Annotated in this window: 47 protein-coding genes (1 of these 47 only partly in view); 29 read left to right on the forward strand and 18 right to left on the reverse strand. The window is 66.4% G+C overall.

What is annotated here, in order from left to right; genetic code table 11:
* Positions 1–941 (forward strand): electron transfer flavoprotein-ubiquinone oxidoreductase (locus tag AB4Y43_RS31120; protein ID WP_368729541.1); only part of this gene is annotated, 941 nt, incomplete at its 5' end.
* A gap of 96 nt (positions 942–1037) precedes the next feature.
* Here the strand turns inward: AB4Y43_RS31120 and aroC are convergent.
* The 3 genes from aroC to AB4Y43_RS31135 all read right to left on the reverse strand — a co-directional run bounded on the left by aroC (position 1038) and on the right by AB4Y43_RS31135 (position 4826).
* Positions 1038–2138, reverse strand: coding sequence for a chorismate synthase (gene aroC / locus AB4Y43_RS31125; protein ID WP_069268651.1), 1101 nt, complete (start codon positions 2136–2138; stop codon positions 1038–1040).
* Positions 2139–2281: 143 nt separating this feature from the next.
* Positions 2282–4267, reverse strand: a complete 1986-nt coding sequence (locus AB4Y43_RS31130; RefSeq protein WP_368729542.1) for an MFS transporter — start codon at positions 4265–4267, stop codon at positions 2282–2284.
* A 103-nt stretch (positions 4268–4370) separates the two neighbouring features.
* Positions 4371–4826, reverse strand: coding sequence for a CBS domain-containing protein (locus tag AB4Y43_RS31135; RefSeq protein ID WP_324156738.1), 456 nt, complete (start codon positions 4824–4826; stop codon positions 4371–4373).
* Positions 4827–5120: 294 nt separating this feature from the next.
* On the opposite strand from AB4Y43_RS31135, the gene AB4Y43_RS31140 reads away from it, so the two are divergent.
* From AB4Y43_RS31140 to AB4Y43_RS31150, 3 genes are all read left to right on the forward strand, one after another.
* The gene (locus AB4Y43_RS31140) at positions 5121–6467 is read left to right on the forward strand and encodes an O-acetylhomoserine aminocarboxypropyltransferase (protein ID WP_342945950.1); all 1347 of its coding nucleotides are present in this window, start codon (positions 5121–5123) and stop codon (positions 6465–6467) included.
* On the forward strand, positions 6464–7303 hold the full coding sequence (locus AB4Y43_RS31145) for an alpha/beta hydrolase (RefSeq protein ID WP_368729543.1): 840 nt from the start codon (positions 6464–6466) through the stop codon (positions 7301–7303). The genes AB4Y43_RS31140 and AB4Y43_RS31145 overlap by 4 nt, the downstream gene beginning before the upstream one ends.
* Before the next feature lie 95 nt (positions 7304–7398).
* Positions 7399–7719: an Mpo1-like protein gene (locus tag AB4Y43_RS31150; protein WP_069268656.1), complete on the forward strand. Its 321-nt coding sequence runs from the start codon at positions 7399–7401 to the stop codon at positions 7717–7719.
* A 46-nt stretch (positions 7720–7765) separates the two neighbouring features.
* Here AB4Y43_RS31150 and AB4Y43_RS31155 read toward each other — a convergent pair whose 3' ends face one another.
* On the reverse strand, positions 7766–9067 hold the full coding sequence (locus tag AB4Y43_RS31155; RefSeq protein ID WP_368729544.1) for a YihY family inner membrane protein: 1302 nt from the start codon (positions 9065–9067) through the stop codon (positions 7766–7768).
* Positions 9068–9261: 194 nt separating this feature from the next.
* On the opposite strand from AB4Y43_RS31155, the gene wrbA reads away from it, so the two are divergent.
* From wrbA to AB4Y43_RS31175, 4 genes are all read left to right on the forward strand, one after another.
* Complete coding sequence (gene wrbA / locus AB4Y43_RS31160; protein WP_069268657.1) at positions 9262–9879, forward strand: NAD(P)H:quinone oxidoreductase; 618 nt, start codon at positions 9262–9264, stop codon at positions 9877–9879.
* Positions 9880–9947: 68 nt separating this feature from the next.
* The gene (locus AB4Y43_RS31165; protein WP_069268699.1) at positions 9948–10304 is read left to right on the forward strand and encodes a DUF2069 domain-containing protein; all 357 of its coding nucleotides are present in this window, start codon (positions 9948–9950) and stop codon (positions 10302–10304) included.
* Between the two features lie 140 nt (positions 10305–10444).
* Positions 10445–11881 (forward strand): FAD-binding oxidoreductase, encoded by a 1437-nt coding sequence (locus AB4Y43_RS31170; RefSeq protein ID WP_368729545.1) that lies wholly within the window; start codon positions 10445–10447, stop codon positions 11879–11881.
* Between the two features lie 30 nt (positions 11882–11911).
* On the forward strand, positions 11912–12718 hold the full coding sequence (locus tag AB4Y43_RS31175; RefSeq protein ID WP_342946011.1) for a metallophosphoesterase: 807 nt from the start codon (positions 11912–11914) through the stop codon (positions 12716–12718).
* Between the two features lie 18 nt (positions 12719–12736).
* On the opposite strand, the gene AB4Y43_RS31180 is transcribed toward AB4Y43_RS31175, so the two are convergent.
* Entirely contained in the window at positions 12737–12880 is a 144-nt protein-coding gene (locus AB4Y43_RS31180) for a hypothetical protein (RefSeq protein WP_169739136.1), read from the reverse strand.
* A gap of 152 nt (positions 12881–13032) precedes the next feature.
* Positions 13033–13971 carry a LysR family transcriptional regulator gene (locus AB4Y43_RS31185; protein ID WP_069268660.1) on the reverse strand — a complete coding sequence of 313 codons (939 nt, stop codon included), beginning with the start codon at positions 13969–13971 and terminating at the stop codon, positions 13033–13035.
* 156 nt (positions 13972–14127) lie between these two features.
* Between AB4Y43_RS31185 and AB4Y43_RS31190 the strand changes: the two genes are divergently transcribed.
* The 6 genes from AB4Y43_RS31190 to AB4Y43_RS31215 all read left to right on the forward strand — a co-directional run bounded on the left by AB4Y43_RS31190 (position 14128) and on the right by AB4Y43_RS31215 (position 22080).
* Positions 14128–15756, forward strand: a complete 1629-nt coding sequence (locus AB4Y43_RS31190) for an efflux transporter outer membrane subunit (RefSeq protein ID WP_368729546.1) — start codon at positions 14128–14130, stop codon at positions 15754–15756.
* An 11-nt stretch (positions 15757–15767) separates the two neighbouring features.
* Positions 15768–18011, forward strand: a complete 2244-nt coding sequence (locus AB4Y43_RS31195) for an FUSC family protein (protein WP_368729547.1) — start codon at positions 15768–15770, stop codon at positions 18009–18011.
* On the forward strand, positions 18001–18201 hold the full coding sequence (locus tag AB4Y43_RS31200; protein ID WP_042271036.1) for a DUF1656 domain-containing protein: 201 nt from the start codon (positions 18001–18003) through the stop codon (positions 18199–18201). Before AB4Y43_RS31195 ends, AB4Y43_RS31200 begins: the two co-directional genes overlap by 11 nt.
* Before the next feature lie 40 nt (positions 18202–18241).
* Positions 18242–19105 (forward strand): HlyD family secretion protein, encoded by an 864-nt coding sequence (locus tag AB4Y43_RS31205; protein WP_069268663.1) that lies wholly within the window; start codon positions 18242–18244, stop codon positions 19103–19105.
* Between the two features lie 303 nt (positions 19106–19408).
* Positions 19409–20005, forward strand: a complete 597-nt coding sequence (locus AB4Y43_RS31210; RefSeq protein ID WP_368729548.1) for a hydrogenase maturation protease — start codon at positions 19409–19411, stop codon at positions 20003–20005.
* Positions 20006–20181: 176 nt separating this feature from the next.
* Positions 20182–22080, forward strand: coding sequence for a propionate--CoA ligase (locus tag AB4Y43_RS31215; protein WP_368729549.1), 1899 nt, complete (start codon positions 20182–20184; stop codon positions 22078–22080).
* Positions 22081–22099: 19 nt separating this feature from the next.
* Here the strand turns inward: AB4Y43_RS31215 and AB4Y43_RS31220 are convergent, their stop codons facing one another.
* Entirely contained in the window at positions 22100–22918 is an 819-nt protein-coding gene (locus AB4Y43_RS31220; protein WP_368729550.1) for a 5'-methylthioadenosine/adenosylhomocysteine nucleosidase, read from the reverse strand.
* Positions 22919–22961: 43 nt separating this feature from the next.
* Positions 22962–25343, reverse strand: a complete 2382-nt coding sequence (locus AB4Y43_RS31225; RefSeq protein ID WP_069268667.1) for a UvrD-helicase domain-containing protein — start codon at positions 25341–25343, stop codon at positions 22962–22964.
* 271 nt (positions 25344–25614) lie between these two features.
* On the opposite strand from AB4Y43_RS31225, the gene AB4Y43_RS31230 reads away from it, so the two are divergent.
* The gene (locus tag AB4Y43_RS31230) at positions 25615–28482 is read left to right on the forward strand and encodes a valine--tRNA ligase (protein ID WP_342945960.1); all 2868 of its coding nucleotides are present in this window, start codon (positions 25615–25617) and stop codon (positions 28480–28482) included.
* A 78-nt stretch (positions 28483–28560) separates the two neighbouring features.
* Positions 28561–29442 (forward strand): UTP--glucose-1-phosphate uridylyltransferase GalU, encoded by an 882-nt coding sequence (gene galU, locus AB4Y43_RS31235; RefSeq protein WP_368617752.1) that lies wholly within the window; start codon positions 28561–28563, stop codon positions 29440–29442.
* Between the two features lie 86 nt (positions 29443–29528).
* On the opposite strand, the gene AB4Y43_RS31240 is transcribed toward galU, so the two are convergent.
* From AB4Y43_RS31240 to AB4Y43_RS31255, 4 genes are all read right to left on the reverse strand, one after another.
* On the reverse strand, positions 29529–29756 hold the full coding sequence (locus AB4Y43_RS31240) for a sulfurtransferase TusA family protein (protein WP_028208042.1): 228 nt from the start codon (positions 29754–29756) through the stop codon (positions 29529–29531).
* A gap of 118 nt (positions 29757–29874) precedes the next feature.
* Positions 29875–30930, reverse strand: a complete 1056-nt coding sequence (locus AB4Y43_RS31245) for a Gfo/Idh/MocA family oxidoreductase (RefSeq protein WP_368686301.1) — start codon at positions 30928–30930, stop codon at positions 29875–29877.
* Positions 30931–30961: 31 nt separating this feature from the next.
* Positions 30962–31984, reverse strand: coding sequence for an inositol 2-dehydrogenase (gene iolG / locus AB4Y43_RS31250; protein WP_368729551.1), 1023 nt, complete (start codon positions 31982–31984; stop codon positions 30962–30964).
* A complete protein-coding gene (locus tag AB4Y43_RS31255; RefSeq protein WP_069268671.1) occupies positions 31977–32867 on the reverse strand; it encodes a MurR/RpiR family transcriptional regulator in 891 nt (296 codons plus the stop codon). The genes iolG and AB4Y43_RS31255 overlap by 8 nt, the downstream gene beginning before the upstream one ends.
* Positions 32868–33142: 275 nt before the next feature.
* On the opposite strand from AB4Y43_RS31255, the gene AB4Y43_RS31260 reads away from it, so the two are divergent.
* The 7 genes from AB4Y43_RS31260 (at position 33143) to iolB (ending at position 42199) form a co-directional block, all read left to right on the forward strand.
* The gene (locus AB4Y43_RS31260) at positions 33143–34204 is read left to right on the forward strand and encodes a sugar ABC transporter substrate-binding protein (protein WP_069268672.1); all 1062 of its coding nucleotides are present in this window, start codon (positions 33143–33145) and stop codon (positions 34202–34204) included.
* A gap of 237 nt (positions 34205–34441) precedes the next feature.
* The gene (locus AB4Y43_RS31265) at positions 34442–35605 is read left to right on the forward strand and encodes an ABC transporter permease (RefSeq protein ID WP_342945963.1); all 1164 of its coding nucleotides are present in this window, start codon (positions 34442–34444) and stop codon (positions 35603–35605) included.
* Between the two features lie 13 nt (positions 35606–35618).
* Positions 35619–36428, forward strand: a complete 810-nt coding sequence (locus tag AB4Y43_RS31270; protein ID WP_069268674.1) for an ATP-binding cassette domain-containing protein — start codon at positions 35619–35621, stop codon at positions 36426–36428.
* A 37-nt stretch (positions 36429–36465) separates the two neighbouring features.
* A complete protein-coding gene (iolC, locus tag AB4Y43_RS31275) occupies positions 36466–38481 on the forward strand; it encodes a 5-dehydro-2-deoxygluconokinase (RefSeq protein ID WP_368729552.1) in 2016 nt (671 codons plus the stop codon).
* The gene (gene iolD / locus AB4Y43_RS31280; RefSeq protein WP_368729553.1) at positions 38478–40451 is read left to right on the forward strand and encodes a 3D-(3,5/4)-trihydroxycyclohexane-1,2-dione acylhydrolase (decyclizing); all 1974 of its coding nucleotides are present in this window, start codon (positions 38478–38480) and stop codon (positions 40449–40451) included. Before iolC ends, iolD begins: the two co-directional genes overlap by 4 nt.
* 33 nt (positions 40452–40484) lie before the next feature.
* Positions 40485–41399 carry a myo-inosose-2 dehydratase gene (gene iolE, locus AB4Y43_RS31285; RefSeq protein WP_368729554.1) on the forward strand — a complete coding sequence of 305 codons (915 nt, stop codon included), beginning with the start codon at positions 40485–40487 and terminating at the stop codon, positions 41397–41399.
* On the forward strand, positions 41396–42199 hold the full coding sequence (iolB, locus tag AB4Y43_RS31290; protein WP_368729555.1) for a 5-deoxy-glucuronate isomerase: 804 nt from the start codon (positions 41396–41398) through the stop codon (positions 42197–42199). The genes iolE and iolB overlap by 4 nt, the downstream gene beginning before the upstream one ends.
* An 81-nt stretch (positions 42200–42280) precedes the next feature.
* Here the strand turns inward: iolB and AB4Y43_RS31295 are convergent, their stop codons facing one another.
* A complete protein-coding gene (locus tag AB4Y43_RS31295; RefSeq protein ID WP_368682846.1) occupies positions 42281–43963 on the reverse strand; it encodes a methyl-accepting chemotaxis protein in 1683 nt (560 codons plus the stop codon).
* A gap of 418 nt (positions 43964–44381) precedes the next feature.
* On the opposite strand from AB4Y43_RS31295, the gene AB4Y43_RS31300 reads away from it, so the two are divergent.
* The 3 genes from AB4Y43_RS31300 to AB4Y43_RS31310 all read left to right on the forward strand — a co-directional run bounded on the left by AB4Y43_RS31300 (position 44382) and on the right by AB4Y43_RS31310 (position 47248).
* The gene (locus AB4Y43_RS31300) at positions 44382–45641 is read left to right on the forward strand and encodes an MFS transporter (RefSeq protein ID WP_368729556.1); all 1260 of its coding nucleotides are present in this window, start codon (positions 44382–44384) and stop codon (positions 45639–45641) included.
* Between the two features lie 203 nt (positions 45642–45844).
* A complete protein-coding gene (locus AB4Y43_RS31305) occupies positions 45845–46330 on the forward strand; it encodes an adenosine-specific kinase (protein WP_069268680.1) in 486 nt (161 codons plus the stop codon).
* Positions 46331–46336: 6 nt separating this feature from the next.
* A complete protein-coding gene (locus AB4Y43_RS31310; RefSeq protein WP_342945968.1) occupies positions 46337–47248 on the forward strand; it encodes a DUF4922 domain-containing protein in 912 nt (303 codons plus the stop codon).
* A gap of 71 nt (positions 47249–47319) precedes the next feature.
* On the opposite strand, the gene AB4Y43_RS31315 is transcribed toward AB4Y43_RS31310, so the two are convergent.
* From AB4Y43_RS31315 to AB4Y43_RS31325, 3 genes are all read right to left on the reverse strand, one after another.
* Positions 47320–47760: a thioesterase family protein gene (locus AB4Y43_RS31315; protein WP_069268682.1), complete on the reverse strand. Its 441-nt coding sequence runs from the start codon at positions 47758–47760 to the stop codon at positions 47320–47322.
* 52 nt (positions 47761–47812) lie between these two features.
* Positions 47813–48343, reverse strand: a complete 531-nt coding sequence (locus tag AB4Y43_RS31320) for an NUDIX domain-containing protein (protein ID WP_342945969.1) — start codon at positions 48341–48343, stop codon at positions 47813–47815.
* Between the two features lie 94 nt (positions 48344–48437).
* Positions 48438–49664, reverse strand: a complete 1227-nt coding sequence (locus AB4Y43_RS31325; RefSeq protein WP_368729557.1) for a YbfB/YjiJ family MFS transporter — start codon at positions 49662–49664, stop codon at positions 48438–48440.
* A gap of 97 nt (positions 49665–49761) precedes the next feature.
* Here AB4Y43_RS31325 and AB4Y43_RS31330 point away from each other — a divergent pair, with 97 nt between their 5' ends.
* Positions 49762–50700, forward strand: a complete 939-nt coding sequence (locus tag AB4Y43_RS31330; protein ID WP_342945970.1) for a LysR substrate-binding domain-containing protein — start codon at positions 49762–49764, stop codon at positions 50698–50700.
* Between the two features lie 81 nt (positions 50701–50781).
* Here the strand turns inward: AB4Y43_RS31330 and alaS are convergent, their stop codons facing one another.
* Positions 50782–53406 (reverse strand): alanine--tRNA ligase, encoded by a 2625-nt coding sequence (gene alaS / locus AB4Y43_RS31335; RefSeq protein WP_342945971.1) that lies wholly within the window; start codon positions 53404–53406, stop codon positions 50782–50784.
* A gap of 326 nt (positions 53407–53732) precedes the next feature.
* Between alaS and AB4Y43_RS31340 the strand changes: the two genes are divergently transcribed.
* Entirely contained in the window at positions 53733–54953 is a 1221-nt protein-coding gene (locus AB4Y43_RS31340) for a CaiB/BaiF CoA transferase family protein (RefSeq protein WP_368617762.1), read from the forward strand.
* 24 nt (positions 54954–54977) lie between these two features.
* Here AB4Y43_RS31340 and AB4Y43_RS31345 read toward each other — a convergent pair whose 3' ends face one another.
* Complete coding sequence (locus AB4Y43_RS31345; RefSeq protein ID WP_368617763.1) at positions 54978–55535, reverse strand: RBBP9/YdeN family alpha/beta hydrolase; 558 nt, start codon at positions 55533–55535, stop codon at positions 54978–54980.
* 156 nt (positions 55536–55691) lie between these two features.
* On the opposite strand from AB4Y43_RS31345, the gene AB4Y43_RS31350 reads away from it, so the two are divergent.
* On the forward strand, positions 55692–56799 hold the 5' portion of the coding sequence (locus AB4Y43_RS31350) for a glutamine--tRNA ligase/YqeY domain fusion protein (protein WP_069268689.1). The gene runs 611 nt beyond the window's last position; only the first 1108 of its 1719 coding nucleotides appear in the window; it begins with the start codon at positions 55692–55694; the stop codon falls past the right edge of the window.

The raw sequence follows: 56799 nt of genomic DNA on the forward strand, positions 1-56799 counted from the left end.
CCGGCTGGCCGCTCGAATCCGATACGTACGGCGGCTCGTTCCTGTACCACATCGACAACAACCAGGTGATGGTGGGCTTTGTCGTCGGTCTTGCGTACCAGAACCCGTATCTCTCGCCGTTCGAGGAATTCCAGCGCTACAAGACGCATCCGGAAATCCGCAAGTACCTCGAAGGCGGCAAGCGCGTGTCGTACGGCGCGCGCGCGATCACGGCAGGCGGCCTGATGTCGCTGCCCAAGCTCGTGTTCCCGGGCGGCGCGCTCGTGGGCGACGACGCGGGCTTCCTGAACGCCTCGCGCATCAAGGGCAGCCACGCGGCGATCAAGACCGGCATGCTGGCCGCCGATGCGGCGTTCGAAGCCGTGCAGGCAGGCCGCCAGAGCGATGAACTCGCGGCTTACCCGGAAGCGTTCAAGCAGTCGTGGCTCCACACGGAGCTGTACAGGGCGCGCAACTTCAAGCAGTGGATGAGCAAGGGCCTGTACCTGGGCACGCTGATGGTGGGCATCGAGCAGAAGCTGCTGGGCGGCAACGTGCCGTGGACGCTGCATCACCAGCATCGCGACCACGAGATGCTCAAGCCCGCTTCGCAGTGCAAGCCGATCGAGTATCCGAAGCCCGACGGCAAGCTCACGTTCGATCGTCTGTCTTCAGTGTTCATCTCGAACACGAACCACGAAGAGAACCAGCCCGCGCACCTCACGCTCAAGGACGCGAGCGTGCCCGTGAACGTGAACCTGCGCACCTACGCGGGCCCCGAAGCGCGCTTCTGCCCGGCCGCGGTGTACGAGTTCATGAAGAACGACGACGGCAGCGATCGTCTGCAGATCAACGCGCAGAACTGCGTGCACTGCAAGACCTGCGACATCAAGGACCCGACGCAGAACATCGTGTGGGTCACGCCCGAAGGCGGCGGCGGGCCGAACTATCCGAACATGTAAGTCCGACAGGCGAAAAAAAGCCGCTTCAGGTGTGAGCCTGAAGCGGCTTTTTTGTTGCCTGCGCAACGCGTGCGGCTCACGTCGCAGCGATCGGCATCACTCGTCGCTGGCCGCGATCTTCGGCGTCGTCACGACGACGTCGGCATTCTGCGCGCGGTGGCGCATTGCGTGATCGATCAGCACGAGCGCGAGCATGGCCTCGGCGATCGGCGTCGCGCGAATGCCCACACACGGGTCGTGGCGCCCGAAGGTCTCGACCGTTGCGGGATCGCCCGCCTTGTCGATCGAGCGCCGCGGCGTGCGGATGCTCGAGGTCGGCTTGATGGCGATCGAGACGGTAATGTCCTGCCCCGTCGAAATACCGCCGAGCACGCCGCCGGCGTGATTACCGTGGAACCCGTTGGGCGTGAGTTCGTCACCGTGCACCGAGCCGCGCTGTGCGACGCTCGCGAAGCCCGCGCCGATCTCCACGCCCTTCACCGCGTTGATGCCCATCATGGCGTGCGCAATGTCGGCATCGAGCCGGTCGAAAAGCGGCTCGCCCCAGCCTACCGGCACCCCGCTCGCCACCACGTTCACGCGCGCGCCGATCGAGTCGCCGTCCTTGCGCAACGCATCCATGTAGTCCTCGAGCTGCGGCACGACGTCGGCGTTGGGCACGAAGAACGGGTTCTCGTGCACGTGCTCCCAGCTGACGAACGGCACGTCGATCTCGCCGAGCGCGCGCATGTAGCCGCGCACTTCCACACCGAAGCGCTCGCGCAGCCACTTCTTCGCCACCGCCCCCGCCGCGACCGTGGGCGCCGTGAGGCGCGCCGACGAGCGGCCGCCGCCGCGGTAATCGCGAATGCCGTACTTCTGCCAGTAGGTGTAGTCGGCATGACCGGGACGGAAGGTCTCGACGATGTTGCCGTAGTCCTTGCTGCGCTGGTCGGTATTACGGATCAGGAGCGCGATGGGCGTGCCCGTGGTGAGCCCTTCGAACACGCCCGAGAGAATCTCGACCTTGTCCTCTTCCTGGCGCTGCGTCACGTGACGCGACGTGCCGGGGCGGCGGCGGTCCAGGTCGATCTGGATGTCGGCTTCGGTGAGCGCCATGCCGGGCGGGCAGCCGTCGATGACGCAGCCAATGGCCGGGCCGTGGGATTCGCCGAAGGTGGTGACGGTGAAAAGCGTACCGAGCGTGTTGCCGGACATGGCGGTCGTCCAAAGTGAATCGGGGAATCCAATATTATGCCAGCCCGCGCGCGGCGACGCCCGACCGGGCGGTCGGGCTGTCGGGCGAGCGCCGGGTGAGAAGCGGCGGCGTGACGCCGGTTTGGACAGCGCGTGGTCCGGCGTCAGCGCCGCGCGCCGCGCAGTTCCGTCACCGTCTCCTGCAAGCGCTCAAGCGTAGCGTCCGCCGCCGCGATCGGCTCGCCCACCGCGAGCGTCAAACGGCTCGTCAGACCGCGTCGCAGCGGCCGCTCCTGGCCGGACCCCGCGAAGCGCGAAAACGCACTGCCCCACAGCCCGCGCAGCGCCATCGGCACGACCGGCACGGGCGAGCGCCGCAAGATTTCGCTCACGCCGTGGCGAAACGGGTTCATCTCCCCGGTGCGGGTGAGCTTGCCCTCGGGAAAAATGCAGACGAGGTCGCCCTCGGCCAGCGCGGCCGCGCACGCGTCGTAGGCAGCGGCGAGCGCATTCGGGTCCTCGTGCGCGGGCGCAATCGGAATGGCCTTGGCGTGGCGGAACACCCAGCCGACGAACGGCGAGCGGAAGATCTGCTGATCCATCACGAAGCGGATCGGGCGCGGGCTCTCGGCCATGATGACGATCGCATCGACATAGCTCACGTGATTGCAGACGAGCACGGCCGCGCCCTCGGCCGGTATGCGTTCGGTATGCACGAGCCGCACGCGGTAGACCGTATGTACGAGCACCCACGCCACGAAGCGCAGCAGGAACTCGGGCACGAGCGTGTAGATATAGGCCGCCACGACGATATTGAGCAGCGCCGTGGTCAGAAAGATGCCGGGAATGCCGACGCCTGCGGATGTGAGCGCCATCGCCATGAGCGCCGAGACGATCATGAAGAGCGAATTGAGGATGTTGTTCGCGGCGATGATGCGCGCGCGGTGGCTGGGCGCGCTGCGGCTCTGGATCAACGCGTAGAGCGGCACGCTGTAGAAGCCGCCGAACATGGCGAGCAGGAACAGGTCGGCGAGCACGCGCCAATGCGCGGCGATGCGCAGGAATTCGCCCACCGAAAGCAGATGGGACGCGGGAGGCAACGCGTGGCTCGCAAAGAAGAGATCGATGCCGAACACGCTCATGCCGATCGAGCCGAGCGGCACGAGGCCCACCTCGATGCGCCGCCGCGAGAGCCGCTCGCACAGCAGCGAACCCGAGCCGATGCCGAGTGAAAACATGGCGAGCAGCACGGTCACGACGTCGGGGTCGGCCGACATCACGTCCTTCGCGAAATTGAAGAACGAGGCGAGAAACGTTGCGCCCACGAACCAGAGCCACGAGATGCCGAGCAGGCTCAGGAACACGGTGCGGTTGCCGTGCGCGAGGCGCAGGTTGCGCCAGGTTTCGGAGACCGGATTCCAGTTGATGCGCAGGTCCGGCTGCGACGGCTCGCACGGCGGCACGAAGGCCGACGCCACGCGCCCCACTAGCGCGATGACAATGCACATGCCGCCGAGCCACCATGCGCCAAGGGGCGGCCCGAGGTCCGCATGCGCCGACGCGGGATCCATCGCGCCGATACCCGCCGCCACGCCCCCGACGATCGTGCCGAGCAAAATCGCGACGAACGTGCCCATCTCGACGAGCCCGTTGCCGCCAACCAGTTCATCGGGCGCAAGGCGCTGCGGGAGGTACGCGTACTTGACCGGCCCGAACACGGTCGAATGCACGCCCATCAGGAAAGTGCACGCGTACAGCAGCGGCGCGCTGTGCATCCAGAAGCCGGCCGCGCCGACCAGCATGACCGCGATCTCGAAGGTCTTGACCCAGCGCGTGAGCATCGCCTTGTCGTACTTGTCGGCGACTTGGCCCGAGGTCGCGGAAAACAGCACGAACGGCAGGATGAAAATGGCCGAGATGAGGAACGCGACCGTCTTCGGATCGACGCCGGAAAAGCGCGCGGCCTGATAGGTGACGAGCGAGGTGAAGCCGATCTTGAAGACGTTGTCGTTCATCGCCCCGAGGAACTGCGTCCAGAAAAACGGGGCGAAACGACGCTGGCGCAGCAGCGCGAACTGCGAAACGTGGTCACCCTCATGGTGCGCTTTACGCTTGTCGCGCTGCGCCGCGGGCATCGGTCTATCGTTCATCGAACAGGAATCGCACTGACAGAATTCATGGGGCCCAGACGCGAAAAAGCGCGCCTGACGCGCGCTTTTCCATACTGATCAATCGGGCGAAGTCGGGCTGCGCTCAGCGCGCCGGCTGACGCTCCTCTTCGGGCCAGTCGCGAATATACGCCTTGAGCAGCTTGTTTTCGAAGCCCTGCGCTTCGACCACGGCCTTCGCCACGTCGTAGAACGAGATCACGCCCATGAGCGAACGGCTTTCCATGACCGGCAGGTAGCGTACGTGGTGCTCGAGCATCATGCGGCGCACTTCGTCGACCTCGGTTTCCGGCGTGCAGGTGATGGGATGATCGTCCATGACCTTGCGGATCGTCGTGGTGCCGACGCTGCCGCCGTTTGCACGCAGCGTAAGGATGATCTCGCGGAACGTGAGCATGCCGACCAGATCGCCATACTCCATGACGACGAGCGAGCCGATATCGTGCTCGGCCATGGTGTTGACTGCCTCGTTCAGCGCAGTATCGGGCGTGACGGTGAAGAGCGTATTGCCCTTCACCTTGAGGATGTCGCTGACACGCATGATGTGTCTCCAGGAATGCCGCTAGTAATGGGGGAAATGCTGAAAAGATGCCTACCTGATTCGATCCTAGCGGAAAGATTGTTAAAAGGAAAGCCGCGCGGCGGGCGCTCCGCGGCGTACCGAAACGTCTGTCGAAAGCCGTGGCGAGGGGTTTTCCGGCGCGAAAACGGCCACGCGGGGCGCGCCCCATCAGGCCCGAAAAAACGCCCGGCCGGGCGTCCCCGCGCCCCGCCGCCGGTGTTACGATGCCCTTCACCTCGATACCAGGCCGGTTCGCGCCGGCGCGCCGCCACGATGTCATCGAATCCCGCATCCAATCCCGATAGCCGCTTCGACACGCTCGCGCTGCATGCGGGCGCGGCGCCCGACCCCGCCACCGGCGCCCGCGCGACGCCGATCTACCTCACCACCTCGTTCTCGTTTCGCGACACCGACCACGCCGCCGCGCTCTTCAACATGGAGCGCGCGGGCCACGTGTACTCGCGCATCTCGAACCCGACCGTCGCCGTGTTCGAAGAGCGCGTGGCGGCGCTCGAAGGCGGCGCGGGCGCGATCGGCACCGCGAGCGGCCAGGCGGCGCTGCATCTCGCGATCGCGACGTTGATGGGCGCGGGCTCGCACATCGTCGCCTCGGCGGCGCTTTACGGCGGCTCGCACAACCTGCTGCACTACACGCTCAAGCGCTTCGGCATCGAGACGACCTTCGTGAAGCCCGGCGACCTCGACGCCTGGCGCGCGGCGCTGCGGCCCAATACGCGCCTGCTGTTCGGCGAAACGCTCGGCAACCCGGGCCTCGACGTGCTCGACATCGAAGCCGTCGCGCAGATCGCGCACGCCCATGGCGTGCCGCTCCTCGTCGATTCGACGTTCACCACGCCTTACCTGCTGCGCCCCTTCGAGCACGGCGCCGACCTCGTCTATCACTCGGCCACCAAGTTCCTCGGCGGCCATGGCACGACGATCGGCGGCGTGCTGGTCGATGGCGGCACGTTCGACTTCGAAGCGTCGGGCCGCTTTCCCGAACTCACCGAACCCTATGCGGGCTTTCACGACATGGTGTTCAGCGAGGAAAGCACGGTCGCGCCCTTCTTGCTGCGCGCGCGGCGCGAGGGCCTGCGCGACTTCGGCGCGTGCCTGCATCCGCAGGCCGCGTGGCAATTGCTGCAAGGCATCGAAACGCTGCCGCTGCGCATGGAGCGGCATGTGGCGAACGCGCGGCGCATCGTCGAATATCTCGCCGCGCACGAGGCGGTCGAATCGGTCGCGTGGCCGGAACTGCCGAGCCATCCCGATTACGCGCTGGCGAAGCGCCTGCTGCCGCGTGGCGCGGGCGCGGTGTTCAGCTTCAATCTGCGCGGCGGCCGCGCGGCGGGCAAGCGCTTCATCGAAGCGCTCACGCTGTTCTCGCATCTGGCCAACGTCGGCGACGCGCGCTCACTCGTGATCCACCCCGCCTCGACCACGCATTTCCGCATGGACGCCGCGGCACTGGCCGCCGCCGGCATCGCGGAGGGCACGATCCGGCTCTCGATCGGGCTCGAAGACCCTGCCGACCTGGTCGATGACCTCAAGCGCGCACTGAAGGCGTCGCAAAAAGTGGACGCATCGAAAGGCAAGTCCGCCGGCAAGGAGGCATCATGATCGTCGATGTCGCCGGCAAACCGGTCTACATCTACACGGCCTCGCACGCGATCGACCACGCGCTGCCGTTCGTGGTGTTCGTCCACGGCGCGCAGCACGACCACAGCGTCTGGGCGCTGCAATCGCGCTATTTCGCCAACCACGGTTTCAATGCGCTGGCCGTCGATCTGCCCGGCCATCTGCGCAGCGCGGGTCCGGCGCTCACGAGCATCGGCGCGCTCGCCGACTGGCTCGCCGCACTGCTCGACGCGCTGAACGCCCCGCAGGCCTTCGTCGCCGGCCACAGCATGGGCTCGCTCGTCGCGCTCGAATTCGCGGCACGCCATCCCGAACGCGCGCAGCGCATCGCCCTGCTCGCCACCGCATTCCCGATGACGGTCGCGCCTACCCTGCTCGAAGCCGCGCGCGAGCGCGAGCCGGAGGCGATCGCGCTCGTCAACGCGTGGTCGCACTCGACGCTCGCCGCCAAGCCGTCGAGCCCGGGGCCCGGCTTCTGGCTGCGCGGCATGAACCAGCGGCTCATGGAGCGCGTCTCCGCGCGCGGCGAGCCGCAGCTTTTCCATACCGATTTCGCGGCGTGCAATGCCTATGCGGACGGCCTCGCCAGCGCCGCGAAAGTCCGCTGCCCGGTGCGCCTGATCGTCGGCAAACGCGACGCGATGACGCCCCCGCGCGCTGCGCGCGCCCTCGCCGACGCCCTCGCCCAAGCGGGCACGCCCGTGGACACGGTCACGCTGGACGCCGGCCACGCGCTGATGACGGAGCAGCCCGATGCGACGCTCGATGCGCTCTACGCTTTTGCAACGCAGCAAACACCGCGCGTGGGCAACGGCTGACGGCGGTGACTTGCCCGGGTTGCACGGTCGTTTGGAACGCCGCAGAATGGCTCAATCAACCATCCCCTGCGTACCCGCGCAGAAAGGAGGAGACGATGCAACCCACCACGCATACCGAGCACTTTTCGAGCTTCGCGCAGTTCTATCCGTTTTACCTGAGCGAGCACAGCAATCTCATGTCGCGGCGGCTGCATTTCATCGGGTCGCTTGGCGTGATCGGCTTCGTCTGCATGGCGATCGCCACCGGCAACTGGCTCTGGCTGCCGCTTGCCGTCGTGTGCGGCTACGGCTTCGCGTGGGTCGGCCATTTCAAGTTCGAGAAGAACCGCCCGGCCACCTTCCGTCACCCCATCTACAGCTTGATGGGCGACTGGGTCATGTTCGCGGATATCTGCCGCGGCAAGATTTCCCTTTGATTCGAATCCGATGCGACGGCGCGCCTGTCATGGGCGCGCCGCCTCGTCATGCCGCCGGATGCGGGAGCACTGGCGGATGCTCCTCCGTGAGCGCCGGGAGACGCCGCGTCGCGAGCAGCGACGCGAGTGAAATCGCGAGCTTGTCGTTGTCGAGCGCACCCAGCAGCAGGTGCGCGTCGATACTGCTCGACTTGAGCTGATACGCCAGTTCCTCGCGATCGATCGCAAAGCGGTCGAAGATGCGCGTCACCGAAATGCGCGCAGGATTGCCGATCAGCAGGAACAGCGTTTTCGCACGCTCCTCCTGCTCGAGACGCCCCACGAGTTCGTCCTCTTCGAGGCCGTCGATCAGTCGCCTGACCGTGGCCAGGTCGCGCCGCAGCAGCTGCGCGAGCTGCTCGGTCGTGCGGCCCGGCTCACCCGCTTCCCGCGCATCGGCGAGACCCGCGAGCAGTTCGAGCGCGTCGAGCAGATCGCTGCCAGGAAAGCGCGGCCGGTCGAAGCGCCCGGTGCGGATCTCCGGCAGCGCCGAGGTGATCATCGCGCCCACGAGCGTGATGAACCAGCTCAGGTACATCCATAGCAGGAACATCGGCGCGGCCGCGAAGGCGCCATAAACTGCCGTATAAGTCGGAATGCGCCGCACGTAGTAACCAAAGCCGCGCTTGGCCGCCTCGAATGCGATCGCCGCTGCGATGCCGCCAACCAATGCGTCGCGCCACTGCACGCGGCAGTTCGGCAGATACACATAGAGCATCGTGAACGCGAGCGACGTCAGCGGCAGCGAGGCGCCGATCAGCATCCAGTCGAGGATGCCCGAAACGTGCTGCTCGGTCGCGATCACGGCCGAACGCGTGAACACGTACGAGGAGATCGACAGGCTCACGCCGATCAGGATCGGCCCGAGCGTGAGAATGGCCCAGTAGACGAGCACGCGCTGCGCGAACGGGCGCGCCTTGCGCACACGCCAGATCAGATTGAAGGCCGACTCCACGGTCATCATCGTCATGACCGAGGTGACGAAGAGCACGATCATGCCCATCGTCGTGAGGCCCTTGGCCTTCGAGGCGAACTGGTTCAGGTACTTGAAGATCTGGCTGTTGATCTGCGCCGGCATGAGGTGATCGGCGAGAAAGGCCTGCAGCGAGTTCTGGAACGAGGCGAAGATCGGGAACGCGGTGAAAAGCGCAAACGCGACCGTGGCGAGCGGCACGAGCGAAAGCAGCGTGGTGAAGGTGAGGCTGCCCGCGACCTGCGCAATGCGATCTTCGCGACTGCGCCGCGCCGCGAAACGCGCGAGGCGCTTCACGATGTCCAGATCGAATCTCACCCTCGACAGCACATCCATTGGCCTGCTTTCCTCGCCACCGTGAACACGTTGATTGCCGCGCTTTCTTGACGCCGTTTTTTTGCCGCTGATCCGGCGCGCACGCAGTGTACCTATTTGCCGATGATTTGCGCGTAAGATGCGCGTCGCTCGCCGGTGCGCCGCTGCGGCGGCAGACCCAACCCCTATAATATCCCGTCCACCGACGAGGCCCGATGAAACCGATTCTTGTGCTCTATTACAGCCGGCATGGCGCAACGCGCGAACTCGCGCGCGCCATCGCCCAGGGTATCGACAGTGTTCCCGGCGCCGAAGCGCGCGTGCGCACGGTGCCGCCCGTCTCGACGGTCTGCGAGGCCACCGCGCCCGACATCCCCGCCGACGGGCCGCCCTACGTCGAACTGCGCGACCTCGAAGAATGCGCGGGCCTCGCGCTCGGCTCGCCCACGCGCTTCGGCAACATGGCCGCGCCGCTCAAATACTTTCTCGACGGCACCACACCGCAGTGGCTTTCGGGTGCGCTCGCGGGCAAGCCCGCTTGCGTGTTCACATCGACGGGCAGCCTGCACGGCGGCCAGGAGAGCACGCTGCTCTCGATGATGCTGCCGCTGCTCCATCACGGCATGCTGCTCGTGGGCATCCCCTACACGGAAAGCGCGCTCACGACCACGCAGGGCGGCGGCTCGCCCTACGGCGCCTCGCATCACGCGCGCCAGGACGCGCGCGGCCACGGTTTGAGCGCCGATGAAAAGACGCTCGCGAGCGCGCTGGGCGTGCGGCTTGCGCGCGCGGCGCTCGCACTCGCCGTCACCGAGCAAGGCCAGCGGCTGTGAATACCGGCGTGGACCGCGTCGCCGAGCCCATCGTCCAGCGTCGCGGCGCCGCGCTCGGCGCTTTTGCGATGCTCGCCGCGCTCACGCTGCTGTGCATTGCGTGGGAGTGGCGGCTCGCGCCGCTGCGCCCCGGCGGCAGCGCGCTCGTGCTCAAGGCCGTGCCGCTCGCCATCGCGCTGCCTGGCGTGCTGCGACGCAGGCTCTACACGCTGCAATGGGCGGCGATGCTCGTGCTGCTGTACTTCGCGGAAGGCATCGTGCGCGGCATGACCGATCCCGCGCCCGGCAACCGGCTCGGCTGGGTGGAAGTCGCGCTGGCTCTTGGTTTTTTCGCGTGTGCGCTTGCCTATGTCGCGCCGTACAAGCGCGCGGCAAAGCGTGCCGCGAAGTCCGCCGCAAAGTCCGCTAAAAGCGAGTCGGCCTAAGCGACGGCCTTCCACGCCGCGACCGCCTCGTCCACGAGCGCTGCGTGAAGGTTACCGCCGTGTCAAACTAACCGTTTGAGCCTCGCGACTTCATGACAATCGCGCCGCGAGCCAGCCCAGGCGCGAATATCCGAGACACCATGACCGACTCCACCCCGACCGCCTGCCAAGCCTTTCTCGACGCCTGCGCCGCAGCCATCGGCGCGCAATACGTGCTGACCGACGCGCACGACACCGCGCCCTACCTCGCCGACTGGCGCCGCCGCTACCAGGGCGCGGCCGTCGCGGTGCTCTGCCCGGCCAATACGCGGGAAGTCGCCGCGGTCGTGAAGCTCGCGCGCGAGCATCGCGTGGCGCTCGTGCCGCAAGGCGGCAACACGGGCCTTGCGGGCGGTGCCACGCCGGACGTCAGCGGCACCCAGGCCGTGCTGAGCCTGCGCCGCCTGAACCGCGTGCGCGAAATCGATCCGCACAACAACACCATCACCGTCGAAGCCGGCGTGATCCTCGCCGAAGTCCAGGCGCGCGCAAAAGATGCGGGCCGCCTCTTCCCGCTCTCGCTCGCGGCCGAAGGCAGTTGCACGATCGGCGGCAATCTCTCGACCAACGCGGGCGGCACCGGCGTGCTGCGCTATGGCAATACGCGCGAGCTGTGTCTCGGCCTCGAAGTCGTCACGCCGCAAGGCGAGATCTGGGACGGTCTGCGCGGGCTGCGCAAGGACAACACCGGCTACGATTTGCGCGATCTCTTCATTGGCGCGGAAGGCACGCTCGGCATCATCACCGCCGCGGTCATGAAGCTGCATCCGCTGCCGGCCGCGCGCGTCACCGCGCTCGCCGCGCTCGGCTCGGCACATGCGGCGCTCGACTTCCTCGCGCTCGCGCAGCGCTACGCCGGGCCGCTGCTCACGGGCTTCGAGCTGATGTCGGACTTCTGCATGGCGCTCGTCAGCCGTCATTTCCCGCAACTGCGTTATCCGTTCGCGGAGCATCACGCGCAGGTCGTGCTGCTCGAACTGTCGGACAACGAAAGCGAAGAGCACGCGCGCGCCCTCTTCGAGCGGCTCATGGAAGAAGCGCTCGAACAAGGTCTCGTGGAAGACGCCGTGGTCGCGGAAAGCCTCGCGCAGTCGCAGGCGTTCTGGAATATCCGCGAGCACATTCCGCTCGCGCAGGCGCAGGAAGGGTTGAACATCAAGCACGATATCGGCGTGCCGATCTCGCGCATCGGCCATTTCATCGAGGAAACCGACGCCGAAATCGCCCGCGCGGTGCCCGGCGCGCGCATGGTCACCTTCGGGCATCTCGGCGACGGCAATCTGCACTACAACGTGCAGGCGCCCGAAGGCGGCGACCCGAAGCGTTTCCTCGCCGAAAACGAGAAGACGCTGAACCGCATCGTCTACGACAGCGTGGATCGCCATCGCGGCACGATCAGTGCGGAACACGGCCTCGGGCGGCTGAAGATCGACGAGAACATGCACTACAAGAGCGAGGTCGAACTCGCGCTGATGCGCGCGATCAAGACCGCGCTCGATCCGCTGAATCTGATGAATCCGGGGAAAGTGCTGCGCTGAACGCGCGGGACGCAAGGAGCCGACATCGTGTTGAAGATCCGCGTGCTGTCCGACCTGCATCTGGAAAACGACGAGCCCGACACGATCCCGCATGCGCAGGCCGATCTCGTCGTGCTCGCGGGTGACATCCACAATCACGGGTTGGGCTTGCGCTGGGCGGCGGAAACGTTCGATCCGCAGGTGCCGGTGGTGTACGTGCCCGGAAATCACGAGTACTACGACGGCGATCTCGGCGCGCTGGAAACGGCGATGCGCGACGCCGCCTCCACGCTCGACAACGTGCATTTCCTCAACGATGGCGTCTACGTCGATCCGGCGGGCCGCTTTCGGGTGTTAGGCACGACGCTGTGGGCCGACTTCGCACTCTTCGGCGCCGACCACGCCGCGCGTGAAGCCGCCATAGCGGCAGCGATGCGCGTGATGCTGGATTTTCGCGGATTGATCCAGGTGTCCTGGCCGGACAGCCCGCAAGCAGGTGCCCGCGACTTCACGCCGGCCGACTCGCTCGCGCTCCACGCGCGTTCGCGCGCATGGCTCGAAGCGGAACTGGCGAAGCCCTTCGCGGGCGAGACGATCGTCGTCACGCATCACGCGCCGCATAAAGGGAGTCTGGCGCCGCGCTACGCGGAGGATCTGGTGTCGGCGGGATTCGTGAGCGATCTCGGCGCGCTCGTGCGCGCGCCGGTCGCGCTATGGATACATGGCCACACGCATACGTGCTTCGACTACACGGTCAACGGCACCCGCGTGGTGTGCAATCCGCGCGGCTATCGCGACCGCCGCACGGGGCGGCCGGAGAATCCGGCCTTTGCTTGGGACAAGGTGGTGGAGATCTAGCGAGGCAAACCCGCGGCTTTAGTGCATGCGTGCGTCGTCGCGGCGCACGCGCAGCGTCGCGGGCTGGAGCTGCGCGCGGCGCATGCGCAGCAGATCGCGCGATGCCGCGATGCCGATCAGGCCCATCATCACGGCGATGCCGATCATCAGATGCGTATCCATTCGAGTTTCCGGTGTTGGCAGAAAGAGGTTGCGTGAAACAGTCCCGCTACCTTACCAAGCCACCGCGCCGCCGGGCGTAAGGAAGTGTTGCCATCTGCGCAAGCTGTAACAGGCTGTCACGGCCCGCGCGCCATTTGATTGCGCTCAGGTGCTCAGGTGCGCGCGAACTGGCGCAGCTCGTTGTGATCCCGAGCGAGTGTCGAAGGCATGCTCTCGCGCAGCAGCTCGACCCACGTGCGGATCTTCGCGTCGAGATACTGGCGCGACGGATAAACCGCAAAGACGTTCATCTCCTGCGACTTGTACTCCGGCAGGATCCATTGCAGCTCGCCGCTGCGCAAACCGCTGATCGCCGAATAGATCGGCAGCAGGCCCACGCCCATGCCCTCGCGCACGGCCACCGCCATCGCCTCCGCCACGTTCACCTGGAAGGTCGCCGGGCCGAGGTCGATCGTGGCCTCGCCTTCGGGGCCCGTGAACTGCCACTGCGAGGTCGGGAACACGGGCGTCACCATCTGCAGGCAGGTGTGGTTCGCGAGATCCGCGGGCTTTTGCGGCACGCCGCGCTTTTCCAGATACGCCGGCGAGGCAACCACGATGCTGAACGCGCTCGTCAGCCGCTGCGACACGAAACCGGAATCCGGCAGATCGGTCGCGACGACGAGGGCCACGTCGTAGCCCTCGTCGAGCAGGTCCGGCATGCGCTGGGCGAGCGTGAGTTCCACGTGCACGTCCGGATAGCGCTGCTGATACTGCCCCACCGCCGGCACCACATAGTGCTGGCCGAAGCTCGTCATCGCGTGGACCTTGAGCTTTCCGGAGGGGCGCGCATGCGCGTCGCCGGCTTCCGCTTCGGCCTGATCCACGTAGGCGAGGATCTGCTCGCAGCGCTGCAGGTAGCGCTCACCCGCCTCGGTGAGCGCAATGCGGCGCGTCGTGCGGTTCAGCAGGCGCGTGCGCAGGTGCGCCTCCAGATCGGAAACCGCGCGCGAAGCGTAAGCCGTGGTCGTGTTCAGGTATTGCGCCGCGCCCGTGAAGCTGCCCGCCTCCACCACCCGGACGAATACACGCATGTTTTGAAGCGTATCCATACCAATCCTCTTTCTGACACACGAATTGTTTCATAATTCGTAAGATCGATTGTCTCACGTTTCGTAAAAATGCCTTGCATCCTTACCGGTTATTCATCAATCGCTCAAAAAATATAATGACACGCAGTGATTCATAGCCAAGATAAGGAGTAAATCGTGCAGTCTCCGGTACCGAAAGGACTAGCCGCACTCACGGTTCTTACGTTCTCGTTGATAATCGCGGGCTGCGCCAGTACCGGGGGCATCGCACCGCAAGCGCAACTGGCGCAAGCCGCGCAACTCGACGCCGGATCGGCGATCCGCGCGGCCAACACCGACGCCGGCTGGCCCGCCAGCGACTGGTGGCGCGGCTATAACGACCCTCAGCTGAATGCCTGGATCGAAGCCTCCGTGGCCGGCAACCCCTCGCTTGCCGCCGCCCAGGCGCGTGTGCGCGAAGCGCGCTCGATGGTCGGCGTGGCCCAGGCCGGGCTCCTGCCGCAAATCAACGGCAGCATGTCCATCCAGCGCCAGCAATGGTCCGACAACGTCTACTACGGGCCGGGCCCGCTCGCGGGTGCGAACACGTGGAACAACACAGCCACGCTCGGCCTCTCATATCACCTCGACCTCTGGGGCCAGGACAAGAACAATGCCGAGCGCGCGCTCGACGTAGCCCACGCCACCGCCGCCGACGCGCGCGCGGCGCAGCTCGAACTCGAAGTCAATGTCACGCGCACCTACATCGAGATGTCGATGAACTACGCGCTGCTCGACATTGCGAAGCAAACGCTCGGCCAGCAGCAACGCATTCTTGCGCTCGCGCAAAAGCGCCTGGCCGGCGGCATCGGCACGCAGCTCGAAGTGAGCCAGGCGCAAACGCCGCTGCCCGAATACGAACGCCAGATCGACGCGCTCGAAGAATCCATCGCGCTCGGCAAGAACCAGCTCGCGGCGCTCGCGGGCAAGGGCCCGGGCGCCGGTGAAGCGATCGAGCGGCCTGCGCTCTCGCTCGCGGCGCCTGCAGGTCTGCCCTCGGCGTTGCCCGCCCAGTTGATCGGCTATCGCCCCGACGTGGTCGCGGCGCGCTGGCTCGTCGCCGCGCAGGCGCGCGGCATCGACGTCGCGAAGGCCGACTTCTATCCGAACGTGAACCTGCTCGTTTCGATGGGCGGCTACGCGGCGGCCGGCCCGCTGTTCCAGTTCCTCAAGTCGATGAGCGGCAGCTATGCGGGCGGCCCCGCGTTCTCGCTGCCGATCTTCGACGGCGGACGCCTGCGCGCGCAGCTCGGCGCGCAGTCCGCCGCGTACGACATCGCCGTCGATCAGTACAACCAGACGATCGTCACCGCGCTCAAGGAAATCGCCGATCAGGTGGTGCGCATGCGCTCGCTCGCGACGCAGGAAGACGACGCACACCGCTCGGTCGCGGCCGCGCAGCGCAATTACGATCTCGCACAGGAAGGCTTCCGCCGCGGCCTGACCGACTATGTGAACGTGCTGATTGCGCAAACGCAGTTGCTGCGCGCCCAGGAAGGCGTCGCGCACATCCAGGCCGAGCGGCTGGCCGCCCATGCCACGCTAGTGGCGGCACTGGGCGGCGGCATGATCGACGCATCGAGCGATGCCGCAGCAACAGGCCCAACCGAAGCCGAGCAACTGCCCGCGCACGGCAAGAAGACGCGCGACGTGCCGCTCATGCCTGCGGCGCTGCTCGCGCCGCATGGCTCGCATGCTTCGTCCGGCCCCGACGCCGCCGATGCGAACGCATCGGGCAATGCCGGCGCAGCCGGCACGGCGCACTGAGGCAGACGACGATGCAAGCGTCCACCTCCTCCCCTTCGCAGCCGGGCGGCCAAAGCCTCTACGCCGCGCTCGCCGACTGGGCGCGTACCGACGGCCTCGTGTGGATCTATCTCTTCAAGGCGATCGCCGCCGCGCTGCTCGCGCTCGGCATCGCCATGAAGCTCGATCTGCCGCAGCCGCGCACGGCCATGACTACCGTGTTCATCGTGATGCAGCCGCAAAGCGGCCCCGTGTTCGCCAAGAGCTTCTATCGGCTTTGCGGCACGCTCGTGGGCCTCGTCGTGATGCTCGCGCTGATCGGCCTCTTCGCGCAGCAGCCGGAACTCTTCATCGTCTCGACGGCGCTGTGGGTCGGCCTGTGCACCGCGGGCGCCGCGCGCAACCGCAACTTCCGCTCGTACGGCTTCGTGCTCGCGGGCTACACGGCGGCGCTGATCGGCATTCCGGCCTCGCAGCATCCCGACGGCGCGTTCATGTCGGCGATGACGCGCGTGGGCGAAATCTCGATCGGCATCCTTTGCTCGGGCTTCGTCAGCGCCGCGGTGTTTCCGCAGTTTACGGGCGAGCTGCTGCGCTCGAACGTGCGGCGCCGTTTCTCGTCGTTCGTCGATTACGTTTCGGCGGCGCTTGCCGGGCGTGTCGATCGTTCGCATATCGAAGCGAGCAATGCGCGGTTCGTCGCCGACGTCGTGGGTCTCGAAGCGAACCGCAGCATGGCCGTGTTCGAGTCGCCCGACGCGCGCATGCGCTCGGGGCGCCTCGCGCGCCTGAACACCGAGTTCATGACGGTCTCCACGCGCTTTCACGCGCTGCATCAGTTGATGAACCGTCTGCGCGCGGACGGCTCCTCTGCAACCGTCGATGCGCTCGAACCGTACTTCCGCGAGATCGCGCCGCTGTTCGCCAAAGCAGGCGAGCCTGTGCTCACGGCCGCCGACGCAACGCACGTCTCGCAGCAACTAGACGACTACCGCTCGGCGCTGCCGCGGCGCGTGCGCGCCACGCGCGCGGAACTCGAAGCACAAGGCGATGCGCGCCTGCTCGACTTCGACACCGCCACGGAACTGTTCTACCGCTTCGTGCACGAGATGACCGAGTACACGGCCACCTACGCCTCGCTCGCCGTGGATACGCACTCGCGCGAGAAATGGATTTCGCGCTACGTGCCGAAGACCAACCTGATCGCAGCGGGCGTGGCAGGCCTGCGCGCCGCCGTCGTGATGACGCTGCTCGGCGCGTTCTGGATCGCCACCGCGTGGCCGAGCGGCACCAACCTCGTGCTCAATGCCGCCGCGACCTGCGCGCTCGCCTCGTCCGCGCCGCAGCCCTCGCGCATGGCGACGCAGATGGCGCTCGGCACTGTGCTCGCATCGGTCGTCGGCATGATTCTCACGTTCGGCGTGTTTCCGCACATCGACGGCTTCGTCATGCTGTGCGTCGCGCTCGCCCCCGCGCTCGCGTTCGGCGTGTTCCTCACGACGCGCCCGAAATACGCGGGCTACGGCGTGGGCTATTGCATCTTCCTGTGCTTTCTCGCGGGGCCGGACAACGTCGTGCAGTACAACCCGAGCAGCTACATGAACGACGCGCTCGCGCTCATTGCGTCGATGGCAGTCTCGGCGCTGGCGTTCGCCGTGCTCCTGCCGCCTTCCACGCTGTGGCTGCGCCGGCGACTGCTGGCCGACTTGCGCGGCGGCGCCGTGCACGCTTGCCGCGCGCGCCTGAAGGGACTGCGCAACCGCTTCGAGAGCGGCGCGCGCGACCTGATGTTCCAGCTCTCGGCGATCGCCGGCAACGACGACGCGCAACGCCGCGACACGATGCGCTGGCTCTTCTCGACGCTCGAAGTGGGCAACGCCGCGCTCGATCTGCGCCACGAACTGGCCACGCTGCCCGCGCATCCGCAGTACGCACGGGGAACGGCGTGGCGCGTGGCGATCGACGCGACGCTCAAAGCCGTGAGCGCGCTCTTCGATCGCCCGGGCGAAGCGCGTTACCGCGACGCGCTCGCCGCGACGGCTCGCGCGATCGACGCAAGCCAGGCCGTGCTGCAAGGCATGTGGCAACCCGAAGCGACGAGCGCCGCCGAGCGTGGCGACGCGCCGCGCGAAGAGCGCCACCAGCTGCAGCGCATCCAGAGTCATCTGCATTTCATCCGCACCGCGCTCATCGACCCGCAATCGCCGCTCGCGGCGTATGCGGGCAACGAAAGCGCGAACCCCGGCGCGAGCCAAGGAGCCAACCATGCCTCGTGACGTCGCGTTTCTCGACGCCTATATCCCGGCGATCGTGCTGCTCTTCATTCTGGGCGCGGCGATCACCTGGGTGCTCGATTCCGTACTGGCCCGAACCGGCCTCTACCGGGTCGTCTGGCACCCGTCCCTCTTTCGCGTGAGCCTGCTCGTGGTCGTGTGCTGCCTGCTCGGTCTCGCGGTCTATCACTAAATGCGTCGCTGCATGCATCGCTGAACGAATCAACCGAATCATGACAATCCGCAACCTCATTGGCTTTATCGCGACGGCCATCATCTTCGTCGTCGCCATTCTGGTCGGGCGCGTCCTGTGGGTTCACTACATGGACGAGCCGTGGACCCGCGACGGCCGCGTGCGCGCCGAAGTGGTGAACATCGCCCCCGACGTCTCGGGCGCCGTGGTCGAGCTGCCCGTGAAGGACAACCAGTTCGTGCACAAGGGCGACCTGCTCATGCAGATCGACCCGTCGCACTATCAGATCGCCGTGGAGCAGGCCGAGGCCGCCGTGGCCGCGCGCAAGGCCGAGTTGACGATGCGCCAGGACGACGCGCGCCGCCGCGCCGACATGGACAGCGAAGTGGTCTCGGCCGAAAACCGCGAGAACGCCTCGCATACGGCAAATTCGGCACAGGCGCAGTACCAGCAGGCAATCGCTGCGCTCGACGCAGCCAAGCTCAACCTCGAACGCACGCGCGTGGTCTCGCCGGTGGACGGCTACATCACGAACCTGCAGGTGTTCCAGGGCGACTATGCGATCTCGGGCCAGGCCAAGCTTGCCGTGGTGGACAGCCATTCGTTCTGGGTCTACGGCTACTTCGAGGAAACCAAGCTGCCGCACGTGAAGGTGGGCAACAAGGCCGACATCAAGCTGATGAGCGGCGGCACACTCCAGGGCCACGTCGAGAGCATCTCGCGCGGCATTTACGACCGCGACAATCCGCAAAGCCGCGAACTGCTCGCCGACGTGAACCCGACCTTCAACTGGGTGCGCCTCGCGCAGCGCGTGCCGGTGCGCATCCACATCGACAAGGTGCCGGACGACATGGTCCTCGCCGCGGGCACGACCTGCACGGTGGTCGTCAAACCAGGCACGTGATGGCGCCGTGACGGCGCGTACTGCCAGCCGGGCTACGCAACAGCGCATGCAAAAAGGGAACGCCAGTTTGGCGTTCCCTTTTTTGTTGCTGTGCGCACACGGAGTGTTAGCGCTTCCCGCACAGTGCGCCGACAGCGAATCGATGAGTATTGCAAAACAATGTCTTTATCACGTTAAAGCCTCTCTCGCTTGATCCATGTCAACGGAAGTTGGTCGGAATACTCGGATTATTCCTATTCCCCAGCCTTCCAATCAGCCCTCAACGTGATCCTTCGCCTACATCGACCTCGCGAAATCGGCGCCATGCCGCGGGCGGCGCGCGACGACGGCGCGGTGCGCGCGTTCGCGCGCCGCGCACTGGCCGGGCTCGCGAAGCGTCAGGCCCTCGCGCCGCAACGGGTGGTCGTTCTCGCCCTCGGCAACGTTCAGTGGGGCGACGCCGGTTTGGGCGTGCTCGCGCTTGAGCGGCTGAAGGCGGCCTGGCAATGCCCCGCGCAGGTCGAACTCGTGGAAGGCGGTACGCGCGGCCGCGCGCTGCTGCCCGTCGTCGAATCCACGCAGCGTTTGATCGTGCTCACATCAATCGATTTCGGGCTCGAACCGGGCACGCTGCGCATCCTCACCGGCGATGCGGCCGCCGAACATCTCTACATGCGCCGCCCGAGCCGGCCTGGCATGGGTTTCGCCGACGCGCTGGCCTGCGCGCAGCTGAGCGGCCGCTCGCCGCGCGAGATCGTGCTGATCGGCGTGCAGCCGCAAGGCAGCGACTGTTACGGCGCGGGCTTGTCGAGCACGGTGCGCGCGCAACTCGATGCGACTGTCGATGCCGCCCGGCTCTGGCTGCGCCGCTGGCGCGTCGCACCGTTGCCGCGTCTCGAGCATCCCGACATCCGCGGCTGAGCGCCGCACAGCGGTTGCACGCGCCCGGCGGGCGCGCCGCATGCGCCCGTACGCGGAAATCCGCGAGAGAATCCGCGGGAGAACCCGCGTTGCCCGCGCGCATTGCACTGCACTATCCTGAAAAACTGCGCCAGATCGGCCAACGGCTGCAATATCAGCACGGGAGGAAGGTAGTCATGCGTTACCGCGATTTTCACCGCGAGTCGGTCGCGAACCCCGACGACTTCTGGCGCCGCGAGGCCGAGCGCATCCATTGGGAGACGCCGTTCGACCAGGTGCTAGACCGCTCCAATCCGCCGTTTGCGCGCTGGTTCTGCGGCGGCCGCACGAACCTGTGCTTCAACGCCGTGGACCGTCACCTCTCGTCGCGCGCTCACCAGAACGCGCTCGTCTACGTCTCGACCGAGACCGGCATCGAGCGGCGCTACACCTACGCCGACCTGCACGCCGAAGTGAACCGCATGGCCGCCGTGATGCGCTCGCTCGGCGTCGCGCGCGGCGAGCGCGTGCTGATCTATCTGCCGATGATTCCCGAGGCCGTCTTTGCCATGCTCGCCTGCGCGCGCCTGGGCGCGATCCACTCGGTGGTGTTCGGCGGATTCGCCGCGCCGAGCCTCGCCGCGCGCATCGACGACGCGAAGCCCGTGCTGCTCGTGAGCGCCGACGCCGGGGCGCGCGGCGGCAAGGTGATCGACTACACGCCACTCGTGGACGAAGCCATGGCGCGCGCCGAATACCCGCCGCCCAAGGTGCTGCTGATCGACCGCCAGCTCGCGCCCGAGCGGCTGAACGCGCCGTATCTCGTCGACTACGAGCCGCTGCGCGAGCAACACTACGATGTGCAGATTCCCTGCGAATGGCTCGAATCGAACGAGCCTTCGTACATCCTCTACACCTCGGGCACGACGGGCAAGCCCAAGGGCGTGCAGCGCGACGTGGGCGGCTACGCGGTGGCGCTCGCCGCATCGATGGAATACATCTTCGAAGGACACGCCGGCGACACCATGTTCACGGCGTCGGACATCGGCTGGGTGGTGGGCCATAGCTACATCATCTACGCGCCGCTGCTCGCGGGCATGACCACGGTGATGTACGAAGGCACGCCGGTGCGCCCCGATGGCGGCATCTGGTGGCGCCTCGTCGAGCAGCACCGCATCAACCTGATGTTCACGGCGCCGACGGCCATTCGCGTGCTCAAGAAGCAGGACCCGGCGCTGCTGCACTGCGCCGATCTGTCGAGCCTGCGCACGCTCTTTCTCGCGGGCGAACCGCTCGACGAGCCCACGGCCGAATGGATCTCGGATGCACTCGCCAAACCCGTCGTCGACAACTACTGGCAGACCGAGACCGGCTGGCCGATGCTGGCGATCCAGCGCGGCGTCGATCCGCTGCCGCAAAAGCTCGGCTCGCCGGGCGTGCCCTGCTACGGCTACGACCTCGTGCTGCGCAACGAACATACGGGCGAGCCCTGCGCACAAGGCGAGAAAGGCGTGATCACGCTCGGCTACCCGTTGCCGCCAGGCTGTATGCAGACCGTGTGGGGCGACGACGCGCGCTTCGTGAACACGTACTGGGAAAGCGTGCCGGGCCAGCAGGTGTATTCGACCTTCGACTGGGGCGTGCAGGACAGCGACGGTTACGTGACGATCCTCGGCCGCACCGACGACGTGATCAATGTGGCGGGCCATCGTCTCGGCACGCGCGAGATCGAAGAGGCGATCTCGTCGCACGCGGCCGTCGCGGAAGTGGCCGTGGTGGGGATGAACGACGCGGTGAAGGGTCAGGCGGCGCTGGCGTTCGTCGTGCTGCGCGACGCGAATGCGGCAGCGAATCCCGCCGATGCACAGAAGCTCGCGGCTTCGCTCGCCGCGACGGTGGACCGCCAGCTCGGCGCGATCGGCCGGCCCGCGCGCGTGCACTTCGTGCCGATGCTGCCCAAGACGCGCTCCGGCAAGCTATTGCGCCGCGCGATCGCGGCGCTCGCCGAAGGGCGCGACCCGGGCGATCTGCCGACCATCGAGGATGCCTCGGCGCTGCAGTCGATTCGCGAGGCGGTGAGCGCAGGCGAAAGCTGAGGCCTGCGCGTGCGTACGCTCAACGTGCGAGCGGGCGGTAAGCGGCCAGGAAGCGCTTGAGGATGCCCGTCGAGTACGTGCCCGCGATATCGGCGAGGAAGCTCGAGAACGAGGTGCTCGCGTGCTCGTCGGCGGTATCGGAGATCGTACGCACGATCGCGCACGGCACGTCGTACTCGTGGCAGACCTGGGCGATCGCGGCACCTTCCATCTCGACGGCGAGCGCATCGGGCAACAGCGCGCGCAGCGCGCCCACGGCCGCGGCGCTCGCCACGAACTGGTCACCGCTGATCACGAGCCCGCGATGCACCTGCGGCAACGCGGTTTCGAGGCGCGGCAGCGCGGCCTTGAAGCGCGCCGTCAACTCCGGCCCCTCCTCCGCGATGAAACGCTCGCATGCGGCGGCGAGCGCCTGAGCCAACGCGTGGTCGGCATCGAAACGCGAGCGCGCGAGCAGCGGGATTTCGTGACGCGGAAACAGCGGCTCGGCGTTCATGTCGTGCTGGAGCAGCGTTTCGCCCACCACCACGTCGCCCACGTGGACGCCCGAACCCACGCCGCCGGCCACGCCCGTAAAGACGATCGCTTCCACATCGAACGCATGGATCAGCGCGCTGGCCGTGGCGGCCGCCGCCACCTTGCCGACGCGCGCGAGCGTCACCACGCACGGCGCGCCGTGCACGGTGCCGAGGTGATAGTCACGCCGGCCGAACGTGCGCGTGACGACCCCCGATTCGGCCTGCATGGCCGCGATCAGATCGCCGAGTTCCTGGGGCAGCGCGGCGAGCACGCCGAGCGGACGGGCGGCACTGCCGCCCGCGTGAGTCGAGAGGTTCATCTTCGAATGATTTCCGTCTGAGTCGTTTGAGGCTTGCGCGCGCTCACTCCACCGGCTGCAGCTTGGCCACGGCCAGCGCGAGCCATTTCTCGCCGTGACGCTTGAAGCGCACCTGCGCCTTGGCGTCGGTGCCGCTGCCTTCGAGCGCCGTGATCGTGCCTTCGCCGAACTTCGTGTGGAACACGCCCTGGCCCACACGGAAGCCCGTCTCGGCGGCGCGCTGCTCGTTGGCGAACGCGGGCGCCGGGCTCTTGTCGGCGATATAGGCGTCGCGCTCGCGACGGCCGCCTTCGCTGCTGCCGCCACTGCCGCCGCCCGGACGCGCGAACCAGTCGCGGCCCCAGCCGGCGTTGTCGGAACGCCCGCCCCAGCGCGAACCGGCCTCGACCTTGGGCGTGAGCCACTTGAGCGATTCCTGCGGCAGCTCGTCGAAAAAGCGCGAACGCACGTTGTAGCGCGTCTGGCCGTGCAACAAGCGGCTCTGCGCGAACGAGATATAGAGCCGCTCCTTCGCACGCGTGATCGCCACGTACATCAGGCGGCGCTCTTCTTCGAGGCCGTCGGCTTCCATCGCGCTGTTCTCGTGCGGGAACAAGCCCTCTTCGAGACCGGTGATGAAGACCGCCGTGAATTCGAGGCCCTTCGCCGCGTGCACCGTCATCAACTGCACGGCGTCCTGGCCTGCCTGCGCCTGGTTGTCGCCGGCTTCGAGCGACGCGTGCGAGAGGAAGCCCGCGAGCGGCGTCATGACGTCGGGGTTCTGCGCGGGGTCGGTGATCGTGGGCGCATCGAGCACTTCGATCTCGCCGTCCTGCGAGACGATCTCGGGCACCGCGCTCGCACCCGGGCGCAGCGGGATCGAGCGCGCGGGCGTGTCGAGGCCATAGCCCTCTTCGCTCACGAACGCCGTGGCCGCGGTCACGAGTTCCTGCAAGTTCTCGAGGCGATCCTGACCTTCACGCTCGTTCTGATAAAACTCGGCGAGACCGCTCATGCGCACCGTGTACTCGACCGTTTCCGGCAGGCTCATCTGCGCGGTTTCGGCGCGCATCTTCGCGACCAGATTGGCGAACGAACCCAGGCTCGAGCCCGCCTTGCCCGTGACGTACGGAATGGCCGCGGCCATCGAGCAGTTGTAGAGGCGCGCGGCATCCGCCAGCTGCTCGATCGAGCGCGCGCCAATGCCGCGCGTGGGGAAATTCACGACACGCGCGAACGCCGTGTCGTCGTTCGGATTGTCGATCAGACGCAGATACGCGAGCGCATGCTTCACTTCCTGGCGCTCGAAGAAGCGCAAGCCGCCATACACCTTGTACGGCACGCCCGCGTTCACGAGCGTGTGCTCGATCGTGCGCGACTGCGCGTTGCTGCGATAGAGGATGGCGATCTCGTTGCGCGCGAGCCCCTGGTTGATGAGCGCGCGAATCTCCTCGACGATCCAGCCGGCTTCCTGCGAGTCGGTGGCCGCCTCGTACACGCGCACCGGCTCGCCGTGGCCCGCATCGGTGCGCAGGTTCTTGCCCAGACGCCGCGAGTTATGCGCGATCAGATAGTTGGCCGCATCGAGAATATGGCCGTGCGAACGGTAGTTCTGCTCCAGCTTGATCATGTGCTTCACGCGGAACTCGTTCTCGAAGTCGCGCATGTTGCCGACGTTCGCGCCGCGGAACGCGTAGATCGACTGGTCGTCGTCGCCCACCGCGAAGATCGCATTGCCCGGCCCCGCGAGCAGCTTGAGCCACGCGTACTGAAGCTTGTTGGTGTCCTGGAACTCGTCCACCAGAATGTCGCGAAAGCGACTCTGATAGTGCGCGCGCAGCGGCGGGTTGTACGCGAGCAGTTCGTAGCAGCGCAGCAGCAGCTCCGCGAAATCGACCACGCCTTCGCGCTGGCACTGCTGGTCGTACGCTTCGTAGAGTTCGACGAACTTGCGGTTGAAATCGTCGCTTACATCCACGTCTTTCGGACGCAGGCCCTGCTCCTTCGCGTTGTTGATGAAATACTGCAGGTTCTTGGGCGGGTACTTCTCGTCGTCGACGTTCAGGCCCTTCATCAGACGCTTGATGGCCGAAAGCTGATCTGCGGTGTCGAGGATCTGGAAGGTCTGCGGCAGACCGGCGTCGCGGAAATGCGCGCGCAGCATGCGGTTGCACAGGCCGTGGAACGTGCCGATCCACATGCCGCGCGTGTCGATGGGCAAAAGCGCCTGGAGGCGCCCGACCATTTCGCGCGCGGCCTTGTTCGTGAAGGTCACGGCCAGGATGGTCGAGGGCGAGGCCATGCCCTGCTGGATCAGCCACGCAATGCGCGTGATCAGCACGCGCGTCTTGCCGCTGCCGGCCCCGGCCAGAATGAGCGCCGGTTCGTTGGGCAACGTGACGGCGGCGAGTTGTTCGGGGTTCAGGTTCGCGAGCAGTTCGGGCATGGGCTGAAAAGGAGCGTGACCCCAGGGCGGGACCCCGGGGACGTGGCGCGCGGCACAGGCGCGCCGTCGTTGAATGGCAGACCGCCATTATAAGTGCGCACGCACGCTGCGGCTTGGGTGACCCAAGCGGCACGCCTCGCGCGCAGAACGCCCGCACGACGGCCCGCACCATGGTCCGCCCAGTGCCCCAGCCCGGCTGGCGCGTCGGCTCCGGCAGGACTTCCCCTTATAATCGAAGGTTTCCGCATCCTTTTTTCGGCAGATTCCACCCATGAGCGACAGCACGCTAGCGAAAAGCTTCGAGCCCCAGACGATCGAGGCCCAATGGGGCCCCGAATGGGAGCGTCGAGGCTACGCCGCCGCGACCTTCGAGCCCGGCCGCAACAATTTCTCGATCCAGTTGCCGCCGCCCAACGTCACCGGCACGCTGCACATGGGGCACGCGTTCAACCAGACGATCATGGACGGCCTCACGCGCTACCACCGCATGCTCGGCGACAACACGCTGTGGGTGCCGGGTACGGACCACGCGGGCATCGCCACGCAGATCGTGGTCGAGCGCCAGCTCGACGCGCAGAAGATTTCGCGCCACGACCTGGGCCGCGAGAAGTTCGTCGAGCGCGTGTGGGAATGGAAGCAGCAGTCGGGTTCGACCATCACGGGCCAGGTGCGGCGCCTGGGGGCGTCGATCGACTGGTCGCGCGAGTACTTCACGATGGACGACAAGATGTCGACCGCCGTGCGCGACGTGTTCGTGCGCCTCTATGAACAGGGCCTGATCTACCGCGGCAAGCGCCTCGTGAACTGGGACCCGGTGCTGGGCACCGCCGTTTCGGACCTCGAAGTCGTGAGCGAAGAGGAAAACGGCAACCTGTGGCACCTGCGCTATCCGCTCACGGACGGTTCGGGCCACCTCACGGTTGCGACCACGCGCCCGGAAACCATGCTCGGCGACACGGCCGTGATGGTCCATCCGGAAGACGAGCGCTACGCGCACCTGATCGGCAAGACCGTGACGCTGCCGCTGGCCGATCGCGAGATCCCCATCATCGCCGACGAATACGTGGACCGCGAGTTCGGCACGGGCGTCGTGAAGGTCACGCCCGCGCACGACTTCAACGACTACCAGGTGGGCCTGCGCCACGGTCTGCCGATGATCGAGATTCTCACGCTCGACGCGAAGGTCAACGACAACGCGCCCGCCAAATACCGCGGCCTCGACCGTTTCGAGGCGCGCAAGCAGGTCGTGGCCGACTTCGAGGCACTCGGCCTGCTCGACTCGGTCCAGCCGCACAAGCTGATGGTGCCGCGCGGCGACCGCACGGGCGTGGTGATCGAGCCGATGCTCACGGACCAATGGTTCGTGGCAATGACGAAGCCCGCGCCCGAGGGCACCTTCAATCCCGGCAAGTCGATCACCGAAACTTCGCTCGACGTGGTGCGCAGCGGCCAGATCAAGTTCGTGCCGGAAAACTGGACCACGACCTACTACCAGTGGCTCGAGAACATCCAGGACTGGTGCATCTCGCGCCAGCTCTGGTGGGGCCACCAGATCCCGGCGTGGTACGGCGAGAACGGCGAGATCTTCGTCGCGAAGAGCGAGGAAGAGGCGCGCGCGCAGGCTGAAGCAAAGGGCTACACGGGCGCACTGAAGCGCGACGAAGACGTGCTCGACACGTGGTTCTCGTCGGCGCTCGTGCCGTTCTCGTCGCTCGGCTGGCCTGCGGAGACGCCCGAACTGAAGGCCTTCCTGCCCTCTTCCGTGCTGGTCACGGGCTTCGACATCATCTTCTTCTGGGTAGCGCGCATGGTCATGATGACCACGCACTTCACCGGCAAGGTGCCGTTCGACACGGTGTACGTGCACGGCCTCGTGCGCGACGCCGAAGGCCAGAAGATGTCGAAGAGCAAGGGCAACACGCTCGACCCGATCGATATCGTCGATGGCATCGACCTCGAAGCGCTGGTCGCCAAGCGCACCACCGGCCTCATGAATCCCAAGCAGGCCGCGACCATCGAAAAGAAGACGCGCAAGGAGTTCCCGGAGGGCATTCCCGCGTTCGGCACCGACGCGCTGCGCTTCACGATGGCTTCCATGGCCACGCTCGGCCGCAACGTGAACTTCGACCTCGCGCGCTGCGAAGGCTATCGCAACTTCTGCAACAAGCTCTGGAACGCCACGCGCTTCGTGCTGATGAACTGCGAAGGCCACGACTGCGGTTTCAGCAAGCCGGGCGCATGCCAGCCGGGCGATTGCGGCCCCGGCGGCTACACGGACTTCTCGCAGGCCGATCGCTGGATCGTCTCGCTCCTGCAACGCGTGGAAGCCGAAGTCGCGAAGGGCTTCGCGGACTATCGCTTCGACAACGTGGCCAACGCCATATACAAGTTCGTCTGGGACGAATACTGTGACTGGTACCTGGAACTGGCCAAGGTGCAGATCCAGACGGGTACGCCCGAGCAGCAGCGCGCCACGCGCCGCACGCTGCTGCGCGTGCTGGAAACGGTGCTGCGCCTCGCGCACCCGGTGATTCCGTTCATCACCGAAGCGCTGTGGCAGAAGGTGGCGCCGCTCACCGACGCGTACCCCGAGGGTGCCGCCGAAGGCGCAGCATCGATCATGGTGCAGCGTTACCCGGTGGCAGAAGCAAAGAAGATCGACGAAGCCGCGGAACAGTGGGCCGCCGACCTGAAGGCCGTGATCGACGCGTGCCGCAATCTGCGTGGCGAAATGGGCCTCTCGCCCGCCACGAAGGTGCCGCTGCTCGCCACGGGCAACGCCGAGCGGCTCGCGACGTTCGCGCCCTATGCGCAGGCGCTTGCAAAGCTTTCGGAGGTCCAGATCATCGCCGACGAAGCAACGCTCGACGCGGCCTCGGCAGGCGCGCCAGTTGCTATCGTAGGGACGGACAAACTCGTGCTGAAGGTGGAGATCGACGTCGCCGCCGAACGCGAACGCCTGTCGAAGGAAATCGCCCGCCTCGGCAACGAGGTAACGAAGTGCACGGCCAAGCTCGGAAACGAGAGTTTTGTAGCGAAAGCACCGCCCGCAGTCGTTGAGCAGGAGCAGAAAAGACTGGCAGAATACCAGGCAACGCTGGACAAGCTGACCGCGCAACTCACGCGGTTGCCGGCCTGAGCGCCATATCGGCCAAAGGCTGTAACGCGTCGCGCCGCACCCGCGGCGTCACACGAGCACCAGGACAGGGACAAAGACATGCTGAAAGTGACAAAAGCGGTATTCCCGGTAGCGGGCCTCGGCACGCGCTTCCTTCCGGCCACGAAAGCCAGCCCGAAGGAAATGCTGCCCGTGGTCGACAAGCCGCTCATCCAGTACGCGGTCGAAGAAGCCGTGGCTGCGGGCATCACTGAAATGATCTTCGTGACCGGGCGCAGCAAGCGCGCGATCGAGGACCATTTCGACAAGTCGTATGAGATCGAGGCCGAACTCGAAGCGCGCGGCAAAGCCAAGCTGCTCGAACTGGTGCGCAACATCAAGCCGAACAACGTCGACTGCTTCTACGTGCGTCAGCCCGAGGCGCTCGGCCTTGGCCACGCCGTGCTGTGCGCGGAAAAGCTCGTGGGCGACAACCCGTTCGCCGTGATTCTCGCGGACGACTTGCTCTACGGCACGCCGCCCGTCATGCAGCAGATGGTCGAGGTGTTCGACCACTACCATAGCTCGGTGCTCGGCGTGGAAGAGATTCCGGCCTCGGAAACGCGCTCGTACGGCATCGTCGACGGCAAGGAGTGGGAAGACTCGATCGTCAAGCTCTCGGGCATCGTCGAGAAGCCGGCGCCGGAAGTCGCACCGTCGAACCTCGGCGTGGTCGGCCGCTACGTGCTCAAACCGCGCATTTTCGAGCATCTGAAGTCGATCAAGCCGGGCGCGGGCGGCGAGCTGCAGCTCACCGACGCGATCCAGTCGCTGCTCGCCGACGAGCAGGTGCTCGCCTACAAGTACCACGGCACTCGCTTCGACTGCGGCAGCAAGCTCGGCTACCTGAAGGCGACGGTCGAGTTCGCGCTGCGTCACCCGGAAGTCGGCGCGGATTTCGACGAGTATCTGCGTACGCGCAAACCGGTGCTGGAAGGCTAAGGCGCCCCCGGTTGAGATCTTCCGCGCGGCACAAATGAAAATGGCCCGCATTCTCATGCGGGCCATTTTTTTATCTGCCGATGCGCCTAGCGCCGGCGCATCAGGAACACGAACGTCTTGTCCTGCTGCGAGCTTTCCACGATCTCGTTGCCGGTTTGCTTGGCGAAGGCGGCGAAATCGCGCTGCGAGCCGGGATCGGTCGCGAGGACCTTGAGGATCTGGCCGCTTTCCATGTCGGCGAGCGCCTTCTTGGCGCGCAGGATCGGCAGCGGGCAGTTCAGCCCGCGTGCATCCACTTCCTTGTGAACCTGAATCTGCATCGGGGTTGGATCCTTCGGTGGCGCACCGTCACGGCGTGAGACGGCGCTGGCAATAGCGTCGATTTTACCGCAGCCACGCCAGCCGCCGCTTGCGTCCCGATCACGGCACGGCTCACAGGGTGACCGCCGCCCCCGTATGCAGCGATTCGCGCAGCGCCTGGCCGATGCGGGTGGCTTCCAGCGCGTCTTCGAGCGTCGCGCCAAGGCTCCCCGCCTGCGTCCGCCCTGCCTTGCGTGCCGCGACTTCGGCGACGAACGCCTGCGCTTCGATCAGGAACGCCTCTTCGAAACGGTCGAAGAACGTGGGCGTGCAAACGCTGCGCACGCCGGTCGCATCGTAGACGTCGACGCGATTCGCGCGCGGGATGCGGCCGATCGCGAGCGCGCCCGCCGTGCCGATCACCTCGCTCGACGTGTCGTTGCCGTGCGCCATCGTGCGCGAGGCGTAAAACATCGCGAGACGGCCGCCCTCGAACTCGCAGATCGCCACGCCGTTGTCCACGTCGCCCGATTCGCGCAGCCCTTCGTGCAGCGCGATTGCGCCTGCGGCGTACACGCGTGTGGCGCGCGGCTTGCCGAGCAGCCAGCGCGCAACGTCGATGTCGTGGACCGTGCAGTCGAGGAAAATGCCGCCCGAAGTCGGCGCGAAGCGCACGAAAAAGCCTTCGGGATCGTTCAGATCGCAGGTCTGCGAGCGCACCAGAAAAGGCTTGCCGATCGCCCCCGCCTGCACGCTTGCGTAGGCATCCTGATAACTTGGATCGAAGCGGCGCATGAAGCCGATGGTCACCTGCCGGTCGGCATGACGACGCGACACGTTCACCACCCGCTCGCATTCGGCCACGTCGAGCGAGAGCGGCTTCTCGCAGAACACGTGCTTGCCCGCTTCGAGCGCCTGCACGATCTGCTCGGCGTGCAATGCCGAAGGCGTGACGAGCCACACCGCATCGACCGCTTGATCGGCCAGCAAATCGGCGTACTCGCCATACAGCCGCGCGGCGGGCAGCGCCTCGCGCGCCCACGCGAGATCCGCTTCCAGCGGACTGCACGCGGCCGCGAGCGTTGCACCCGGCACGCGATACGCCAGGTTCTGCGCGTGCCGCCGCCCCAACCGCCCAAGTCCCGCCACGCCCACGCGCAACGGCTGGGCACGATCGATTGCCTGCATCCTTGCTCTCCTCGCTTGATCTGCGCTCGCTTCAATCGCCCAGCGTCACGACACGGCCCTCGCGCCACGACAGCGAGGCAGCTTCGGCCAACTCCAGCGCTTTCAGGCCGTCGGCGACCGAGGTGCGCACCGGCACGCCCTGCGTCACGGCTTCGTGAAAGTGCGCCATTTCGCGCGCATAGGCCGCGCGATAGCGTTCGAGGAAGAACGCCTCGGGCACGTCCTGCGCGACAGCGGTCTTCGACCACGCGACCACCTCGGTCGGCTTCATGTTGCCCGCCTGCAGCATGCCCTCGCTGCCGAGCACCTCGAAGCGCTGGTCGTAACCATAGGCCGCGCGCCGCGCCGTGTTGATCTGGCAAAGACGCCCGCGCTTCGTGCGAATCGTCACCGCCGTCGAATCGATGTCGCCCGCGTCGGCAATCGCCGGGTCGGACAGGCAGCTGCCTGTGGCATGCACGCTCACCGCCTCGTCGTCGAGGATCCAGCGGAAGATGTCGAAGTCGTGGATCAGCATGTCCTTGAAGATGCCGCCCGAGTGCTTGATGTATTCGACGGGCGGCGCGCCCGGGTCGCGGCTCGTGACGATCAGCATTTCCGGCGTGCCGATCTCGCCTGCATCGAGGCGCGTCTTGAGCGCGGCGAACGTGGGATCGTAGCGGCGCTGGAAGCCGATCATGGCCACGACGCCCGCGCGCTGAACGGCTTCTGCGCAGGCGCGCGCGCGCTCGATGGTCAGATCGACGGGCTTTTCGCAGAAGATATGCTTGCCCGCTGCCGCCGACTTGAGGATCAGTTCGGAGTGCGTATCGGTGCTCGAGCAAATTACCGTGGCGCCGATCGAAGCGTCGCCGAACGCGGCGTCCACATCCACGACCTGCGCGCCGTGCTGTGCGGCGAGCGCGGCGGCGGCTTCGCGATTGACATCGATCACGTACTTCAGACGCACGCCCGGCTGGCGCGCGAGATTGCCCGCATGAATGCGGCCAATGCGCCCCGCGCCGAATACCGCCACATCCACCGTTGTCGCTGCGCCGCTTGCTGCACTAGTCATCGTATCCTCCGGTGTCGGTCGATTCTTCCACGTTGAGTTCGAGCCGGTACGCAAGCGCAATGAAGAGCGCCTGGCACAGGCAGAAGGTGCTGGTGAGCGAGCGGAACGCGAACGCGCTCCCTTCCTTCACATAGAGCTGCGCGTTCGCGTGGCGCGCGAGCGGCGAAAGCTGGCTGTCGGTGATGACGAGCGTCCTGGCGTGGTGCTGCTGCGCCACGCGCAGGCAGTACTGCGTTTCTTTGCCGTAGGGTGCGAAGCTGATGGCGATCACCACGTCGCCCTTCTTCACGCCGCGAATCTGTTCGTGGTACATGCCGCCGAGCCCCGAGACGAGGTGCACGCGCTTGCGCGTGTGCTGCAAGGCATAGACGATGTAGCTCGCCACCGGAAACGAGCGGCGCACGCCGATCACGTAGATGTTGTCCGCCTGCTCGAGCATCTTCACGGCTTCGTCGAACTGCGCGCCGTCCAGGCCGGCTTCGAGTTCGTCGAGCCCGCTGCGGCACGCGCCGATGAACTCGCGTGCCACGGCGCCGCCCATGTCCGGGCTCGCTTCGCCTTCCTTGGCGTCGATCAGTTGGCGAATGCGCTGCTGATAGCTCGTGGCCGAGGCGCCTTGCCCCGCATAGGCCTGACGGAACACGGCCTGGAGGTCGGAGAAGCCCGAGAAGCCGAAGCGCTGCGCAAAGCGCACCACCGCCGAAGGATGCACGCCGCAGCTCGCGGCAATGTCGCTCGTACGGTCCATCATCACGCTCGCGCGGTGCTGCTCGATGTAGGTCGCGATGCTTTTCAGCTGACGCGGCAGCGCCTCGTAATCGTGGGCGATGCGCTGCATCAATTCGTCTACGCCTGCTACGGCGTCGGTTGTGTCATCCGCCATGATTGTTTTCCTCGGCTGGTTGCCGCACTGCCGCAAAGCCTTACCAGGCTTCGATTCCACGGCATGCCGACGGAGCCGATTATAGGCAGCGCGTCACGCGAATGGAACAGATTTTCCATTTTTATTTGCAATGAAATTTTCGTTGCAAGTCGCGAGGCGATGTCCTACTCTTGTCGATGAGCGCGGCAGCTGGTGCAGGTAACAAGCGGCATGTCAAAAGCGCGGCTGCGGCATTCACCCCAAGAACGAACGACAGACCGAGAAAGGTGGAGACAATGACTCAACGCAAGGGCAAGACCATGCTCCGGAGGTTGGCCGCAGTGCTCGCGCTGGCAGCGGGCGTCACAGGTGCGAGCGTGCTCAGCGCGCAAACGGCGCAAGCCGCCGACGGCCATTTCGTGCTGATCAGCCACGCGCCCGATTCCGACTCGTGGTGGAACACGATCAAGAACGCCATCAAGCAGGCCGACGAAGACTGGAACGTCGAGACCGACTACCGCAATCCACCCAACGGCGACATCGCCGACATGTCGCGCCTGATCGAACAGGCCGCCGCGCGTAACTACGACGGCGTGATCGTGACCATCGCCGACTACGACGTGCTCAAGAGCTCGATCGGCAAGGTCACGCAAAAGAAGATTCCGCTCGTGACGATCAACTCGGGCACCGAGGAACAGAGCGAGAAGCTCGGCGCGATCATGCACGTGGGTCAGCCCGAATACGTGGCGGGCCACGCAGCCGGCGAAAAGGCCAAGGCCGCGGGCGTGAAGTCGTTCCTGTGCGTGAATCACTTCGCGACCAACGCCGTGTCGTTCGAACGCTGCCGCGGATTTGCCGATGCGCTCGGCGTGGACTACAAGAGCTCGACAATCGACTCCGGCCAGGACCCGACGGAAATCCAGTCGAAGGTGAGCGCGTATCTGCGCAACCATCCGAACACGGGCGCGATCCTCACGCTCGGCCCGGTGCCGGCGGCCGCCACGCTCAAGGCGATCGACCAGATGGGCCTCGCGGGCAAGATCTACTTCTGCACGTTCGACTTCTCGGATGACATTGCCAAGGCGATCCGCGCAGGCACCATCCAGTTCGCGATCGACCAGCAGCCGTACCTGCAGGGCTACATCCCCGTGGCCGTTCTCGCGATCGTGAAGAAGGAGCACACCACGGACCCGCAGAAGATCCGCCAGATCCTCGAAGCGAATCCGAAGTTCAAGCAGCGCCTCGAAACCTATGGCCTGCAGCCCTCGTACGGTCCGAAGAACATCCGCTCGGGTCCGGGCTTCATCACCAAGGAGAATCTCGACAAGGTCGTGAAGTACGCAGGTCAGTATCGCTAAGCATTTTTTGTCAGCCACGCGCGGCGGTGGCTAGCATCTTCCGATGCCCATCGCCTCTCGCCAGCCTCGCCGCGCGCCATTCACCGTGTTGCTTCTACTGCAAGGCAGTCGCTTGTGGGGAATGCGCTCGGGTATTTGAGCCAACGCAGACGCGAATGCGTCTGCCACGGCCGATCGCCTTGCACGAGACCAGCGTAAGGCGCTAAAGCACCAACTCTGGTCGATACAGGAGACATCATGGGTGTAGCCGGCAAACACTTCCCCTCGCACGCTCAGGAAGACGGCGCGCAAGACGCGCCCGCGCCGCAGCCAGGCGCCAGCGACGAACGCGTGCGCCGCGAATCGTGGTTCGGCCATCTGCTCGGCCGCCCCGAATTCGCCGCGATTTCCGGCACCGTGCTGGTCTTCGCCGTCTTCGCGATCGGCGCGGGCGGCTCGGGCATGTTCGATCTCGACGGCGTGATGAACTGGTCCCAGGTCGCCGCCTACCTCGGTATCCTGAGCGTCGGCGCGTGCCTGCTGATGATCGCCGGCGAGTTCGACCTCTCCATCGGCTCGATGATCGGCTTCGCCGGCATGATGGTGGCGATCCCCACGATGTACTTCCACTGGCCCATCGCGCTTTCCATTCTGTTCGCGTTCGTGGGCTGCACCGCGCTCGGCGCGCTCAACGGCTACCTCGTGATGCGCACGCGGCTGCCTTCGTTCATCGTCACGCTCGCGTTCCTCTTCATCCTGCGCGGCCTCACGCTTGCGCTCTCGATCATGTTCGCCGACCGCACGATCGTCTCGGGCGTGGGCGATGTGGCCAAAGCCGACTTCGTGACCAACCTGCTTTTTCATGGCACGGCGTTCAAGGGCCTGTTCGTCGCGCTTGCGCATATCGGCATCGGCAGGATGCTCGAAAACGGTCAGCCGCTCGTGCCCGGCGTGCCCAAGGTGATTCTCTGGTGGTTCGCGCTCGTGGCGATCGGCGCATTCGTGCTCGCCAAGACGCGCTACGGCAACTGGATTCTCGCCGTGGGCGGCGACGCCAACGCCGCGAAGAACGTGGGCGTGCCCGTGAAGCGCGTGAAGATTTCGCTCTTCATGCTCACCGCGTTCTGCTCGTGCCTGTTCGCCGTGCTGCAGGTGTGCGACATCGGTTCGGCCGCTGCCGACCGCGGGCTGCAGAAAGAATTCGAAGCGATCATCGCCGCGGTGATCGGCGGCACGCTGCTCACGGGCGGCTACGGCTCGGTGATCGGCGCGGCATTCGGCGCACTCATCTTCGGCGTCGTGCAGATCGGCATCACTTACACGAACATCGATTCGGACTGGTTCCGCGTGTTCCTCGGCGTGATGCTGCTCATTGCCGTGCTCTTCAATCACTATGTGCGCCGCCGCGTCGCGCAATCGTAAGCCGGAGGCTCAAATGTCCGACACTCAAAACACCGCAGACGGCGACACGATTCTCGCGCTCGAGAATGTCAGCAAGTACTTCGGCAAGGTCATCGCACTGAACGGCGTCACATTGCGCTTGAAACGCGGCGAGGTGCACTGCCTGCTCGGCGACAACGGCGCGGGCAAGTCCACGCTCATCAAGACACTCGCCGGCGTGCACCAGCCGACCTCCGGCCAGTACTTCGTGGACGGCAAACCCGTGATGTTCGATTCGCCGAAAGACGCGCTCGATCTCGGCATCGCCACCGTCTACCAGGATCTCGCGCTAGTGCCGCTGCTTTCGGTCGCGCGCAACTTCTTCATGGGCCGCGAGCCGCAAAAGAAGCTGTTCGGCTTCATCAACGTGATGGATCTCGATTCGAGCGCCGCGATCGCGAAGGACCGCCTCGCCGGAATGGGCATCAACGTGCGCGACCCGCATCAGGCCATCGGCACGATGTCGGGCGGCGAGAAGCAGTGTCTCGCGATCGCACGCGCCATTCACTTCGGCGCACGCGTGCTGATTCTCGACGAGCCGACCGCCGCGCTCGGCGTGAAACAGAGCTTCAATGTGCTCAAGCTGATTCACGCCGCACGCGCAAAGGGCATTTCGGTGATCTTCATCACCCACAACGTGCACCACGCCTACCCCATCGGCGACTCGTTCACGCTGCTCAATCGCGGTCGCTCGCTCGGAACCTACACGAAAGACACGATCAGCAAGAACGAAGTGCTCGACATGATGGCGGGCGGTGCGGAGATGCAGAAGATGATCGCCGAACTCGACGGCGCGACCATCTGAGCACGAGCGCACGGCACAGCTCCCAACAGGAATACACATGGCCCTGACTCATTCAACCCCGCCCCGTTCCACCCCAGGCCGTTTCGCCGCCGGCCGCAGCCGCGACATCGTCTGCCTCGGACGCCTGGGCGTCGATCTCTACGCTCAACAGGTGGGCGCGCGGCTCGAAGACGTCTCCACCTTCGCGAAGTATCTGGGCGGCTCCTCGGCGAACATCGCCTTCGGCTGCGCGCGTCTGGGCCTGAAGTCGGCCATGCTCACGCGCGTGGGCGACGACCATATGGGGCGCTTCCTCGTCGAAACGCTCACGAAGGAAGGCTGCGACACGAGCCATGTGCGCGTGGACCATGAACGCCTCACGGCGCTCGTGCTGCTGGGCCTGAAAGACCGCGACACATTCCCGCTGATTTTCTACCGCGAGAACTGTGCCGACATGGCCGTCGATGCGGGCGACTTCGACGAAGCCTTCATCGCCTCCTCGAAAGCCCTGCTCGTTACCGGCACGCACTTCTCGACCGAACAGGTGAATCGCACGAGCCTCACCGCACTCGACTACGCGCGCCGCAACAACGTGCGCACCGTGCTCGACATCGACTACCGTCCCGTGCTCTGGGGCCTCACCGGCAAGGCGGACGGCGAGACGCGCTTCGTCGCGAGCGAAGGGGTGAGCGCGCATTTGCAGCGCATCCTGCCGCATTTCGATCTCGTGATCGGCACCGAGGAAGAGTTCCGCATTGCAGGCGGCAAGGAATCGCTCGTCGATGCGCTCAAGCGCGTGCGCGAAGTCACGGAAGCGACGCTGCTCGTCAAACGCGGGCCGCTCGGCTGCCAGATCGTGGAAGGTGCGGTGCCCGTCTCGATGGACGATTTGCCCATGCAGCGCGGCGTGGAAGTCGAAGTACTCAACGTGCTCGGCGCGGGTGACGCTTTCGCCTCCGGCTTTCTTTCGGGCTGGCTGCGCGACGCCTCGCTCGAAGACTGCGCGCGCTCGGCCAACGCGTGCGGCGCCCTCGTCGTCTCGCGGCACGGCTGCGCGCCCGCCATGCCGACGCCCGTGGAACTCGACTACTTCCTGCGCGAAGCGGTCGCCGACCCCGTACGCATGCGCCGCCCCGACCGTGACGCGACGCTCGCGCGCCTGCATCGCGTGACACCCGCGCGCAAGCGGCACGACGAAGTGCTCGGCTTCGCGTTCGATCATCGCAACCAGTTCTTCGATCTCGCGCAGCACACCGGCGCAAGCGAAGCGCGCATTTCGTATCTGAAGAATCTCTTCGTCGAGGCGGTCGCGCAGACCGAACGCACGCTCGGCTTGCAGGGACGCATCGGTGTCCTGATCGATGACCGCTACGGCCAGGATGCGCTCAACGCCGCAACCGGCCGCGGCTGGTGGATCGGCCGTCCGGTCGAGCTGCCGGGCTCCGTGCCGCTCGTGTTCGACCATGGCCGCTCGATCGGCACGACGCTCGCGTCCTGGCCCATTGATCACACGGTGAAGTGTCTCGTGCAGTTCCACCCCGACGAGCCCATCGAACAGCGTCTCGAACAGGAAGCGCAACTGCGCGCGCTCTACGACGCCACCCAGGCGAGCGGCCACGAACTGCTGCTCGAAGTGATCCCGCCGAAGCTTAACGGCGAGCCGAACGCGCCCGATACGGTCTATCGCGCGCTCAAGCGGCTCTACAACATCGGCCTCTATCCGGAGTGGTGGAAGCTCGAACCGACGGGCGCCGCGCAATGGCGCGAGATCGACGCGCTGATCGCCGAACGCGACCCGTATTGCCGCGGCGTCGTGCTGCTCGGACTCTCCGCGCCGATCGACCAGCTCGTGGAGGGCTTTCGCGCGGCGGCCGTCTCGAATACGTGCCGGGGCTTCACAGTGGGCCGCTCGATCTTCTATGAACCGAGCCTCGCCTGGCTCGCAGGCGAAATCGGCGACGACGAGGTGATCGCCCGCGCGCGCCGCGCCTTCGAAACGCTGATCGGCGCGTGGCGCGCCGCGCGCACCGACGCTCGAGGTGCGCACGACAACCATGAGGAGAAGGCGGCATGAATCAACGCATTGCTCCTGGCGACTACGCCGCGCAGGAAAGCGCGCAGAACGCGGTACCCGCGGCGCACACGAGCACCGTGCGGCTTACGGCGGCGCAGGCGCTCGTGCGCTATCTCGCTGCGCAGCGCGTGGCGAGCGAGGACGGCTCAGGCCGTACGGAGCCGCTATTCGGCGGCGTGTTCGCGATCTTCGGTCACGGCAACGTGGCCGGCATCGGGGAAGCGCTTTATCAGTATCGGCACGAACTGCCCACGCTGCGCGCGCACAACGAACAGGCCATGGCGCACAGCGCGATCGCCTATGCCAAGGCGCATTTTCGCCGCCGCATGATGGCGGTGACGACCTCGATTGGCCCCGGCGCGACGAATCTCGTCACGGCGGCCGCGCTTGCGCACGTGAACCGCTTGCCGGTGCTGCTGTTGCCCGGCGACATTTTCGTGTCGCGCGAACCCGATCCGGTGCTGCAGCAGATCGAGGATCTGCATGACGGCGGCCTCTCCGCTAACGACGCGCTGCGCCCCGTCTCGCGCTACTTCGACCGCATCGTGCATCCCGCGCAGCTGCTCACGGCGCTGCCGCGCGCGCTGCGCGTGCTCACCGACGCCGCGCTCTGCGGCCCCGTCACGCTCGCGCTGCCGCAGGACGTGCAGGCCATGGCATGGGACTATCCGGCGAGCTTCTTCACGCCGCGCCTCGTGACATTCCACGCCCCAGCGCCTATTCAGACCGAGATCGATGCGGCGCTTATGCAGTTGCATCGCGCGAAACGCCCGCTCATCGTGGCGGGCGGCGGCGTGCTCTATTCGCGCGCCTCGCAGGCCTTGCAGACGCTTGCGGCCTCGCGCGGCATACCCGTGGCCGAAACGCAGGCGGGCAAAGGCTCGCTCGCGTGGGACGACCCGCTCAACGTCGGTGCGCTCGGCGTGACGGGCTCGCCCGCCGCCAACGAACTGGCGCGCGACGCCGACTGCGTGCTCGCCGTGGGCACGCGTTTGCAGGACTTCACGACCGGCTCGAACTCGCTCTTTGCGAACGCGCATGTGATCGGCGTGAACGCCAACGGCTTCGACGCGCTCAAGCACGACGGCCTCGCCGTGCAGGCCGACGCGCGCCAGGCGCTCGCTGCGCTCAACGACGAACTGATCAACTGGCGCGCCGACGCGAACTGGAGCGCCCGCGCCCAGCGCCTCGCGGGCGACTGGCGCGCGAGCATCGAGCGCCTCACGCACGCGCCGCAGGAACGCAACCGCCTGCCGTACGACGCCGATGTGATCGGCGCCGTGCAGCGCTCGTCGAGTCGTTCGTACACCGAAGACATCGTCGTCTGCGCGGCCGGCACGCTGCCCGCCGAGCTGCACAAGCTCTGGCGCGCGGGCCAGCCCGGCGCCTATCACGTCGAATACGGCTACTCGTGCATGGGCTACGAGATCGCGGGCGGCCTGGGCGCGAAGCTTGCGCGGCCCGATCGCGAGGTCATCGTCATGGTGGGCGACGGCAGCTATCTGATGATGAACAGCGAGATCGCCACCTCGGTCATGCTGGGCGCGAAGCTCATCATCGTCGTGCTCGACAACCGCGGCTACGGCTGCATCAACCGGTTGCAGCAGGCTTGCGGCGGCGCGCCGTTCAACAACCTGTTCGACGATTGCGCGCAAGGGCCGCTCGGCGCCCCTCGCATCGATTTCGCCTCGCATGCGCGCTCGCTCGGCGCGCAGGCCGAGCACGTGGCGAACGTCGCGGAACTCGAAGCGGCGATGCAACGCGCGCGCGCTTCGTCGCGCACTTACGTGGTCTCCATCGACACCGACCCCGCGCGCACGACGGAGGAAGGCGGCTGGTGGTGGGAGGTCGCCGTGCCCGAGGTGTCCACGCGCGCCACCGTGCGCGAGGCGCGCGAGCGCTATGAAGAACAGGTCGCGCAGCGCAGCGGACGCGCGCAATCCAGCGACGACGAATCCGGCAACGCATAACGGCTCTGACGACACAGACATCGAGGAGCGCATATGAGCGCATTTGAAGTACGCATCGGCATCAACCCGCTGTCGTGGATGAACGACGACCTGCCCTCGCTCGGCGGCGAGACGCCGCTATCGCAAGCGCTGACCGAGGGCCGCGAGATCGGTTACGAGGGCTTCGAGCTAGGCAACAAGTTTCCGCGCGAGCCGCAGGCGCTCAGGTCGCTCCTCTCGCAACACGATCTATCGCTCGTCTCCGGCTGGTATTCGGGCATGCTCGCGCGACGCAGCGTGGAAGAAGAGATCGCCGCGGTCGAGAAGCATCTGGACCTGCTCGCACAGAACGGCGCGACCGTGATGGTCTACGGCGAGGTCGCCGATTCGATCCAGGGCGCGCCGCGTCCGCTCTACCAGCGCCCGCGCTTTTTCAGCGACAAGCAGTGGGACGAATACGCCGCGCGCGTGGACGCCTTCGCGCGCCATACGTTCTCGCGCGGCGTGCGGCTCGCGTACCACCATCACATGGGCGCCTATGTCGAAACGCCCGCCGACGTCGACAAGCTCATGGCGCGCACGAGCGACGCCGTGGGCCTGCTGTTCGACGCAGGCCATATGACGTTTGCAGGCGGCGACCCCGTCGCCGAACTCGACAAGCACATTGCACGCGTATGTCATGTGCACTGCAAGGACGTGCGCCCGGCAGTCATGAAACTCGCACGCAACCGCAACTGGAGCTTTCTCGACGCCGTGCTCGCAGGCGCGTTCACCGTACCGGGCGACGGCGCCATCGATTTTCCCGCGATCATCGCGCGCCTGAAGCGTCACGGCTATCGCGGCTGGCTCGTCGTCGAAGCCGAGCAGGACCCCGTAATCGCACCGTCGTACGAATATGCGCAAAAGGGTTACCGTACGCTGCGCACGCTCGTCGATGCGACGGACACCCAATCGAAGGAGGCAGCATGACTCTGCTGGTCAAGGCCGCGCGCGAAGGTCAGACGATCGCGCGCGTCACGCCCGACACCGCGGGCTGGCGCTATGTCGGCTTCGCCGCATACCGGCTCGAAGTGGATGAACTCGTCTATGTCAGCGAGCCCGATCGCGAGAGCTGCATCGTCGTGCTCTCGGGCTCGGTGGATATCGAGGCGGGCGGCGAGCGCTGGTCGAGCCTCGGCTCGCGCGACAGCGTCTTCGAAGACGCCGCGCCTTATGCCCTTTATGTGCCGCCCGGCGTGAAAGCGACGGTGCGCGCCAAGCGCAATGCCGAAGTGGGCGTGGCGAGCGCGCCCGCCAAAGGCACGCTGCCCGCTCGCCTCATCGAGCCCGCGCAGATGAAGCGCTCCACGCGCGGCAAGGGAGCGAATACGCGCTACGTCTGCGATATCCTGCCGCAAGACGCGCCCGCTGAATCGCTGCTCGTGGTCGAGGTGCGCACGCCCTCGGGCCATTCGTCGAGCTACCCGCCGCACAAGCACGACGCCGACCGCTTGCCGCACGAGAGCGCGCTCGAAGAAACCTACTATCACCGGCTCAATCCGCAGCAGGGTTTCGCGTTCCAGCGCGTGTACACTGACGCGCGCGATCTGGACGAAACGATGGCCGTGGAAAATCACGACGTCGTGATGGTGCCGCGCGGCTATCACCCGGTCGTCGTCCCGTATGGCTACGACTCGTACTACCTGAACGTGATGGCGGGCCCCACGCGCGAATGGCACTTCCACAACGACCCGGCGCACGCGTGGATCATCGAGCGCGACGCGAAGTGACGCGTCCATAAAAAACGCCGCGTGTGAAACCACGCGGCGTTTTTCACGCGTGCCCGCAACGAGCAACGAACCGCAACGGGGTCAAGCCAGCCGGAATTTCCCCACCAGCCGCTTGAGCACCTTCGCCTGATCGTCGAGCGATTGCGCAGCCGCAGTCGCCTCTTCCACGAGCGCGGCGTTCTGCTGCGTGCCGGCGTCCATCTGCGTGACTGCGCGACTGATTTCCTCGATGCCCGAGCGCTGCTCGCGCGAAGCCGCAGAAATTTCGCCGATGATGTCGTTCACGCGCCGCACGGCCTTCACGACCTCGTCCATCGTCGAGCCCGCGTCCTGCGCCAGCGTCGAGCCATTCGATACGCGCTCGACCGATGCGCCGATCAGCGTCTTGATCTCCTTGGCCGCCGCCGCGCTGCGCTGCGCGAGGCTGCGCACCTCGCCCGCCACCACGGCGAAGCCGCGCCCTTCCTCGCCCGCGCGCGCCGCTTCCACGGCGGCGTTGAGCGCGAGGATGTTGGTCTGGAACGCAATGCCCTCGATCACGCCAATGATGTCCGCGATACTCTTCGCGCTGTCGTTGATCTCCTGCATCGTCGCGACCACGCGCCCAACCACCGAGCCGCCCTTCTCCGCGATCGCCGAAGCGTTGCCCGCGAGCGTGCTGGCCTGTTCGGCGTTTTCGGCATTCAGGCGCACCGTGGATGTGAGCTGCTCCATGCTGCTCGCCGTGCGCTCGAGCGCCATGGCCTGTTCTTCGGTGCGGCGCGACAGATCGAGATTGCCGGTCGAGATCTCGCCCGAGGCCGAGGCGATCGCCTCGGCGCTTGCGGCGATTTCGGCCACCGTGGTCGAGAGACCCTTCTGCATGTCGCGCAGCGCGCCCAGCATGCTCGCCGCGTCGCGTGCGTGAACCGTGACGGGCTGCGCGAGATCGCCGGCCGCGATCCGGGCCGCGATGGCCTTGGCATGCGCGGGCTCGCCACCCAGTTGCCGCGCGATGCGACGCACGACCCATTCGCTCACGAAGAACGCGAGCACGAACATGGCCACGGTCGCCACGGCCATCATCACGAACGACGACTTGAAGATGAACTCGGCCTTTTCGATGGTCGCCTTCGCGGCCGTCCCGCGCTGCGCGACGAGGTCGTTGACGAGCGTTTCGAGCTTGCCGGTCTCCACGAGCAGCGAGACGTCCTGCGTGCCCACCTGCCAGCTCATCTGCGAGAGATCGAGCGGCTGCTGCTTCACGAGCGTCACGAAGTCGCGCAGATGGCCGCTCCACACCGTCGTCGCATCGGCGAGCTTCTTTTGCAGGGCGAGCGCGTCGCCGCCCTGCTCCTGCGCGTACTGCTGCAGCTGGCTTATGCCGCGCTCCAGCGCACCGAGATCCTTGTCGATGTCCTGGCCTAGTTCGTCGCGCTCGCGCGCCGTGGTCGCGGTGAGCAGCATCTTCTGCGCGCGGCTCGCGCGCAGCACGTGGCCGCGCGCTTCCTCGGCCGCGCGGCTCGCGACGTAGCCCTGTTCGTAGATCGATTGCGTCGAGCCGTTCAGGCGGCTGATTTGCGCGAGCGAAATGGCGCCGATGGCGAGCGTGCCGATCAGCACCAGCGCGAAGGCGAGACGCAGTGTGGCCTTCACGGAAAGCCGCGAGCGGCGCGTCGCCGCGCCGGCGCGTCCCGTTTTGCGTTGCTGCGCGTGCGCCGCGCTGCCTGCCGGATCCTGCGGCACGAACCCTGCGTGCCCGCCGCCTTGCGATACTGCTTTCATTTTGGTCCCCAGCATTGTTGTCAGGCTCAGCGCCATCGTTCCTGATTTGCGCTACGCCTCAACCCCGGTCTACGGCACACCACCGCGCATTCTTTAACGCCTTCGCGCGCGCGGTGCGGCCCGTACTCCAGCCCCGTTTTGCGCACCTCGTGGGCGCGCATATCGGCGGTTTATACACGGCCAAAATGAGATGCCAAAAATCCCGCATCAATTTCGAGTATTCGTAACAGCCCCTTGCGGCATTGGGCCGCAGGGTAACGGCGCGCCACTCCTGTCCGATTCTCGACAAATCTTGTCCGTACAGTTCGAGAAAGACACATTACACTGCGCTCATAACTCTTATACATGTCCTTTCATGCCGTCGCCGCTGCCCGTCTGGCGTGGTGCCCGCTGAATACTCTCTGCTGCTACCGACAACATGGAAACCAGTCTCGACAAGCGCGCCCTGCCGGGCGCTGCCGCGGGTTCGTCCGCGGCCGCTTCCGCCCCCGCGGCCGCGGTGCAACGCACCGTCTACTCGGTGCTGGGTGCGATCAGCTTCTCGCACCTGCTCAACGACATGATCCAGTCGTTGATCCTCGCCATCTACCCGATGCTCAAGGACAACTTCTCGCTGTCGTTCACGCAGATCGGCCTCATCACCCTCACTTACCAGATCACGGCGTCGATGCTGCAGCCGCTAGTGGGCTTCTTCACCGACAAGCGGCCCCTGCCGTATTCGCTGCCCGTCGGCATGGGCTTCACGCTGTGCGGCCTGCTGCTGATGTCGGTCGCGCCGACCTTCGGCGTGCTGCTCGTGGCGGCCGCGCTGGTGGGCTGCGGCTCGTCGGTGTTCCATCCGGAATCGTCGCGCGTGGCGCGCATGGCGTCGGGCGGGCGTCACGGTCTCGCGCAGTCGCTCTTCCAGGTGGGCGGCAACGCGGGCACGTCGCTCGGGCCGCTGCTCGCCGCCGCGATCGTCATTCCGCACGGCCAGCGCAGCATTGCGTGGTTCTCGGCGGCGGCGCTCGTCGGTATGGTCGTGCTCACGCAGATCGGCCGCTGGTATAAAGCCCATCCCGCGATGAAGAAAAAGCGCGCCGAGGTGCCGCATGTCGCGCTCTCGCGTGGACGCGTCGCGGGCGCCATCGGCGTGCTCGTGCTGCTCGTGTTCTCGAAGTACTTCTATCTCGCGAGCATCAACAGCTACTTCACGTTCTATCTGATCGACCGCTTCCACCTCTCCGTGCAGGCCGCGCAGATCCATCTGTTCGTGTTCCTCGCCGCGGTTGCCGCCGGCACGATCATTGGCGGCCCGGTGGGTGACCGCATCGGCCGCAAGTACGTGATCTGGGTCTCGATTCTCGGCGTGGCGCCCTTTACGCTGCTGCTGCCCTACGCCAACCTGTTCTGGACTGGCGTGCTCACGGTGATCATCGGCGTGGTGCTGGCCTCGGCGTTCTCGGCCATCCTCGTCTATGCGCAGGAGCTGATTCCGGGCAAGGTGGGCATGGTCGCGGGTCTCTTCTTTGGCTTCGCGTTCGGCTTGGGCGGCATCGGCGCGGCGGTGCTCGGCCAGTTGGCGGATGCGACCAGCATCGGCTTCGTCTACAAGGTTTGCTCGTTCCTGCCGCTCATCGGCATCCTCACCGTGTTGCTGCCCGACGTGGAAGGCAAGCGCGCGAAGAAAATTGCCTAAGCGCAGCGGCACGCGCATCGCTCTGCAAAACGGCCGGACGCCTCTCGGGGCTCCGGCCGTTGTTCGTTGTGCGTCTGCACACGCTTTGCCTCGCCGCGACTTCGTACTAGGCTTGTGGTTGGCCGCCGCCTCCCGTCCGCCAGCCAGCCCCTGGGGCCCGGCGCAAGGCGGCGCTTTCGAGACGCCCGCGCACGAGGTTCGCCATGCAACTGTCCACGGTAGAGATCGAAAAACCTGAAGCCACCAACTTCATCCTTGGCCAGACCCACTTCATCAAATCCGTCGAGGATCTGCACGAGGCGCTCTACGGCACGGTGCCGGGCATCCAGTTCGGCCTCGCGTTCTGCGAGGCGTCGGGCAAGCGGCTCGTGCGGCGCTCGGGCACGCAGGACGCACTCATCGAGATGGCGACGCAGAACGCGCTGCGCATTGCCGCAGGGCATTGCTTCATCGTCTTTCTCGGCGACGGCTTCTTCCCTGTCAACGTGCTCAATACGATCAAGGCCGTGCCCGAGGTCTGCCGCATCTTCTGCGCCACGGCGAACCCCACGCAGGTGCTGATCGCCGAAACGGATCAGGGACGCGGCATCGTCGGCGTGGTGGACGGCATGCCGCCGCTGGGCGTCGAGGCCGAGGACGACGTGCGCTGGCGCAAGGACCTGTTGCGCGCCATCGGCTACAAGGCCTGAGCGCCGATGACGACGCTGCGCGCGGCGATCGAGCGGCAGACGGCACACGCGCTCGCGTGCGGCGCGCTCCATCCCATCGAGACGGCGCATACCTTCATCGACGATGGCGGCATGCGTTTCTCCGTGCGCGTGGCCGAGAACCTCGCGCGCAAGGAGGCGGCGCGGCTCACGCCGCAGACTTCGATTGCGTCCGCTCCGCAGCCCCCGCGCAATCCGTTCCTGCCTTACGAGTCCGATCTGTTCGTCGGCGACCTCTCGCCCACCCATATCGCGCTGCTCAACAAGTTCAATGTGATCGACCGGCATCTGCTGATCGTGACGCGCCGCTACGAGCCACAGGAAGCGCTGCTCGACGCGGCGGACTTCACCGCGCTGATCGCGGTGCTGCGCGAGATCGACGGACTCGGGTTCTACAACGGTGGTGCGGTAGCGGGTGCGAGCCAGCCGCACAAGCATTTGCAGATGGTGCCGCTGCCGCTCGCAGGCGATGGGCCTCACGCCGCGCCGCTCGAAGCGCTGCTCGGCGGCGCGCAGGCGGTCCACGGGGCGCGTCCCATCGCGATCGTGCCGGGGCTCGCGTTTCGCCATGCGTTCGCGCGCCTCGATCTCGGCCCGAGTATCGGCACGGCGGAAGATGCCGCGCAAGTCGCACTCGGCTGCTATCGCGCGCTGCTGGACGCGGCGGGCGTGCCCACGATCGACGTGGGCGGCGTCGCGCATCAGGGCGCGCCGTACAACCTGCTCGTTACACGCCGGTGGATGCTGGTGGTGCCCCGCACGACGGAATGTGTCGAAGGGATTTCGGTCAACTCGCTCGGCTTTGCCGGCTCGTTCTTCGTGCGCAATGCGGCGCAGTTGCAAACGCTCGCACAGCTCGGCCCGATGACGGCGCTCGAACGCGTAAGCGTGGCGCGTTGAGGCGCCGAGGCGCGTCTAGCCGACCGCGTCTGGCCGACCGCGTCTAGCCGACCGCGTCTAGCCGACCGCGTCTAGCCGACGACGAGCGGCTCGAGCGCCGCGCGCAGCGCATCGGGCAACGCGCTCACGGGCCGGCGCGTCGCGCGATCGACGTAGACGTGCACGAAATGCCCCTGCGCCGCGGGCGCGTCCTCGCCTTCGCGAAAGAGCCCGACCTCGTAGCGCACGCTCGACGACCCGAGGCGCGCAACGCGCAGCCCCGCTTCCACGCGCTCCGGGAACACGAGCGGCGCGAAGTAATTGCACTGTGTTTCGATGACGAGCCCGATGGTCGTGCCGTGCTCGATGTCGAGCGCGCCCGCGCGAATCAGATACTCGTTCACCACGGTGTCGAAGTAGCTGTAGTAGACGACGTTGTTCACGTGGCCGTAGACATCGTTGTCCATCCAGCGCGTGCCGATCGGCAGGAAATGACGATACCCGGAGCGGGCGACGGTAACGGGTCGGTTCATCGAAGAGATCCAGGGAAGGCGGGGCGGGAAAGCGTCGCTCGGCGCGCGGCCATCACTGGCCGGGACGCTCGACGAACTCGAACGGCAAGCCGCGCCGGCGCATCCATTCGCCGAGCGCCTGGCCCGTGCCCGCGCGCCACGGCCGCAGCTTCGCGGGCTCGACGAGGCGGTATTCGAGCAGTTCCGGCGAGAGCGCGATCGTGCCCGACGCCTTCACGTGATACGCGATGATGAGCTCGTTCTTGCGGATGAACTCGTAGACGCCAACGAGTTCGACACTCTCTGCACGCAGCGCGGTTTCCTCGTGCACTTCGCGCGCGATGCCCTCCTCGGGCGTCTCGCCGTTTTCGAGAAAGCCGGTGATGAGCGCGAACATGCCTTCGGGCCAGGCCGCGTTACGGGCCAGCAAAATGCGGCCCTCATACTCGACGATCGCCGCCACGACGGGCAGCGGATTGTTCCAGTGGACGTAGCCGCAGGCGTGGTCCGGGCAAGCGAGACGCACGCGGCCGCCTTCGTGGGCGGGATCGGCGCGCTCGGTCAGACGCGTGGCGCAGCGCGGGCAAAACTGGTATTCGCTCATGGGGAAAAGGCAGGGTCGATGGCGCTGGGATCCAGCCGCGCGGCCCGGTGGACACGCTCGCGGCGCCCGCGAAAGCGTCCATTCTAGTGTGCTATCAGCGTCCGCGTGCGGCCTCGCGCGTGTGCCACGCCCGCCATACGAGCCCGATTGCGCCGGCCACGAGCGCACCCGCCGCGAGCCACAGCGAAGGCGAGAACGAGCCTGTGGAAGCCGCAAGCGGCGCGGCCACGAGCGGCCCCGCGATCTGCCCGACGCCGTAGGCGGCCGTCGCATAGCCCATCAGCGCGGCGGCATGCTCGCCGCGCAGCAGGCGCGCCTCGCGCATCGCGAAGAGCGTGATCGCCGTGAACGGCAGCCCGATCAACACGCTGCCGAACGAGAAGCCCGCGGCGTTGGGCCAGACGATGCCGAGCGCGATGCCCACGGCCTGCAGCACGTAGGCGCCCGCCAGCATCAGGCGGTTGTCCCAGTGGAGCGGGAGGCGCGCAGCCAGCAGCGCGCCCGCGATCAGCGCCGCGCCGAGCATCGGCCAGAACAGGTCGGGCCAGGCCGAGCCGGGCAGCGCATGGCGCGCGATCACGGGCAGGAACGTCGCCGTGATGATGTAGCCGAAACCCGGCACGCCGTAGAGCAGCACGAGCCAGAAGGCGTCGGCACGGCGCCCTTCGCGCTGCGCGTGTGCGACGCTTGCCGAGGCACGCGCGGCGGGACGCGGCGCCAGCGCGCGCATGTCTGCTCCAAACGTCGACCAGACGACGGCGGCGAGCAGCGCGCTGATCAGCCCGAAGCCGATCCAGCCCGTGCGCGCGCCGAGACCGCCGGCCGCGCTCACGAACAGCCCGGTCGCAATGATGCCGACGCCGGGACCGGTGTAGATCACACCGCCCCACTCGTTCGCGCCGAGCTGCGCGAGCCGCCGCAGGCCCCACGGCGAGGCGACTACGAAGGTCCACGCGCTCACCGCGCCCGCCACGAAGCGCACCACGGCCCAGATCCAGAACTGCTGCGTGAGGCCCATCGCGAGCGTGAGGAGCACCGTGACCACGAGGCCCGCGCGCACGATCTTCGCGGGCGCCATGCGCAGCGCGACGCAGCTGATCGCGCCCACGAAGTAGCCCGCGTAGTTCAGCGACGCGAGCCAGCCGCCGTGACGCAGGTCGAGCGCGCCGCCGTGCAGCATCAGCGGCAGGAGCGGCGTAAAGGCGAAGCGCCCGACACCCAGCGCGACGGCGAGGCTCACCATGCAGGCCAACGCCGCGCGCCGACCGGCATGCGGGCGGGCTTCGGAAACGTGGACGGTGCCGGGGACGTAGTCGTTCATGAGATCAGCAGATTAAGCAACTGCCTACCATCGTAGGCGATTCTACCGTTCACGAAAAATGAATTATCATGAATCGATGCATTCCAAGGAGAGAACTATGGACCTCGCCGAACTGGCGATTTTCCGGGCGGTGGTGCGGGAAAACGGCGTGACGCGGGCCGCCACCAAGCTCAACCGCGTGCAGTCCAACGTGACCACGCGCATCAAGCAGCTCGAAGATCAACTCGGCACCCCGCTCTTCACGCGCGAGGGGCGCCGCCTCATCCTTACGCCGGCTGGCGAAACCCTGCTGCCCTATGCCGAGCGCCTGCTCGCGCTCGCGGACGAGGCGCGCCATGCGCTCAAGGCCGGTCGCCCGGCGGGACGCCTGCGGCTGGGCACCATGGAGAGCGCTGCAGCAAGCCGTCTGCCCGGCCTGCTCGCGCGCTATCACCAGACGTGGCCCGAGGTCACGCTCGAACTGGAAACGGGCACGACCGGCACGATGATCGAGCGCCTGCGCGAATACGCAATCGATGCGGCGCTGATCGCCACGCCGCTCGACGGGGTGCCGGACCCCGAGGTATTCGAGCACGTGCCGGTCTATCGCGAAGAACTCGTGATGATCACGCCGCGCGGCCACCGGCCGATCCGGCAGCCCGGCGATATCGCGCTCTCCACGCTCGTCGCGTTCGAACGCAGCTGCGCGTATCGGGCCTATGTCGAGCGCTGGTATGTGGAGCATGGCATCCGGCCGTCCCGCGTGCTGGAGTTGGGCTCGTATCACGCGATCATTGCGTGCGTGGCGGCAGGCGCGGGTGTGGCCGTCGCGCCGCGCTCGGTGCTCGAACTGCCACGCAGCGCCGACGACGTCACGATTCATTCGCTTGGCAAGCTCGGTCAGATCGAGACGCTGCTCGCCTGGCGGCGTGGCCACTATTCGCCTGCGCTTGGTGCGTTGAAGGAAGCGCTGCTGGAGGATGCGCAACGCACGGGCAGCATGGCGGCGCCATTGGCAGCCGAAGCGGCAGTTACGCCCGCAGGCCTTCACGTATAAGCCGCGCGGAATCAAAAAGGGCTGCCCTCACGGACAGCCCTTCTTCGTCGCAAAGCGGCGTTCACGCCGCGACGCGTCCTATTACAGCTTCGCTTCGACCCAGCCCTTCACGCCCGCGAGCGCGGCCGGCAGATTGGCCGGCTCGGTACCGCCTGCCTGCGCCATGTCGGGACGGCCGCCGCCCTTGCCGCCGACCTGCTGGGCAACGAAGTTCACGAGCTCGCCGGCCTTGACCTTCTTGCTCGCCTCGGCGGTCACGCCCGCGATCAGGCTGACCTTGCCGCCCTCGACAGCCGCCAGCACGATGGCTGCGCTCTTGAGCTTGTCCTTGAGCTTGTCCACGGTCTCGCGCAGCGTCTTCGAATCGGCGCCATCGAGCGTTGCGGCCAGCACGTGCACACCGTTCACTTCGATGGCCTGCCCCACGAGTTCGTCGCCCTGGCTCGAAGCGAGCTTCGACTTCAGCGCGCCCAGTTCCTTTTCGAGCGACTTCACCTGGTCCTGCACCTGCGCGATACGCTGCGTCAGTTCCGAAGGTTGCGCCTTGAGCGCCGCCGCTGCCGCATTCACGCGCGCGTCGAGCTCCTGCACGAAGCGCACGGCGTTGTCGCCCGTGATCGCTTCCACGCGGCGGATGCCCGCGGCCACGCCGCCTTCCATCACGATCTTGAAGAAGCCGATGTCGCCGCTGCGCGTGACGTGCGTGCCGCCGCACAGCTCGCGCGAGAACCCGAGGTCGAGCACGCGCACTTCGTCGCCGTACTTCTCGCCGAACAGCGCCATCGCGCCGCCCTTCACTGCGTCGTCGTAGGACATCACGCGCACGATGCCGGGCGCGTTCGCGAGCACTTCCGCGTTGACGATCTGCTCGACACGGCGGATTTCGTCGTCCGTCATCGGCGCATTGTGCGCGAAGTCGAAGCGGGTTTTATCTGCATCGACGAGCGAGCCCTTCTGCTGCACGTGCGAACCGAGCACTTCGCGCAGCGCCTTGTGCATCAGGTGCGTGGCCGAGTGGTTGCGCGCCGTGCGGGCGCGAAGGATCGCGTCGATTTCCGCCTTCACGACGTCGCCAACCTTGAGCGTGCCCTGTTCCAACGTGCCGTGGTGACCGCTCACGTCGGCTTGAACCTTCAGCGTGTCGGCCACGGCGAAACGGATGCTCGCGTTCGAGATCACGCCCTGGTCGCCCACCTGGCCGCCCGATTCCGCGTAGAACGGCGTGTGGTCGAGCACGACCACGGCGTCCTGGCCCGTCTTCACTTCGGTGACCGATGCGCCGTCCACATAGAGCGCGACGACCTTCGCGTCGTCGAACGCGATTTCCTCGTAGCCGTGGAACGTCGTCTTCGCGCCCGAGTATTCGAGGCCCTGCGTCATCTTGAACTTGCCCGCCGCGCGCGCCTGCTCGCGCTGACGCGCCATCGCTTCGTCGAACGCCGGTTCGTCGACCGTGACGTTGCGCTCGCGGCAAACGTCGGCCGTGAGGTCGAGCGGAAAGCCGTAGGTGTCGTGCAGCTTGAATGCGAGTTCGCCCGAGAGCGTCTTGCCGCCCTTGGCTTCGAGGTCGGCGAGTTCGGCTTCGAGAATCGACATGCCGTGCTCGATGGTCTCGAAGAAGCGCTCTTCTTCCTGGCGCAGCACGTCCGTCACGCGCTGCTGCGCTTCGGCGAGTTCCGGGTAGGCAGCGCCCATTTCCGCGACGAGATCCGCCACCAGCTTGTGGAAGAACGCGCTCTTCTGGCCGAGTTTGTAGCCGTGGCGGATCGCGCGGCGCACGATACGGCGCAGCACGTAGCCGCGGCCTTCGTTGCCGGGAATCACGCCGTCGACGATCAGGAACGAGCACGCGCGGATATGGTCGGCAATGACCTTCAGCGAGTTGTTCGTGAGGTCGGGCGTGTTCGTTTCGCGCGAAGCCGCCTTGATGAGATTCTGGAACAGGTCGATCTCGTAGTTGCTGTGCACGTGCTGCAGCACCGCGGCGAGACGTTCGAGGCCCATACCCGTGTCGACGCACTGCTTGGGCAGCGGCGTCATGTTGCCCTGGGCATCGCGGTTGAACTGCATGAACACGAGATTCCAGATCTCGATGAAGCGGTCGCCGTCTTCTTCAGGCGATCCTGGGGGGCCGCCCCAGATTTCCGGGCCGTGGTCGTAGAACACTTCCGAGCACGGACCGCAGGGGCCGGTGTCGGCCATCTGCCAGAAGTTGTCCGAGGCGTAGCGCGCGCCCTTGTTGTCGCCGATGCGGATGATGCGCTCCACCGGCACGCCGATTTCCTTCGCCCAGATGTCGAAGGCTTCGTCGTCTTCCTTGTACACGGTGACCGTGAGCTTGTCCGCCGGCAGCGCGTAGACCTTGGTCAGCAGCTCCCAGCAGTAGTGGATCGCGTCGCGCTTGAAGTAGTCGCCGAACGAGAAGTTGCCGAGCATCTCGAAGAACGTGTGGTGACGCGCCGTGTAGCCGACGTTCTCGAGGTCGTTGTGCTTGCCGCCTGCGCGCACGCTGCGCTGCGCGGTCGTGGCGCGCGAGTACGGGCGCTTTTCGGTGCCGAGGAACACGTCCTTGAACTGCACCATGCCCGAGTTGGTGAAGAGCAGTGTGGGGTCGTTGCCCGGCACGAGGCTCGACGAGCGCACGATCGTGTGGCCCTTCGATTCGAAGAACTTGAGGAATTTCTCGCGGATGTCGGCGGCTTTCATGGCGTGCGTTGGGTCCTTCCTGGGGCGTACGGTGCTGAATCTTTGTCGTGGTCGCGCCCGGAGCCCACATTACTCGCGAAAACCCCGGTGCTGAATCGGACGATTATACGGGATCGTCGCGCGCTCGCGGCGGCGCGTCCGGCGTGGTTTGCATGGGCGCGACAGGGCCCGAGGCAGCACGATGCGTCGATCGATTTTGTTCCGCAGTGCGGAACTTTGTACCGAATATTGGCGTATGCCGCGCCTTTTCGCTTACTATGGGCGGCATCGGCCAGCGCACCACGCGCGCTCGCGGCCCGCCTTAGAACGACATTGGAAGACACAGCATGGGCGCACTCAGCCATATCCGCGTACTCGATCTCACCCGCGTCCTTGCCGGACCGTGGTGTGCACAGACTCTCGCCGACTTCGGCGCCGACGTGATCAAGGTGGAGCGCCCCGGCGCCGGCGACGACACCCGCCACTGGGGCCCTCCGTACCTGAAGACGCCCGATGGCGCGGACACCGCCGAGGCCGCCTACTACCTCGCCGCGAACCGCAACAAGCGCTCGGTCACGGTGGATATCGCCACGCCCGAGGGGCAGCGCATCGTGCGCGAGCTGGCTGCACAAAGCGATGTCGTGCTGGAGAACTACAAGGCGGGCCAGTTGAAGAAATACGGCCTCGACTACGCGTCGCTACGCGAGGTCAAGCCCGACCTTGTCTACTGCTCGGTCACCGGCTTCGGCCAGACCGGGCCCTACGCCTCGCGCGCGGGCTACGACTTCATCGTGCAGGGCATGGGCGGCTTCATGAGCATCACCGGCGAGCGTGACGCGCTGCCGGGCGGCGGCCCGCAAAAGGCCGGCGTCGCGATCGCCGACCTCATGACCGGCATGTATTCGACCATTGCCGTGCTCACGGCGCTCGCGCACCGCGACCGCACGGGCGTGGGCCAGTACATCGACATGGCGCTGCTCGACGTGCAGGTCGCGATGCTCGCGAACATGAATTCGAACTACCTGGCGAGCGGCAATCCGCCCGCGCGCTGGGGCAACGCGCATCCCAACATCGTGCCCTATCAGGCCTTCCAGACGGCCGATAGCTGGATCATCCTCGCCGTCGGCAACGACGGGCAGTTCCGCAAGTTCGTCGAGGTGGCGGGCCAGCCCGCGCTGGCCGACGACGAGCGCTTCGCGACCAATCCGGCGCGCGTGCGCCATCGCGACACGCTCGTGCCGATCGTCGCCGAGCTGATCCGCACGCGCACGAAAGCCGACTGGATCGGCGCGCTCGAAGCGGCAGGCGTGCCGTGCGGGCCGATCAACAACCTCGCGGAAGTGTTCGAGAACGAGCAGGTGATCGCGCGCGGGCTGCAGGTGGACGTGCCCCACCCTTCGGGCGGCACGGCGCGGCTGGTGGGCAACCCTATCCGCATGAGCGAAACGCCGCCGCGCGTGGCGAGCCATCCGCCCACGCTCGGCGAGCATACCGATGCGGTACTGCGCGAAGTGCTCGGCTACGGCGAGGAACAAGTGGCGGCGCTGCGCGGCAAGGGCGTGGTGTAACCGCAAGGCCCCCGGGGCGGCCGCTCAGCCGCCCTCTTTCCCCATCGACATCAGCCACGCCAGCCCTTGCGGCCAGTCGTCGAGCCCGCTGTCCGCATTGATGTGCCCGCGCGCGCCGATCTCGATCCAGCGGCTGCCCCACGCCTGCGCGCAGCGCTGCGAAAACGCCACGCCGCCATACGGATCGTCGCTGCTGGCGACGACGACGCTCGCAAACGGCAGCGCCGCCGGCGGAACCGGATCGAAGCCCCGCGCGTCGCGCGGAAATTCGGGACCGTGCGGATCGGGGAGCGCCACCAGCAGCGCGCCGGCCACCTTCGCGCGCGTCGCCGCGCTCGCGTGATGCGCGGCCCAGTGCGCCACGGTCAGGCAGCCGAGGCTGTGAGCGGCGAAGCGCACGCCAGCGGGCGCGCCCTGTACGGCAGCCTCCAGCGCCGCGCACCACGCCTCGCAGTCCGGGTGCATCCAGTCGGGCATCTGCACCCGTGCAAAGCCCGCGTGCGCGGCTTCCCAGCGCGTCTGCCAGTGCCCCGGCCCCGAATCCATGTAGCCCGGCAGCACCAGCACAGCCGTTTCGCTCATCGTCACCTTTTCCCCTCGCTTGTTGTAGTCCGCGCGACGATCCGGCACCGGGACTGGCACGGCGGGTCGCGTCAGGTAGAATGGAAGACACCATCGGGTGCCCAGTTACGCGCTTTGATCCTTTTGACGGGCGCCCTCGAACGACTCCCTTTTCGCATGAATACCGAACGTAAAGACGCCGACCGCACGGACGCGCCTGCGGCATCCAATTTCATCCGCAACATCATCGACGACGACAACCGCTCGGGCAAGTGGGCGCAGCGCGTCGAAACGCGCTTCCCGCCGGAGCCGAATGGCTACCTTCACATCGGCCACGCGAAGAGCATCTGCCTGAACTTCGGCGTCGCGAAAAGCTACGGGGGCGTGTGCCACCTGCGCTTCGACGACACGAACCCGGAGAAGGAAGATGTCGAATACGTCAACTCGATCATCGACGCCGTCGAATGGCTCGGCTTCGAGTGGAAGAAAGAAGATCAGGAATACCTCTTCTACGCGAGCGACTACTACGACAAGCTTTACGAGTTCGCCGAACTGCTGATCCAGCGCGGCAAGGCGTACGTGGACAGCCAGTCGCCGGAAGAGATGCGCGCGAACCGCGGCTCCGCCACCGAAGCCGGCAAGAACTCGCCATTCCGCGATCGCTCCGTCGACGAAAACCTCGACCTCTTCCGCCGCATGAAGGCGGGCGAATTCGAGGAAGGCGCCCATGTGCTGCGCGCGAAGATCGACATGGCGTCGCCGAACTTCAATATGCGCGATCCGGTGATCTACCGCATCCGCTTCGCGCATCACTACCGCACCGGCGACAAGTGGTGCGTGTACCCGATGTACGACTACACGCACTGCATTTCGGACGCGCTGGAAAACATCACACATTCGCTGTGCACGCTCGAGTTCGAAGACCATCGCCCGCTGTATGACTGGGTTCTCAATGAACTGGCCGACGCCGGCGTGTTCACGCGCCCGCTGCCGCAGCAAATCGAGTTTTCGCGCCTGAACCTCACCTACGCGATCACGAGCAAGCGCAAGCTGCTGCAACTGGTGACCGAAGGCCACGTGGAAGGCTGGGACGACCCGCGTATGCCGACCATCGTCGGCGTGCGCCGCCGCGGCTTCACGCCCGAAGCGATCCAGCTGTTCTGCGAGCGCATCGGCGTGACGAAGGTCGATTCGTGGATCGACATGAGCGTGTTCGAAGGCGCGCTGCGCGACGACCTCGACGACAAGGCGCCGCGCACCGCCGCCGTGCTCGACCCGCTCAAGC

It is taken from the genome of Paraburkholderia sp. BR10872 (genome assembly GCF_040965835.1).
GTDB lineage: Bacteria > Pseudomonadota > Gammaproteobacteria > Burkholderiales > Burkholderiaceae > Paraburkholderia > Paraburkholderia nodosa_A.

What these genes read in the sequence shown, in the direction of transcription:
- aroC (WP_069268651.1), bottom strand. Translation starts at nt 2,138, where the DNA reads ATGTCCGGCAACACGCTCGGTACGCTTTTCACCGTCACCACCTTCGGC.
- AB4Y43_RS31130 (WP_368729542.1), bottom strand. Translation starts at nt 4,267, where the DNA reads ATGAACGATAGACCGATGCCCGCGGCGCAGCGCGACAAGCGTAAAGCG.
- AB4Y43_RS31135 (WP_324156738.1), bottom strand. Translation starts at nt 4,826, where the DNA reads ATGCGTGTCAGCGACATCCTCAAGGTGAAGGGCAATACGCTCTTCACC.
- AB4Y43_RS31140 (WP_342945950.1), top strand. Translation starts at nt 5,121, where the DNA reads ATGTCATCGAATCCCGCATCCAATCCCGATAGCCGCTTCGACACGCTC.
- AB4Y43_RS31145 (WP_368729543.1), top strand. Translation starts at nt 6,464, where the DNA reads ATGATCGTCGATGTCGCCGGCAAACCGGTCTACATCTACACGGCCTCG.
- AB4Y43_RS31150 (WP_069268656.1), top strand. Translation starts at nt 7,399, where the DNA reads ATGCAACCCACCACGCATACCGAGCACTTTTCGAGCTTCGCGCAGTTC.
- AB4Y43_RS31155 (WP_368729544.1), bottom strand. Translation starts at nt 9,067, where the DNA reads ATGGATGTGCTGTCGAGGGTGAGATTCGATCTGGACATCGTGAAGCGC.
- wrbA (WP_069268657.1), top strand. Translation starts at nt 9,262, where the DNA reads ATGAAACCGATTCTTGTGCTCTATTACAGCCGGCATGGCGCAACGCGC.
- AB4Y43_RS31165 (WP_069268699.1), top strand. Translation starts at nt 9,948, where the DNA reads ATGCTCGCCGCGCTCACGCTGCTGTGCATTGCGTGGGAGTGGCGGCTC.
- AB4Y43_RS31170 (WP_368729545.1), top strand. Translation starts at nt 10,445, where the DNA reads ATGACCGACTCCACCCCGACCGCCTGCCAAGCCTTTCTCGACGCCTGC.
- AB4Y43_RS31180 (WP_169739136.1), bottom strand. Translation starts at nt 12,880, where the DNA reads ATGGATACGCATCTGATGATCGGCATCGCCGTGATGATGGGCCTGATC.
- AB4Y43_RS31185 (WP_069268660.1), bottom strand. Translation starts at nt 13,971, where the DNA reads ATGGATACGCTTCAAAACATGCGTGTATTCGTCCGGGTGGTGGAGGCG.
- AB4Y43_RS31195 (WP_368729547.1), top strand. Translation starts at nt 15,768, where the DNA reads ATGCAAGCGTCCACCTCCTCCCCTTCGCAGCCGGGCGGCCAAAGCCTC.
- AB4Y43_RS31200 (WP_042271036.1), top strand. Translation starts at nt 18,001, where the DNA reads ATGCCTCGTGACGTCGCGTTTCTCGACGCCTATATCCCGGCGATCGTG.
- AB4Y43_RS31205 (WP_069268663.1), top strand. Translation starts at nt 18,242, where the DNA reads ATGACAATCCGCAACCTCATTGGCTTTATCGCGACGGCCATCATCTTC.
- AB4Y43_RS31210 (WP_368729548.1), top strand. Translation starts at nt 19,409, where the DNA reads ATGCCGCGGGCGGCGCGCGACGACGGCGCGGTGCGCGCGTTCGCGCGC.
- AB4Y43_RS31215 (WP_368729549.1), top strand. Translation starts at nt 20,182, where the DNA reads ATGCGTTACCGCGATTTTCACCGCGAGTCGGTCGCGAACCCCGACGAC.
- AB4Y43_RS31220 (WP_368729550.1), bottom strand. Translation starts at nt 22,918, where the DNA reads ATGAACCTCTCGACTCACGCGGGCGGCAGTGCCGCCCGTCCGCTCGGC.
- AB4Y43_RS31225 (WP_069268667.1), bottom strand. Translation starts at nt 25,343, where the DNA reads ATGCCCGAACTGCTCGCGAACCTGAACCCCGAACAACTCGCCGCCGTC.
- AB4Y43_RS31230 (WP_342945960.1), top strand. Translation starts at nt 25,615, where the DNA reads ATGAGCGACAGCACGCTAGCGAAAAGCTTCGAGCCCCAGACGATCGAG.
- galU (WP_368617752.1), top strand. Translation starts at nt 28,561, where the DNA reads ATGCTGAAAGTGACAAAAGCGGTATTCCCGGTAGCGGGCCTCGGCACG.
- AB4Y43_RS31245 (WP_368686301.1), bottom strand. Translation starts at nt 30,930, where the DNA reads ATGCAGGCAATCGATCGTGCCCAGCCGTTGCGCGTGGGCGTGGCGGGA.
- iolG (WP_368729551.1), bottom strand. Translation starts at nt 31,984, where the DNA reads ATGACTAGTGCAGCAAGCGGCGCAGCGACAACGGTGGATGTGGCGGTA.
- AB4Y43_RS31255 (WP_069268671.1), bottom strand. Translation starts at nt 32,867, where the DNA reads ATGGCGGATGACACAACCGACGCCGTAGCAGGCGTAGACGAATTGATG.
- AB4Y43_RS31260 (WP_069268672.1), top strand. Translation starts at nt 33,143, where the DNA reads ATGACTCAACGCAAGGGCAAGACCATGCTCCGGAGGTTGGCCGCAGTG.
- AB4Y43_RS31265 (WP_342945963.1), top strand. Translation starts at nt 34,442, where the DNA reads ATGGGTGTAGCCGGCAAACACTTCCCCTCGCACGCTCAGGAAGACGGC.
- AB4Y43_RS31270 (WP_069268674.1), top strand. Translation starts at nt 35,619, where the DNA reads ATGTCCGACACTCAAAACACCGCAGACGGCGACACGATTCTCGCGCTC.
- iolC (WP_368729552.1), top strand. Translation starts at nt 36,466, where the DNA reads ATGGCCCTGACTCATTCAACCCCGCCCCGTTCCACCCCAGGCCGTTTC.
- iolD (WP_368729553.1), top strand. Translation starts at nt 38,478, where the DNA reads ATGAATCAACGCATTGCTCCTGGCGACTACGCCGCGCAGGAAAGCGCG.
- iolE (WP_368729554.1), top strand. Translation starts at nt 40,485, where the DNA reads ATGAGCGCATTTGAAGTACGCATCGGCATCAACCCGCTGTCGTGGATG.
- iolB (WP_368729555.1), top strand. Translation starts at nt 41,396, where the DNA reads ATGACTCTGCTGGTCAAGGCCGCGCGCGAAGGTCAGACGATCGCGCGC.
- AB4Y43_RS31295 (WP_368682846.1), bottom strand. Translation starts at nt 43,963, where the DNA reads ATGAAAGCAGTATCGCAAGGCGGCGGGCACGCAGGGTTCGTGCCGCAG.
- AB4Y43_RS31300 (WP_368729556.1), top strand. Translation starts at nt 44,382, where the DNA reads ATGGAAACCAGTCTCGACAAGCGCGCCCTGCCGGGCGCTGCCGCGGGT.
- AB4Y43_RS31305 (WP_069268680.1), top strand. Translation starts at nt 45,845, where the DNA reads ATGCAACTGTCCACGGTAGAGATCGAAAAACCTGAAGCCACCAACTTC.
- AB4Y43_RS31310 (WP_342945968.1), top strand. Translation starts at nt 46,337, where the DNA reads ATGACGACGCTGCGCGCGGCGATCGAGCGGCAGACGGCACACGCGCTC.
- AB4Y43_RS31315 (WP_069268682.1), bottom strand. Translation starts at nt 47,760, where the DNA reads ATGAACCGACCCGTTACCGTCGCCCGCTCCGGGTATCGTCATTTCCTG.
- AB4Y43_RS31320 (WP_342945969.1), bottom strand. Translation starts at nt 48,343, where the DNA reads ATGAGCGAATACCAGTTTTGCCCGCGCTGCGCCACGCGTCTGACCGAG.
- AB4Y43_RS31325 (WP_368729557.1), bottom strand. Translation starts at nt 49,664, where the DNA reads ATGAACGACTACGTCCCCGGCACCGTCCACGTTTCCGAAGCCCGCCCG.
- AB4Y43_RS31330 (WP_342945970.1), top strand. Translation starts at nt 49,762, where the DNA reads ATGGACCTCGCCGAACTGGCGATTTTCCGGGCGGTGGTGCGGGAAAAC.
- alaS (WP_342945971.1), bottom strand. Translation starts at nt 53,406, where the DNA reads ATGAAAGCCGCCGACATCCGCGAGAAATTCCTCAAGTTCTTCGAATCG.
- AB4Y43_RS31340 (WP_368617762.1), top strand. Translation starts at nt 53,733, where the DNA reads ATGGGCGCACTCAGCCATATCCGCGTACTCGATCTCACCCGCGTCCTT.
- AB4Y43_RS31345 (WP_368617763.1), bottom strand. Translation starts at nt 55,535, where the DNA reads ATGAGCGAAACGGCTGTGCTGGTGCTGCCGGGCTACATGGATTCGGGG.